The sequence below is a fragment of the Actinomadura opuntiae genome, from assembly GCF_030283205.1.
Taxonomy (GTDB): Bacteria; Actinomycetota; Actinomycetes; order Streptosporangiales; family Streptosporangiaceae; genus Spirillospora.
Genome location: NZ_JASNWF010000017.1, coordinates 171,371 through 228,328, shown reverse-complemented (window position 1 = coordinate 228,328; position 56,958 = coordinate 171,371). Strand labels below are relative to the sequence as shown.

General features: G+C 72.7%; 53 protein-coding genes (2 of these 53 only partly in view). 20 read left to right on the top strand and 33 right to left on the bottom strand.

Annotated features, from left to right (window positions below; translation table 11 throughout):
• Positions 1–1,783 carry the 5' portion of a sensor histidine kinase gene (locus QP089_RS33455; protein WP_285917117.1) on the bottom strand. The gene continues 1,082 nt to the left of window position 1, outside the view, so the window shows 1,783 of its 2,865 coding nt (coding positions 1–1,783); the start codon lies at positions 1,781–1,783; the stop codon falls past the left edge of the window.
• Between the two features lie 306 nt (positions 1,784–2,089).
• On the opposite strand from QP089_RS33455, the gene QP089_RS33450 reads away from it, so the two are divergent.
• Positions 2,090–2,932 (top strand): CbiX/SirB N-terminal domain-containing protein, encoded by an 843-nt coding sequence (locus tag QP089_RS33450; RefSeq protein ID WP_285917115.1) that lies wholly within the window; start codon positions 2,090–2,092, stop codon positions 2,930–2,932.
• Positions 2,933–3,026: 94 nt separating this feature from the next.
• Here QP089_RS33450 and QP089_RS33445 read toward each other — a convergent pair whose 3' ends face one another.
• Both QP089_RS33445 and QP089_RS33440 read right to left on the bottom strand, forming a co-directional pair.
• Positions 3,027–3,824 (bottom strand): enoyl-CoA hydratase/isomerase family protein, encoded by a 798-nt coding sequence (locus QP089_RS33445; RefSeq protein ID WP_285917113.1) that lies wholly within the window; start codon positions 3,822–3,824, stop codon positions 3,027–3,029.
• 4 nt (positions 3,825–3,828) lie between these two features.
• Positions 3,829–4,731 (bottom strand): SDR family oxidoreductase, encoded by a 903-nt coding sequence (locus QP089_RS33440; RefSeq protein ID WP_285917111.1) that lies wholly within the window; start codon positions 4,729–4,731, stop codon positions 3,829–3,831.
• A 271-nt stretch (positions 4,732–5,002) separates the two neighbouring features.
• On the opposite strand from QP089_RS33440, the gene QP089_RS33435 reads away from it, so the two are divergent.
• The gene (locus QP089_RS33435; RefSeq protein WP_285917109.1) at positions 5,003–6,085 is read left to right on the top strand and encodes an NAD(P)H-dependent amine dehydrogenase family protein; all 1,083 of its coding nucleotides are present in this window, start codon (positions 5,003–5,005) and stop codon (positions 6,083–6,085) included.
• Positions 6,086–6,088: 3 nt separating this feature from the next.
• Here QP089_RS33435 and QP089_RS33430 read toward each other — a convergent pair whose 3' ends face one another.
• Positions 6,089–6,757, bottom strand: a complete 669-nt coding sequence (locus QP089_RS33430; RefSeq protein ID WP_285917107.1) for a DedA family protein — start codon at positions 6,755–6,757, stop codon at positions 6,089–6,091.
• A gap of 255 nt (positions 6,758–7,012) precedes the next feature.
• On the opposite strand from QP089_RS33430, the gene QP089_RS33425 reads away from it, so the two are divergent.
• From QP089_RS33425 to QP089_RS33400, 6 genes are all read left to right on the top strand, one after another.
• On the top strand, positions 7,013–7,933 hold the full coding sequence (locus QP089_RS33425; RefSeq protein ID WP_285917106.1) for a glutathione S-transferase family protein: 921 nt from the start codon (positions 7,013–7,015) through the stop codon (positions 7,931–7,933).
• 107 nt (positions 7,934–8,040) lie between these two features.
• The gene (locus QP089_RS33420; protein ID WP_285917104.1) at positions 8,041–8,712 is read left to right on the top strand and encodes an AIM24 family protein; all 672 of its coding nucleotides are present in this window, start codon (positions 8,041–8,043) and stop codon (positions 8,710–8,712) included.
• 341 nt (positions 8,713–9,053) lie between these two features.
• The gene (locus QP089_RS33415) at positions 9,054–12,782 is read left to right on the top strand and encodes a multifunctional oxoglutarate decarboxylase/oxoglutarate dehydrogenase thiamine pyrophosphate-binding subunit/dihydrolipoyllysine-residue succinyltransferase subunit (protein WP_285917102.1); all 3,729 of its coding nucleotides are present in this window, start codon (positions 9,054–9,056) and stop codon (positions 12,780–12,782) included.
• A 94-nt stretch (positions 12,783–12,876) separates the two neighbouring features.
• On the top strand, positions 12,877–13,056 hold the full coding sequence (locus QP089_RS33410) for a DUF6104 family protein (protein ID WP_285917101.1): 180 nt from the start codon (positions 12,877–12,879) through the stop codon (positions 13,054–13,056).
• Positions 13,057–13,171: 115 nt separating this feature from the next.
• Entirely contained in the window at positions 13,172–13,996 is an 825-nt protein-coding gene (locus QP089_RS33405) for a DUF4097 family beta strand repeat-containing protein (protein WP_285917100.1), read from the top strand.
• 1 nt (position 13,997) lies between these two features.
• Entirely contained in the window at positions 13,998–14,732 is a 735-nt protein-coding gene (locus QP089_RS33400; RefSeq protein WP_285917099.1) for a PadR family transcriptional regulator, read from the top strand.
• A 64-nt stretch (positions 14,733–14,796) separates the two neighbouring features.
• Here the strand turns inward: QP089_RS33400 and QP089_RS33395 are convergent, their stop codons facing one another.
• From QP089_RS33395 to QP089_RS33380, 4 genes are all read right to left on the bottom strand, one after another.
• Complete coding sequence (locus QP089_RS33395; protein ID WP_285917098.1) at positions 14,797–15,765, bottom strand: zinc-binding dehydrogenase; 969 nt, start codon at positions 15,763–15,765, stop codon at positions 14,797–14,799.
• 97 nt (positions 15,766–15,862) lie between these two features.
• Positions 15,863–16,615, bottom strand: coding sequence for an amino acid ABC transporter ATP-binding protein (locus QP089_RS33390; protein WP_285917202.1), 753 nt, complete (start codon positions 16,613–16,615; stop codon positions 15,863–15,865).
• Between the two features lie 70 nt (positions 16,616–16,685).
• Positions 16,686–17,597 carry an amino acid ABC transporter permease gene (locus QP089_RS33385; RefSeq protein WP_285917097.1) on the bottom strand — a complete coding sequence of 304 codons (912 nt, stop codon included), beginning with the start codon at positions 17,595–17,597 and terminating at the stop codon, positions 16,686–16,688.
• Between the two features lie 4 nt (positions 17,598–17,601).
• Positions 17,602–18,507 (bottom strand): ABC transporter substrate-binding protein, encoded by a 906-nt coding sequence (locus tag QP089_RS33380; protein WP_285917095.1) that lies wholly within the window; start codon positions 18,505–18,507, stop codon positions 17,602–17,604.
• Positions 18,508–18,861: 354 nt separating this feature from the next.
• Here QP089_RS33380 and QP089_RS33375 point away from each other — a divergent pair, with 354 nt between their 5' ends.
• Positions 18,862–20,052 (top strand): NAD(P)-dependent malic enzyme, encoded by a 1,191-nt coding sequence (locus QP089_RS33375; protein WP_285917094.1) that lies wholly within the window; start codon positions 18,862–18,864, stop codon positions 20,050–20,052.
• A 68-nt stretch (positions 20,053–20,120) separates the two neighbouring features.
• Here QP089_RS33375 and sodX read toward each other — a convergent pair whose 3' ends face one another.
• Entirely contained in the window at positions 20,121–20,534 is a 414-nt protein-coding gene (gene sodX / locus QP089_RS33370) for a nickel-type superoxide dismutase maturation protease (RefSeq protein ID WP_285917092.1), read from the bottom strand.
• A 208-nt stretch (positions 20,535–20,742) separates the two neighbouring features.
• On the opposite strand from sodX, the gene sodN reads away from it, so the two are divergent.
• A complete protein-coding gene (gene sodN / locus QP089_RS33365) occupies positions 20,743–21,141 on the top strand; it encodes a superoxide dismutase, Ni (RefSeq protein WP_285917090.1) in 399 nt (132 codons plus the stop codon).
• A 52-nt stretch (positions 21,142–21,193) separates the two neighbouring features.
• Here sodN and QP089_RS33360 read toward each other — a convergent pair whose 3' ends face one another.
• The 13 genes from QP089_RS33360 to QP089_RS33300 form a co-directional block, all read right to left on the bottom strand.
• Positions 21,194–21,664, bottom strand: coding sequence for a GNAT family N-acetyltransferase (locus tag QP089_RS33360; RefSeq protein ID WP_285917089.1), 471 nt, complete (start codon positions 21,662–21,664; stop codon positions 21,194–21,196).
• 42 nt (positions 21,665–21,706) lie between these two features.
• Positions 21,707–22,942, bottom strand: coding sequence for an enolase C-terminal domain-like protein (locus QP089_RS33355; RefSeq protein ID WP_285917087.1), 1,236 nt, complete (start codon positions 22,940–22,942; stop codon positions 21,707–21,709).
• Entirely contained in the window at positions 22,943–25,981 is a 3,039-nt protein-coding gene (locus QP089_RS33350) for a glycoside hydrolase family 38 N-terminal domain-containing protein (protein ID WP_285917085.1), read from the bottom strand.
• A 36-nt stretch (positions 25,982–26,017) separates the two neighbouring features.
• Entirely contained in the window at positions 26,018–26,824 is an 807-nt protein-coding gene (locus QP089_RS33345) for a carbohydrate ABC transporter permease (protein ID WP_285917084.1), read from the bottom strand.
• Positions 26,824–27,783, bottom strand: a complete 960-nt coding sequence (locus QP089_RS33340) for a carbohydrate ABC transporter permease (RefSeq protein WP_285917082.1) — start codon at positions 27,781–27,783, stop codon at positions 26,824–26,826. The genes QP089_RS33345 and QP089_RS33340 overlap by 1 nt, the downstream gene beginning before the upstream one ends.
• 8 nt (positions 27,784–27,791) lie before the next feature.
• Positions 27,792–29,069, bottom strand: a complete 1,278-nt coding sequence (locus QP089_RS33335; protein ID WP_285917080.1) for an ABC transporter substrate-binding protein — start codon at positions 29,067–29,069, stop codon at positions 27,792–27,794.
• 170 nt (positions 29,070–29,239) lie between these two features.
• Positions 29,240–29,932, bottom strand: a complete 693-nt coding sequence (locus QP089_RS33330; protein ID WP_285917078.1) for a FadR/GntR family transcriptional regulator — start codon at positions 29,930–29,932, stop codon at positions 29,240–29,242.
• Between the two features lie 37 nt (positions 29,933–29,969).
• On the bottom strand, positions 29,970–30,917 hold the full coding sequence (locus QP089_RS33325; protein ID WP_285917076.1) for an alpha/beta hydrolase: 948 nt from the start codon (positions 30,915–30,917) through the stop codon (positions 29,970–29,972).
• 4 nt (positions 30,918–30,921) lie between these two features.
• Complete coding sequence (locus QP089_RS33320; protein WP_285917074.1) at positions 30,922–32,097, bottom strand: DUF5005 domain-containing protein; 1,176 nt, start codon at positions 32,095–32,097, stop codon at positions 30,922–30,924.
• Between the two features lie 17 nt (positions 32,098–32,114).
• Positions 32,115–32,927, bottom strand: coding sequence for an SMP-30/gluconolactonase/LRE family protein (locus tag QP089_RS33315; protein ID WP_285917073.1), 813 nt, complete (start codon positions 32,925–32,927; stop codon positions 32,115–32,117).
• Positions 32,928–33,737: an SDR family NAD(P)-dependent oxidoreductase gene (locus QP089_RS33310; protein ID WP_285917072.1), complete on the bottom strand. Its 810-nt coding sequence runs from the start codon at positions 33,735–33,737 to the stop codon at positions 32,928–32,930.
• Positions 33,734–34,732, bottom strand: coding sequence for a DUF4432 family protein (locus QP089_RS33305; protein ID WP_285917070.1), 999 nt, complete (start codon positions 34,730–34,732; stop codon positions 33,734–33,736). Before QP089_RS33305 ends, QP089_RS33310 begins: the two co-directional genes overlap by 4 nt.
• A 3-nt stretch (positions 34,733–34,735) precedes the next feature.
• A complete protein-coding gene (locus tag QP089_RS33300; protein ID WP_285917069.1) occupies positions 34,736–35,908 on the bottom strand; it encodes a DUF5005 domain-containing protein in 1,173 nt (390 codons plus the stop codon).
• A 53-nt stretch (positions 35,909–35,961) separates the two neighbouring features.
• Here QP089_RS33300 and QP089_RS33295 point away from each other — a divergent pair, with 53 nt between their 5' ends.
• Positions 35,962–36,921 (top strand): sugar kinase, encoded by a 960-nt coding sequence (locus QP089_RS33295; RefSeq protein ID WP_285917068.1) that lies wholly within the window; start codon positions 35,962–35,964, stop codon positions 36,919–36,921.
• Here QP089_RS33295 and QP089_RS33290 read toward each other — a convergent pair.
• Positions 36,888–37,649 (bottom strand): phytanoyl-CoA dioxygenase family protein, encoded by a 762-nt coding sequence (locus QP089_RS33290; protein WP_285917066.1) that lies wholly within the window; start codon positions 37,647–37,649, stop codon positions 36,888–36,890. The two genes, QP089_RS33295 and QP089_RS33290, sit on opposite strands and share 34 nt — an antisense overlap.
• Positions 37,650–37,787: 138 nt before the next feature.
• Here QP089_RS33290 and QP089_RS33285 point away from each other — a divergent pair, with 138 nt between their 5' ends.
• Positions 37,788–38,213 (top strand): ATP-binding protein, encoded by a 426-nt coding sequence (locus QP089_RS33285; protein ID WP_285917064.1) that lies wholly within the window; start codon positions 37,788–37,790, stop codon positions 38,211–38,213.
• Positions 38,210–39,022, top strand: coding sequence for an RNA polymerase sigma factor SigF (locus QP089_RS33280; RefSeq protein ID WP_285917063.1), 813 nt, complete (start codon positions 38,210–38,212; stop codon positions 39,020–39,022). Before QP089_RS33285 ends, QP089_RS33280 begins: the two co-directional genes overlap by 4 nt.
• A gap of 57 nt (positions 39,023–39,079) precedes the next feature.
• On the opposite strand, the gene QP089_RS33275 is transcribed toward QP089_RS33280, so the two are convergent.
• Positions 39,080–39,610, bottom strand: coding sequence for a hypothetical protein (locus tag QP089_RS33275; RefSeq protein WP_285917061.1), 531 nt, complete (start codon positions 39,608–39,610; stop codon positions 39,080–39,082).
• 98 nt (positions 39,611–39,708) lie between these two features.
• Here QP089_RS33275 and QP089_RS33270 point away from each other — a divergent pair, with 98 nt between their 5' ends.
• Positions 39,709–40,650, top strand: a complete 942-nt coding sequence (locus QP089_RS33270; protein WP_285917060.1) for a diacylglycerol/lipid kinase family protein — start codon at positions 39,709–39,711, stop codon at positions 40,648–40,650.
• Between the two features lie 295 nt (positions 40,651–40,945).
• On the top strand, positions 40,946–41,206 hold the full coding sequence (locus QP089_RS33265; RefSeq protein ID WP_151541468.1) for a WhiB family transcriptional regulator: 261 nt from the start codon (positions 40,946–40,948) through the stop codon (positions 41,204–41,206).
• A 140-nt stretch (positions 41,207–41,346) separates the two neighbouring features.
• On the opposite strand, the gene QP089_RS33260 is transcribed toward QP089_RS33265, so the two are convergent.
• Positions 41,347–43,020 carry a sensor histidine kinase gene (locus tag QP089_RS33260; protein WP_285917057.1) on the bottom strand — a complete coding sequence of 558 codons (1,674 nt, stop codon included), beginning with the start codon at positions 43,018–43,020 and terminating at the stop codon, positions 41,347–41,349.
• A 73-nt stretch (positions 43,021–43,093) separates the two neighbouring features.
• Here QP089_RS33260 and QP089_RS33255 point away from each other — a divergent pair, with 73 nt between their 5' ends.
• Positions 43,094–44,299, top strand: coding sequence for an 8-amino-7-oxononanoate synthase (locus tag QP089_RS33255; RefSeq protein WP_285917056.1), 1,206 nt, complete (start codon positions 43,094–43,096; stop codon positions 44,297–44,299).
• A gap of 37 nt (positions 44,300–44,336) precedes the next feature.
• Positions 44,337–45,146, top strand: coding sequence for a GntR family transcriptional regulator (locus tag QP089_RS33250; protein ID WP_446474106.1), 810 nt, complete (start codon positions 44,337–44,339; stop codon positions 45,144–45,146).
• 10 nt (positions 45,147–45,156) lie between these two features.
• On the opposite strand, the gene bioD is transcribed toward QP089_RS33250, so the two are convergent.
• Positions 45,157–45,882 carry a dethiobiotin synthase gene (gene bioD, locus QP089_RS33245; RefSeq protein WP_285917054.1) on the bottom strand — a complete coding sequence of 242 codons (726 nt, stop codon included), beginning with the start codon at positions 45,880–45,882 and terminating at the stop codon, positions 45,157–45,159.
• Positions 45,883–46,023: 141 nt separating this feature from the next.
• On the opposite strand from bioD, the gene QP089_RS33240 reads away from it, so the two are divergent.
• Positions 46,024–46,770, top strand: a complete 747-nt coding sequence (locus QP089_RS33240) for a hypothetical protein (protein ID WP_285917052.1) — start codon at positions 46,024–46,026, stop codon at positions 46,768–46,770.
• A 48-nt stretch (positions 46,771–46,818) separates the two neighbouring features.
• Here QP089_RS33240 and QP089_RS33235 read toward each other — a convergent pair whose 3' ends face one another.
• Entirely contained in the window at positions 46,819–48,486 is a 1,668-nt protein-coding gene (locus QP089_RS33235; RefSeq protein ID WP_285917051.1) for a carotenoid oxygenase family protein, read from the bottom strand.
• A 211-nt stretch (positions 48,487–48,697) separates the two neighbouring features.
• On the opposite strand from QP089_RS33235, the gene QP089_RS33230 reads away from it, so the two are divergent.
• The gene (locus QP089_RS33230; RefSeq protein ID WP_285917049.1) at positions 48,698–49,195 is read left to right on the top strand and encodes a GNAT family N-acetyltransferase; all 498 of its coding nucleotides are present in this window, start codon (positions 48,698–48,700) and stop codon (positions 49,193–49,195) included.
• Positions 49,196–49,322: 127 nt separating this feature from the next.
• Here QP089_RS33230 and QP089_RS33225 read toward each other — a convergent pair whose 3' ends face one another.
• From QP089_RS33225 to QP089_RS33200, 6 genes are all read right to left on the bottom strand, one after another.
• Positions 49,323–50,660, bottom strand: coding sequence for an acetyl-CoA carboxylase biotin carboxylase subunit (locus QP089_RS33225; RefSeq protein WP_285917048.1), 1,338 nt, complete (start codon positions 50,658–50,660; stop codon positions 49,323–49,325).
• 111 nt (positions 50,661–50,771) lie between these two features.
• The gene (locus QP089_RS33220; RefSeq protein WP_285917046.1) at positions 50,772–52,115 is read right to left on the bottom strand and encodes an HD-GYP domain-containing protein; all 1,344 of its coding nucleotides are present in this window, start codon (positions 52,113–52,115) and stop codon (positions 50,772–50,774) included.
• A gap of 11 nt (positions 52,116–52,126) precedes the next feature.
• A complete protein-coding gene (locus QP089_RS33215; protein ID WP_285917044.1) occupies positions 52,127–53,473 on the bottom strand; it encodes an HD-GYP domain-containing protein in 1,347 nt (448 codons plus the stop codon).
• A 522-nt stretch (positions 53,474–53,995) separates the two neighbouring features.
• Positions 53,996–54,913, bottom strand: coding sequence for an NAD-dependent epimerase/dehydratase family protein (locus QP089_RS33210; protein ID WP_285917042.1), 918 nt, complete (start codon positions 54,911–54,913; stop codon positions 53,996–53,998).
• 107 nt (positions 54,914–55,020) lie between these two features.
• The gene (rsrA, locus tag QP089_RS33205; protein ID WP_285917040.1) at positions 55,021–55,317 is read right to left on the bottom strand and encodes a mycothiol system anti-sigma-R factor; all 297 of its coding nucleotides are present in this window, start codon (positions 55,315–55,317) and stop codon (positions 55,021–55,023) included.
• Positions 55,318–55,406: 89 nt separating this feature from the next.
• Positions 55,407–56,012, bottom strand: coding sequence for a sigma-70 family RNA polymerase sigma factor (locus QP089_RS33200; protein WP_151541343.1), 606 nt, complete (start codon positions 56,010–56,012; stop codon positions 55,407–55,409).
• 398 nt (positions 56,013–56,410) lie between these two features.
• On the opposite strand from QP089_RS33200, the gene QP089_RS33195 reads away from it, so the two are divergent.
• Positions 56,411–56,958 carry the 5' portion of a class I SAM-dependent methyltransferase gene (locus tag QP089_RS33195; RefSeq protein ID WP_285917036.1) on the top strand. 253 nt of this gene lie beyond the right edge of the window, so the window shows 548 of its 801 coding nt (coding positions 1–548); the start codon lies at positions 56,411–56,413; the stop codon falls past the right edge of the window.

Sequence of the window (56,958 nt, the reverse complement as noted above, 5' to 3'; positions counted from 1 at the left end):
GCCCGAGCTGGTCGGTGTCGACCAGGTCGAACTCCGGCGGCTCGGCGAGCCGCCGGTTGATCTCGGCGAGCGCCTCCGGCTTCACGCCGAGGCCGCGGTCCTCGACCTCCACGACGAACCCGGTGCCGACCCGCTCGGCCATCACCCGCACCTCGGTGTTGGGCGGGGAGAACGACGCCGCGTTCTCCAGCAGCTCGGCCAGCAGGTGCACGACGTCGGTGACGGCGGAGCCGACCAGCCCGTCCTCGGACTCGGTCAGCACCGCGACCCGGGGGTAGTCCTCGATCTCGGCGACGGCGGCGCGCAGCACGTCGGTGATGTGCACCGGCCGCCGCCAGCCGCGCCCGGGGGTGGCGCCGGACAGGATGATGAGGCTCTCGGCGTGCCGCCGCATGCGGGTGGTGAGGTGGTCGATGCGGAACAGCGCCTCCAGGTCGTCGGCCTCGGCGCGGCTCTCCAGCCCGTCCAGCATCGTCAGCTGGCGGTGCAGCAGCGACTGGTTGCGGCGGGCGATGTTGAGGAAGATCCGGCTGACGCCGGCGCGCAGCTCGGCCTGCCCGACGGCGGCGTCCACGGCGGTGCGCTGGACCTTGGCAAACGACTCGGCGAGCCGGGCGACCTCGGTGGTGCGGCCGCGCGGCAGCGCGGGCGCCTCCGCCTCGACGTCCACCGGCTCGTTGCGGCGCAGCCGCTCGACCAGGCGCGGCAGCCGCTCGTCCGCCAGCTCCTCCGCCGAGCCGCGCAGCCCGACCAGCTCGCGGACGACGCCGCGGCCGAACCGCAGCACCAGCAGCACCGACAGGGCGATGACCAGCAGGCCGGCGCCGCCGACGACGCCGAGCCGGAGGTAGGCGTCGCGGCCGAGCCCGTCGGCGCGTTCCGCGGCCCCGTTGGTGTTGTCCATGATCATCTTGTTGACCGACAGCACCAGCGGCTGCGCGGTCTCCTGCCACTGCCACGCGCTGATCGGCAGCGGCCCGCGGTCGTGCGCGGCGATCTGGTCCTCGATGTCCTTGTAGGCGTGGTACTGGGTGGAGGCGAACACCGGCGCGGTGAGCCGCGCGTAGGTCTTCGGGTCGGCCAGCGAGCGCTGCCGCTGCCACTGCCAGCGCTGCTCGCCGAGCATCTCCAGGAACATCCGGTGCTCGGCGGCGGTCATCCGGCCGTGCGTGACGAGCGCGCCGGCGACCAGCGCGTTCTCCCGCTGCAGCAGTTCCATCGCGCGCCCGGCGGCGCGGTCGGACAGCGTCCAGTTGTAGAGCGAGGAGTCGTCGATGACGATCAGGCTGTCGTACAGCCGGTGCATCACGTCGACCATGCTGCTGTAGTCGTTGACGGCGGTCAGCCGGTCGATCCGGCGCGCGTCGACGGCGGCGCGCAGCTCGCCGAGCCCGCCGAGCGCCCTCAGCACGTCCGAGACCCGCGAGCGCATCTCGGCCGTGGTGGCGCCGCGCGCGGCGTCGGAGGTGGAGCTGCGGCGGAAGGCGGCCACGGCCTTGTCGAGGCGGGCGCGCTGCCCGGTCAGGCTCGCGGGCGTGGACGCGGCCCTGCGCGGCCCGCTGAGGAACACCACCGACGCCTGCCGCTCCTTGCCCAGCTCCACCAGCAGGCCCTGGCCGGACGCGGCGAACTGCTCGTTCAGCGTGTGGTACTTGCGCTGGGCGAGGGCGGCGCGGCCGGTGATGTCGGCGGCGTACACCCAGATCGCGACCAGCGAGACGAGCGGAACGAGAAGGAGCGCGGCGACCTTGGACCGGATCGGGCGCGTGCGTGCGGTTCTCATGGGACCTCGGACGTTCCGGCACGTAGGGTGGCCCGATCATAGAGGCGCGACGCGACGCCTCCGCAACCCCTTGGCCACCTTTCGTCCGTATTCCGAACTCGCATCAGTTAGCGACAAATCGGAACATCTGCGTCATTTCCCTCTGTTGCCGGGCGCCGATGGGCCATACTCTGCTGTTTCGCCCGCCGATCGCGGCCCGGCACGGGAGGGAGACCGACGATCAGTACAGGCAGCCACGGCGCGCCCGGATCGACCGGCCGGAGCGCGAGGCCGACTCCCGCGCCCGGGAGCGTTACCATTCCCGCCGTGAGTCCCGAAAGCCAGGCATCCGAGGCACTTCCGTCGCGACGCCGCCGCGCCCCCCGCGGCGGCCGACATCGCGGCGACGAATCCTTCCTGCTCCCCCCCGGATCCCCCGCGCTCGTCCTGGCCGTGCCCGGCCCCGCCCGGCAGGGCGGCGGCGAGCTCGCCGCCGAGCTCGCCAGGCTCGTGGAGATCGAGCACACCGGCCAGCCCGCCCAGGTCGGGCACCTGGACGGCGACGAGGGGAACCTGCGCGCCGTCCTCGCCGGGCTGCGCCCGCAGCAGGACGAGCTCGCGGCCGTGGTGGTGCCGCTGTCCACCGGGCCCGACCCGGCGCTGGACGCCGCCGTCCGCGCCGCCGTCGCCGCCGCGCCGGTGCACGCCGTCGCCGCCGAGCCGCTCGGCCCCCACCCGCTCATCGCCGAGGCGCTGCACGACCGGCTCGCCGACGCCGGCCTCGCCCGCGCCGACCGGATCCGGATGATGACGATGGTGACCGCCGCGACCGGCGTCATCGTCGCCACCCCCGGCGACGCCACCGCCGTCCGGCAGGCCGAGGTCACCAGCGTGCTGCTGGCCTCCCGGCTCGCCGCGCCCGTCTTCACCGCCTCGCTCGCCGACGAGGCGGGCGTCCGCGCCGCCGGCGAGCAGCTGCGCGCCGCCGGCGCCGCGTCCGTCGCGGTCGCGCCGCACCTCATCGGTCCCGAGCCGGAGGCCCGCCTGGTGCCCGCCGCGGCCGCCGCCGTCGGCGCCGCCTACGCGGCCCCCCTCGGCGCCCACCCGGCCCTGGCCCGCCTCGCGGCCCTCCGCTACGTCGAGGCCCTTTCACTGGCCCTGGCTGAGTAGCCCAGGGGGGCGGTCCCCTGGAATCCCCGTTGCGGCCGCCGTTCATGCGCGTCCGGCCGGACCCTTTCGGGCCCGGCCGGAGGTGGGGAACGGGCTAGCGGTTCTTGAACTCGGGTGGGCGTTTCTGCAGGGTGGCGGTCATGCCCTCGGCGAGGTCCTCGGTGAAGAACGCCAGGGCCTGGACGCCGGTCTCCGCGGCGATCTGCTGGCGCAACCCCGGCACGTCCAGGGACATGTTCAGCAGTTCCTTGGTGCGGCTCAGCCCGTACGGGGATTTGGCCAGCAGCTCGTCGGCGAGGGCGTGCGCGGCGGCGAGGTCCTCGCCCTCCGCGCAGATCTCGGTGACGAGCCCGAGGGCCTCGGCGCGGGCCGCGTCCAGGCGCTGCGCCCGGTAGGCGATCTCCGCGGCCTTCGCCGGGCCGACCAGGCGCGGCAGCAGCCACGACAGCCCGCAGTCCCCCGCCGAGAGGCCGAGGTTCACGAACGGGACGACGAACCGGGTGGTCGGGTCCGCGACCCGCAGGTCGCAGGCCAGCGCCCAGGACACGCCCATGCCCGCGACCGGGCCGTGCAGCGCCGCGATCACCGGCTGCGGGATCTCCCGCAGCCGCGCGGTGACCTCGCCGCCGCGGGCGATGCCGCGGTAGAGCCGCTGGGCGCGGCCCTCCCTGGTCTCGCTGCCCGGGTCGCCGCCCTGGATGTCCATGCCCGAGCAGAAGCCGCGTCCGTCCCCGGTGAGCACGACGACCCGCGTCTCCGGGTCGCGCGGCAGCTCGTGGAGGACGTCCAGCATCCGCTCGGTCAGCGCGCCGTCGACGGCGTTCAGCCGCTCCGGGCGGGACAGGGCGATGGTGAGCACCCCGTCCCGCCGGTCGAGCCTGATCCCGTCCAACGGCTCAGGAGGTCAGCTGCTGGATGAGCGGGCCCATCTGCTCCATCGGGTTCTTGAACACCGCGAGCGGCTCGTTGGCATTGATCGCGGCCCAGTTGTCCCGGACGGCCTCGACGGTGAGGGTCTCCTTCTGCCCGTAGCCGGGGCCCTCCGCCACGAAGATCTTCGCGATCCGGCCGCCGCCGACGGTGTAGACCTCGCCGGTGTCCTCGTTGGACTCGTGCACCAGGTAGGCGACGAGCGGGGTGACCTGGTCGACGCCGAGCTTGTCGGCGAAGTCGGCGGGCAGCAGGTCCTCGGTCATCCGGGTCCAGGCGACCGGGGCGATCGCGTTGGCCTTGATGTTGTACTTGGCGCCCTCCTGCGCGAGGGTCTTGGTGAACCCGACCAGGCCCATCTTCGCGGTGGCGTAGTTGGCCTGGCCGAAGTTGCCGAACAGGCCCGCGGGCGACGAGGTGTTGACGATGCGGCCGTAGGCGTTGTCGCGCAGGTGCGGCCAGGCGGCGCTGGAGACCAGGAACGAGCCGCGCAGGTGCACGGCGATGACCGCGTCGAACTCCTCCACGCTCATGTTCTTGAACGACCGGTCGCGCAGGATGCCCGCGTTGTTGACGACGATGTCGAGCTTGCCGAACGCGTCCAGCGCGCTCTGCACGATCGCCTGCGCGCCCTCGGGGGTGGCGACGTTGTCGGGGTTGGCGACGGCCTCGCCGCCGTTCTTCTTGATCTCGTCCACGACCTCCTGGGCGGGACCGGCGGAGGCGCCGACACCGGACCGGTCGCCGCCGAGGTCGTTGACGACGACCTTCGCACCGCGCGCGGCGAGCTCCAGCGCGTGCTGGCGGCCGAGGCCGTGGCCCGCCCCGGTCACGACCGCGACACGGCCGTCGTAGCGCAGTTCCGACATCTCTGTCTCCTCACATCGCACCGACTACGCCCCCAGGTAATCATCCGGGGGTTACCCAGTGGTACCACTAAACCGAATCGCGCTCGGCCGCGGCCCCCTCGGTTGCCTCCCCGGGGCGGGACGGGAGCAAGCACCGGGGGCCCTGGGACTTCTGCGAAAACTTGCGGCAAATGCCGCATTTCCCGGAACGTACGGCGTAGTGTCCACATCCACCCGCGCAACCCGGCCCGGTCCGCACAGGTGCCGCCTCGACATCGGAGGTCCCGTCTCGATGAGCCCTGCCGACGCGTCCAGCACCGGTCCCCGCCCGTACCGCGTCGTGCAGTGGGCGACCGGCACCCTCGGCCGCGCGGTGATCCGCGGCGTGCTCGACCGGCCCGGCCTGGAGCTCGCCGGCGTCTGGGTGCACACCCCGGCCAAGGACGGCGCCGACGCCGGGCTGCTGGCCGGCCGCCCGCCCACCGGCGTCACCGCCACCCGCGACCTCGACGCCGTCCTCGGCCTGGACGCCGACTGCGTCGTCTACGCGCCCGGACGGGCCGGCGACCCGCTCGGCGACCTCGACACCGTCTGCGCGCTGCTGGCGTCGGGCAAGAACGTGATCTGCATGAACGGCCTGGTCTACCCGCAGGCGCACGGCCCGTCCCTGGTCAACGAGCTGGAGCAGGCCTGCAAGCGGGGCGGCTCGTCGGTGCACGGGACCGGCTTCAACACCGGGTTCATGGCGGACGTGATGCCGCTGGTGCTGTCGCGGCTGACCCGCCGCATCACCCACGTCTACTCCCGCGAGTGCTCGGACTTCGCCCGCCACCCGTCCTGGCGGATGGTCCACCACATGCTCGGCTTCGGCAAGGACGAGGACGCGTTCCTGCGCTCGCTGCGTCCCGCCCGCACCGCGATGCGCTCGCTGTACACCGAGAGCCTGCACCTGGTCGCGGCGGGCCTCGGCGTGGACCTGGACGAGATCGACGTCGACGTGGACCACCGGCTCGCCGGCACCGACCTGGAGGTCACCGCCGGCCGGATCCCGCGCGGCACCGTCGCCGCGGCCCGCTGGACGTTCAGCGGGCTGGCCGGCGGCCGGCCGGTGATCAGCGTCGAGGTGATCCACAAGGCGGACGCCGCGCGGCTGCCCGACTGGGGCGACCCGGGCCACTCCGTGCGGGTGCACGGCCGCCCGTCCATCACCTTCACCACCGACGACGAGTGGGTGTCCGACGAGGTCTCCGCCGCGGCGGCGCACGCGCTCAACACGATCCCCGTGCTGTGCGCCGCCGAGCCCGGCATCCGCACCTACCTCGACCTGCCGCCGGTCACCGGCCGGATGGAGCCTCCGGTACCGGGCGGCCGGTGACCGCTAGGGCAGGATCTGCTCCACGCGCGGCTCCGCCCCGGCGTCCTCCGCCTCGGCCTCGTCCTGCGCCTCCCGGCGGTGCCGGCGGACGCTCCACACCACGATCGCGACGACCGCGACCACCGCGAGCCCGATCGCCAGCCCGCGCCCGGCCCACTGCGCGGCCCGGTCGAACGCCTCCCCGGCGAAGTAGCCGCCGAGCGTGAACGTGACCACCCAGGTGACGCCGCCGAGGAAGTTGAACAGCAGGAACTTCGGATACGGGAGCCGGGAGCTGCCGGCCAGCGCCGGCATCAGCGCGCGCAGCAGCGCGGTGAACCGGCCGATGAACACCGCCACGGCGCCCCGCCGCCGGATCAGGTCCTGCGCGCTCTCGACCTTCGCCCGGTGCTTGCTGATCGCCCTGATGTCCAGCAGCCGCGGGCCGTACTTCTTGCCGATCTCGTAGCCGACCGAGTCCCCGGCGACGGCCGCGGCGATCGAGATGACCAGCAGCAGCGGCAGCGAGAGCGTGCCCTGGCTGGCCAGCACGCCGCCGACCACCACCGCCGTCTCGCCCGGGAAGACGAAGCCGACGAACAGCGCGGCCTCGGCGAACACCAGCGCGGCGATCAGGCCGTAGACCAGTCCCGGCGGCAACCCGTCCACCAGGGTGTTGAAAGTCTCGAGCATGGTCCCCCGCCACCTCGTCCGTTCCGGGCCGCCTCTGCCTCCGGCCCTGCTGCGTGCCATGCGATCGTGGGAGCCCGTTTCGCCCGGGCCACGACGGATATCGTATGCGCGGGGACCGGAACCCAGGATCCCCCGAGAGAACGACTTGCCGGTGGCCGAAGTGCCAGGGTCCCGGCGGCCGGCCTCCTCCCCGGGTCGCGGGCGCCCCTCCCCCGAAGGCCACGCCGCACCACCGACCTTGGGAAGGAACCGGACATGACCGCACAGGAAGTCGAGCGGGGCCGCTTCGTCCGGCAGCCGAACCGCTTCACCGACCGGATCACCGCCGACGGCTCCAGCGGATACCCCGCCGAGCCCGGCCGCTACCGGCTGTTCGTCTCCTACGCCTGCCCGTGGGCGCACCGCTCGCTGATCGTCCGGCGGCTGCTGGGCCTCGAAGAGGCACTGCCCGTCGCCGTCGTCGACCCGATCCGCGACGAGCGCGGCTGGCGGTTCCCCGACCGCGACCCGGTGACCGGCGCCGAGTTCCTGTCGGAGCTGTACCTGGCGAGCGACCCGTCCTTCGAGGGCCGCTACACCGTCCCGTGCATCTGGGACACCGCGACCGGACGCCTGGTCACCAACGACTTCCCCAACATCACCACGATGCTGGAGACCGAGTTCACCGCGTTCCACCGCCCCGGCGCGCCCGACCTGTACCCCGAGGCGCTGCGGCCCGAGATCGACGAGCTGAACGACCTCGTCTACAACACCGTGAACAACGGCGTCTACAAGGCCGGGTTCGCCACCGCGCAGGACCCCTACGAGGACGCCTTCGACGCGCTCTTCGCCACCTTCGGCCAACTGGAGGAGAGGCTCGCCGGCAGCCGCTACCTGTTCGGCGACCGCATCACCGAGGCCGACGTCCGCCTCTACCCGACGCTCGCCCGCTTCGACGCCGTCTACTACTCGCACTTCAAGTGCAACCTGCGCCGCCTCGTCGACTACCCGAACCTGTGGGCGTACGCGCGCGACCTTTACTCGGTGCCCGCGTTCGGCGATACGACGAACTTCGACCACATCAAGCGGCACTACTACGTCACGCAGCGCAACATCAACCCGTCCGGCGTCGTCCCGAAGGGCCCGCTGACCGACTGGACGGCCCCGCACGGCCGCGATGCCGCGGGCCCGGGCTGACGGCCGGGAACCGAACGCCGCTCACTTCACGTCGTACCGGTCACGCACCGTCGTTATGCTGGCGGATCTCCAGAACGATCACGATGTGAGAGGCAGAACCCCCGACTATGCGCAGCCAGTTCTTCGGAAACATGGACCAGGGGCAGCAGCTCCCCGGCCACTTCGCCCTCCAGAACTCCAAGATGCTCCGCGTCCACCTCAACGGGGACGTCCTGGCCCGGCAGGGTTCCATGGTCGCCTTCCAGGGCCAGATGGAATTCGACTACGAGGGCGCCGGAGGCATCGGCAAGTTCATCAAGAAGGCCGTCACCGGCGAGGGCGCCCCGCTGATGCGCGTGCGCGGGCAGGGCCTGCTGTTCGCCGCGCACGACGCCGCCGACATCCACCTGTTCTACCTGGAGAACGAGGGCCTCACCGTCAACGGCGCGAACATCCTCGCCTACGACTCGCACCTGCAGTCCGACATCCAGCGCGTCCAGGGCGCCGGCATCGCCGCGGGCGGGCTGTTCAACACTACCCTCCAGGGCACCGGCTGGGTGGCGCTCACCACGCACGGCACCCCGGTCATGCTCGACTGCGGCCGCGCACCGACGTTCGCCGACGGCCAGTCCGCCGTGGCGTGGAGCACCAGCCTGCAGGTCGGCGTCAACCGCACCTTCAAGGCCGCCGCGCTCATCGGCCGCGGCAGCGGCGAGGCCATGCAGCTGGCCTACCAGGGCCAGGGCTTCGTCCTGGTCCAGGCCAGCGAGGGCCCCACGGTCCCCCCGCACACCCACTGAGCAGTCCTGCACTGCCCTCGGCAACCTGAGGAAGAGCTTCAGCCCCGGCCCGGGTTGAAGCTCCTCAGCCATCAGGCCACGGAGATAAGGCCTCAGCCACTACCCTCGACCACAGGTGACCCCAAGCGCCGCGATCGCGAGCGAAGCCAAGTTCGAGCGAAGCGAGAACTTGATCGCGTAGCGAGGCCCCCAGGGCCGAGTCGGAGCGATGCAGCGATCGCAGCAGTGCCCGCCGAAGGAAGGCCCTCCAGGGCCTGACGCCAAGGGCACTGCAATAGGCAGAGTAGCCTTGATAGGTCTCATAACTCACCTGCGAGCTGCGGAAGAGGGCGATCTCCGCCGTGTCGACAGAGTCGTCGCAAACTAGTGCCGACCCAAAGATCACAGATTTCGGTGCCAACGAGTGGCTGGTCGACGAGCTGTACCAGAAGTACCTCGAAGACCCCAACTCGGTTGACGAAGCCTGGTGGAACTTCTTCTCGGACTACCAGCCGGACTCCCGGCCGTCGTCCGTGACCCCCGCGTCCCCCGGCGCACCCCGGACGGGCACCGAAGCGGCGGCCGGCGCGGCCGCCAACGGCACCGCGGCCGCTCCGCCGACACCCCAGGCCCCGGTGTCGCCGCCGAAGGCCCCGGCCCCCTCGGACGGGAAGCCGGCGCCGAAGGCCGAGAAGCCGAAGGCCGAGAAGCCGGCGCCGCCGCCGGTGCCGGCGGGCGCCGAGGAGGTGCGGCTGCGCGGCGTCGCCGCGCGGACGGCCACCAACATGGAGGCCAGCCTGGCGGTGCCGACCGCGACGAGCGTGCGCGCCGTCCCGGCCAAGCTGCTGATCGACAACCGCATCGTCATCAACAACCACCTCAAGCGCGGCCGCGGCGGGAAGGTCTCCTTCACGCACCTGATCGGGTACGCGATCGTCAAGGCGCTCGCGGCGATGCCGGAGATGAACGCCGCGTTCACCGAGGTCGACGGCAAGCCGGTGCTGGTCCGGCCGGAGCACGTCAACTTCGGGTTGGCGATCGACCTGCAGAAGCCGGACGGCTCCCGGCAGCTGGTGGTGCCGAGCATCAAGGCCGCCGAGACGCTGGACTTCCGCCAGTTCTGGGCCGCCTACGAGGAGATCGTCCGCAAGGCGCGCGGCAACAAGCTGACGATCGAGGACTACCAGGGCACCACGATCAGCCTGACGAACCCGGGCACGATCGGAACGGTGCACTCGGTGCCGCGGCTGATGCCCGGCCAGGGCACGATCATCGGCGTCGGCGCGATGGAGTACCCGGCCGAGTTCGCGGGCGCGTCGGAGGACACCCTGGCCCGCATGGGGATCAGCAAGGTGATGACGCTGACCTCCACCTACGACCACCGGATCATCCAGGGCGCCCAGTCCGGCGACTTCCTGCGCCGCATCCACCAGCTGCTGCTCGGCGAGGACCGCTTCTACGACGAGATCTTCGAGGCGCTGCGCATCCCGTACGAGCCGGTGCGCTGGGTCAAGGACATCTCCGCCGGCCACGAGGACGACGTCGCCAAGATCGCCCGGGTGCACGAGCTGATCCACGCCTACCGGGTCCGCGGCCACCTGATGGCCGACACCGATCCGCTGGAGTACAAGCAGCGCCGCCACCCCGACCTCGACATCCTCAAGCACGGCCTCACGCTGTGGGACCTGGAGCGCGAGTTCGCGACCGGCGGGTTCGGCGGCGAGCCGACCATGAAGCTGCGCGACATCCTCGGCGTGCTGCGGATGGCGTACTGCCGGACGGTCGGCATCGAGTACATGCACATCCAGGACCCCGAGGAGCGCGCCTGGATCCAGGAGCGCGTCGAGGTCCCGCACGAAAAGCCGTCCCGCGAGGAGCAGCTGCACGTCCTGCGCCGGCTGAACAGCGCCGAGGCGTTCGAGACGTTCCTGCAGACCAAGTTCGTCGGGCAGAAGCGGTTCTCGCTGGAGGGCGGCGAGTCGGTCATCCCGCTGCTGGACTCGGTGATCTCCGCGGCGGCCAAGGCCGGCCTGGACGAGGTCGTCATGGGGATGGCGCACCGCGGCCGGCTGAACGTGCTCGCCAACATCGTCGGCAAGTCCTACGGGCAGATCTTCGGCGAGTTCGAGGGCAACCTCGACCCGCGCAGCGCGCAGGGCTCCGGCGACGTGAAGTACCACCTGGGCGCGTCCGGCGACTTCGTCGCCGACGACGGCTCGAAGATCCACACCGAGCTGGTCGCGAACCCCTCCCACCTGGAGACGGTCGACCCGGTGCTGGAGGGCGTCGTCCGCGCCAAGCAGGACCTCCTGGACGTCGGCGAGGCCGGGTTCACGGTGCTGCCGATCCTGATCCACGGCGACGCCGCGTTCGCCGGGCAGGGCGTGGTCGCCGAGACGCTGAACCTGTCGCAGCTGCGCGGCTACCGCACCGGCGGCACCGTGCACGTGATCATCAACAACCAGGTCGGGTTCACCACCGCGCCGGAGTACTCGCGCTCCAGCGTGTACGCCACCGACGTGGCCCGGATGATCCAGGCGCCGATCTTCCACGTCAACGGCGACGACCCGGAGGCGTGCGCGCGGGTGGCGCGGCTGGCGTTCGAGTACCGGCAGACGTTCAAGAAGGACGTCGTCATCGACATGGTCTGCTACCGGCGCCGGGGCCACAACGAGGGCGAGAACCCCTCGTTCACCCAGCCGCTGATGTACGACCTGATCGACGCCAAGCGCTCGGTGCGCAAGCTGTACACCGAGGCGCTGATCGGCCGCGGCGACATCACCGTCGAGGAGGCCGAGCAGGCGCTGCGCGACTACCAGGAGCAGCTGGAGCGCGCCTTCACCGAGACCCGCGAGGCGGCGAAGAAGCCCCTGGAGCCGGGTTCGGTGGTGAAGCCGGACGTCGAGGAGCGCATCCCGATCGACCACGGCAAGGCCGGCACGGCGATCCCGCAGGAGACCGTCAAGCGGATCATCGAGACGCAGGTCAGCCTGCCGGAGGGCTTCACCCCGCACCCGCGGCTGCAGCCGATCCTGCAGCGCCGCGCGCAGATGATCGAGGACGACGCGATCGACTGGGCGACCGGCGAGCTGCTGGCGATGGGCTCGCTGCTGATGGACGGCCACCCGGTGCGGCTCGTCGGGCAGGACACCCGGCGCGGCACGTTCGGCCAGCGGCACGCGGTGCTGGTGGACCGCAAGACCGGCGAGGAGCACACCCCGCTCAAGCAGTTCGGGCAGGGGGTGTCGAAGTTCTACGTGCACGACTCGCTGCTCAGCGAGTACGCGGCGATGGGCTTCGAGTACGGCTACTCGATGACGCGCCCGGACGCGCTGGTGGCGTGGGAGGCGCAGTTCGGCGACTTCGCCAACGGCGCCCAGTCGGTGGTGGACGAGTACATCTCCTCCGGCGAGCAGAAGTGGGGCCAGCGCTCCAGCCTGGTGCTGCTGCTGCCGCACGGCTACGAGGGCCAGGGGCCCGACCACTCGTCCGCGCGGATCGAGCGGTACCTGCAGCTGTGCGCGCAGGACAACATGACGGTCGTCTACCCGACGACGCCGGCGAACTACTTCCACGTGCTGCGCTGGCAGGTGCTGTCCGGCCGGGGCAAGCCGCTGGTGGTGTTCACGCCGAAGTCGCTGCTGCGGCTGAAGGCGGCGACGTCGCCGGTCGCCGAGATCACCGCCGGCGCGTTCCAGCCGGTCATCCCGGAGAGCAACCCGGCGGTGGACCCGGCGGGCGTGAAGCGGGTGCTGCTGACCACCGGCAAGATCTACTACGACGTGGCGAAGGCGCGCGACGCGGCGGGCGCCAACGACACGGCGGTCGTCCGGGTCGAGCGGCTGTACCCGCCGCCGGTCGACGAGATCAAGGCGGAGCTGGCGAAGTACCCGGCCGGCGTCGAGGTGGTCTTCGTCCAGGACGAGCCGGCGAACATGGGCGCCTGGCCGTTCATGGCGCTGAAGCTCCCGCACCACATCGAGGGGCTGAAGATGTCGCGGGTGTCGCGCCCGGCGTCGTCCTCGCCCGCCGTGGGCTCGGCCAAGCTGCACCAGGCCGAGCAGGAGGCGCTGCTGTCCAGGCTGTTCTGACGCCGTCACCGACGTAGAGGGCAGCCACATGCCGCTCCGCGTCCCGCCGCCACGGCGGCGGGACGCGGAGCGGCTGCGTTAGAGGGATATCCGCATGTACTTCACCGATCGGGGCATCGAGGAGCTCGCCGAGCGCCGGGGCGCCGAGGAGGTCAGCCTGACGTGGCTGGCCGAGCGGCTCCGCGAGTTCGTCGACCTGAACCCCGAGTTCGAGACGCCCGTCGACCGCCTGGCGACCTGGCTCGCCCGCCTGGACGACGAGGACGAGGACTGACGTCCGCCGGCCCGCGGCGAACGGGCGAACCCGGAGACGCGATACATCTTGACTTTTCCTTGACGCGACATATCGTGTCAGGGACAGGGACCGCTCGCACGAAGGGCATGACGCGATGTCGCGCTGGACGATCGACGAACCGGCCACCCTCGACTTCGACGGCGTGGTCGCGCTGCGCACCACACTGATCGCCGGGAACGTCTCCGTGCTCGCCTCCGACGAGCGGCCGTCGGTGATGGTCGGCGAGATCGAGGGGCCGCCGCTGGTGATCTCGCATGAGGCCGGGATGCTGACGATCACCCACGAGCGGCTCTTCGAGGGCGTGCTGAGCTGGCTGCGCACCCGGCACGCCCGCGCCGCGATCACGGTGACCGTCCCGCACGACTGCCCGGTCACCGTGAACCTGGTGTCCGCCGACGCGGTGATCACCGGGCTGACCGCGCGCACCTCGATCAAGTGCGCGTCCGGCGGCATCACGCTCGACGGGGTGACCGGCGCGGTGGACGCCAACACGGTGTCGGGCGCCATCGAGGCGCAGGGCCTGGACGGCACGGTGTCGTTCACCTCCGTCTCCGGCGACCTGGCGCTGGCGGGCGGCGCGGTCGAGCGGCTCACCGCCCGCACTGTCAGCGGCCGCATCGCCGCCGACATCGACCTGATCGGCGACGGCCGCGTCGACGTCAACACGGTCTCCGGCGAGGTCGCGCTGCGCGTCCCCGAGTCGGCCGGCGCCCGGGTGTCGCTGAACGCCGCCGCCGGCCGGATCGAGACCTCCTTCCCCGAGCTCGGCCGGGCCGACCGGGCCGTCGCCACCACCGTCTCCGGCAAGATCGGCGACGGGTCGGGCCGGCTGTCGGTCAACTCGGTGTCGGGCTCGATCACCCTGCTCGGCCGCGAGGACGACGCCCCGCAGGTCCGCACCCCGCGAATGGAGAAGTGAGTTGAGCCCCGTTTTCGGCCACGGCCGGCTCCGGCTGTACCTGCTGAAGCTGCTGGAGGAGAGCCCCCGGCACGGCTACGAGGTGATCCGGATCCTGCAGGACCGCTTCCTCGGGGTGTACTCGCCCTCCCCCGGGACGATCTACCCGCGGCTGGCCCGGCTGGAGGCCGAGGGCCTGGTCACCCACGAGGTGCTCAAGGGCAAGAAGGTGTACTCGCTGACCGACGCGGGCCGCGAGGAGCTGGAGCGCCGGATGGACGAGCTGGCCGAGCTGGAGGAGGAGATCACCGCCTCCGCGCAGGAGTTCGCCCGCGGCGTCCAGCAGGACGTCCGGCAGACCGTCCGGTCGCTGCGCGAGGAGCTGACGCAGGCCGCGCGGACGATGCGCGACCAGGGCAGGTCCACGTCCAAGGACGCGTGGAAGGAGAGCGCCGACCGGCAGAAGGACGAGTGGCGGCGGCAGAAGGACTTCTGGCGCGAGCAGAAGCAGGCGTGGAAGGAGGAGTGGCGGCAGAACTGGGAGGACGCCTGGAAGACGGCGACCGGCAGCCGCGAGGACATCGCCCGCCTGAAGCTGGAGAGGCTGCTGCGCCGGTTCGTCGAGGACGTCCGCAAGGCCGCCAAGCGCTCCCGGCTCGACGACGACGACCTGGCCGCCGTGGAGGCGCTGCTGGCGGAGACCCGCGACCGGCTGCGCACCGAGATCCTCGACCGCGACCTCGACGCCCGCGACTGACCGGCGCTGCGGCGAGTCGTTGTTACGAGCCGTCCCATAAGAACGACTCGCCGCACCTCGACGGTCAGGGGGTGAAGACGATCTTGCCGAAGAGGTCGCCCTCCGCCATCGCGGCGAAGCCGTCGCGGGCCTCGCTCAGCGGCAGCGTCCGGTCGATCAGCGGGCGGGTGCCGGTCTTCACCAGGAACCGCGCGAGCCGCTCCAGCTGCTCCCGGGTGCCCATCGTGGAGCCGACGACCTGGAGCTGCAGGAAGAACACCCGGTTCAGCTCGGCCGGGGGCACCTGGCCGCTGGTGGCGCCCGACACCACGATCCGGCCGCCGGGCCGCAGCGACTTCAGCGAGTGCGACCAGGTCGCCTCGCCGACCGTCTCGATGACTGCGTCGACCCGCTCGGGCAGCCGCGCGCCGGACTCGACGGCGACGTCCGCGCCGAGCTCCAGCGCCCGCTTGCGCTTGCCCTCGCTGCGGCTGGTCGCGAACACCCGGAACCCGGCCGCCGACGCCAGCGCGATCGCCGCGGTCGCGACGCCGCCGCCCGCGCCCTGCACCAGCACCGTCGAGCCGGGCTGCAGGCCCGCCTTGTCGAACAGCATCCGGTAGGCGGTCAGCCACGCCGTCGGCAGGCACGCGGCCTCCTCGAACGACAGCTCCGCCGGCTTGCGGACGAGGTTGCGGCGCGGCACCGCGACCTTCTCGGCGAGGGTCCCCGGGTACTGCTCGGACAGCAGCGACCGCTTCGGGTCGAGGGTCTCGTCGCCGCCGCCCCGGTCCGGGTCGCCGATCACCGAGTGCACGATGACCTCGTTGCCGTCCTCGTCGACGCCCGCGGCGTCGCAGCCGAGGATCATCGGGAGCCGGTCGGCGGGGAGCCCGACGCCGCGCAGCGACCACAGGTCGTGGTGGTTGAGCGCGGCGGCCTTCACCGTGACGGTCGTCCAGCCGTCCGGCACCTCGGGATCGGGCCGCTCACCCAGCGTCAGCCCGTTCAGCGGATTGTCTGCGTCGATCTGTGTGGCCGTGACAGCGAACATGGACGCACACTAACCGCCCGCCCGGAACGCCGGACGGCCCGCCCCCGTCGGGGGGCGGGCCGTCCGGCGGAACGCGCCCGTGAACTGCGGAGCGGGGTCAGAGCACCTTGGACAGGAAGTCCTGCGTGCGCGGATGCTGCGGGCTGGCCAGCACGTCGCGGGGCGCGCCCTTCTCGACGATGACGCCGCCGTCCATGAAGACGAGCGAGTCGCCGACCTCGCGGGCGAAGCCCATCTCGTGGGTGACGACGACCATCGTCATGCCGTCCACCGCGAGCTGCTTCATGACCTCCAGCACCTCGCCGACCAGCTCCGGGTCGAGCGCGGAGGTCGGCTCGTCGAACAGCATCAGCGCCGGCTCCATGGCCAGCGCCCGCGCGATCGCGACGCGCTGCTGCTGCCCGCCGGACAGCTGCGCCGGGTAGCTCTGCGCCTTGTCGCCGAGCCCGACCCGGTCGAGCAGGGCGAGCGCCTGCTGCCGCGCCTCCCCCTTCGGGCGGCGCTTCACCCGGCAGGGCGCCTCCATGACGTTCTCCAGCGCCGTCATGTGCGGGAACAGGTTGAACCGCTGGAACACCATGCCGATCTCGCGGCGCTGCGCGGCGACCTCCCGGTCGCGCAGCTCGTGCAGCTTCTCGCCGACCTGCCGGTAGCCGACGAGGTGCCCGTTCACCCACAGCCGCCCGGCGTTGATCTTCTCCAGGTGGTTGATGCAGCGCAGGAACGTCGACTTGCCGGAGCCCGACGGCCCGATGACGCACATCACCTCGCCGGGCATGACCTCCAGGTCGATGCCCTTGAGCACCTCGGTCCGGCCGAACGACTTGTGCACCTGCTCGGCCTTGACCATGGGGCCGCCGGTGGCCGCGGTCCCCTTCGTCAGGTCGGTCACGTCCTCATCCCCTTCACCGCGCGCCCCCTCACTGCGCGCCACCGCCGCCGCGGAAGCGGAGCCGCTGCCGGGACGCCTCGCCCCGGCTCGTCCCCCGGCTGTAGTGCCGCTCCAGGTAGTACTGGCCGATCATCATCACCGAGGAGATCAGCAGGTACCACAGGCACGCCATCACCAGCATCGGGATGATCTTGTAGGTGCTGGCGTAGATGGTCTGCGCGGTGAACGTCAGCTCCGAGTAGGGGACGGCCGCCACCAGCGAGGTGTTCTTCAGCATCGAGATCGCCTCGTTGCCGGTCGGCGGGACGATCACCCGCATCGCCTGCGGCAGCACGATCCGGCGCATCGTCTGCGCGCGGGACATGCCGAGCGCGCTCGCCGCCTCCTGCTGGCCCTCGTCCACCGACAGGATCCCGGCCCGGACGATCTCGGCCATGTAGGCGGCCTCGTTGAGGATCAGCCCCAGCGCCGCGGCGATCGCCACGTTGATCAGCGACTGGGTCTTCCAGGTGTGGAACTCCGGCCCGAACGGGATCCCGACGCTCAGCGTCGGGAACAGGCTGCCGACCGCGCCCCAGATCAGCAGCTGGGTGTACAGCGGGGTGCCGCGGAAGAACCACAGGTACACCCACGCCGCGCCGCTCAGCAGCGGGTTGGACGACATCCGCATGAGGGCCAGGATGATGCCGAGCACCACGCCGCCGAGCATCGCCGCGAGCGTCAGCCAGATGGTGTTGCGGACGCCCTTCAGGACCGCGTCGGAGAACAGGTACTTCCACTGCTCCGACCACTCCAGGGACTTGCTGGTGAGCAGGAAGTGGACGAACATCGCGACCAGGACCGCGATGACCGCCGCGCCCACCCAGCGGCCCGGGTGCCGGACCGGGACGGCCCGGATCGCCTCGGGCCGCCCCTTCTCGACCTCGTTGTCGACCGCCATCCGATCAGCTCGTCGCTCCGTTGATCACCGGATCGGTGATGGCGCCGCTCTCCACGCCGTTCTCGGTGAGGATCTTCTTGTAGGTGCCGTCGGCGATGAGCGCCTTCAGCGCGCCGAGGACGGCGTCCTTCAGCTGGCCGGAGTTCTTGCCGATGGTGTAGCCGTACGGCGCGGTGTCGTAGACCTGGCCGATGATCTGCAGCTTGCCGGTCTTCTTCAGCGCGTCGCCGACGATCGGCGAGTCGGCGGCCATGCCGTCGACCTTGCCGGCGACCAGGTCGTTGTTGACCTCGGTCTGCTGCTTGCGGACGACCGGCTTGATCGCCGGCTTGCCCGCGTCGGTGCACTTCTTGCTGCGCTTCTTCAGGTCGTCGACCTGCACGGTGCCCTGCTGGACGCCGATGCTCTTGCCGCACGCGTCGTCGGGGTTCACGCCCTTGGGGTTGCCCTTGAGCGTCGCCCAGGCGGTGCCCGCCGAGTAGTAGGTGACGAAGTCGACGGCCTGCTCGCGCTCCTTGGTGTCGGTGAACGAGGAGACGCCGACCTCGTACTTGCCGGACTGCACGCCCGGGATGATCGTGTCGAAGCCCGCGTTCTGGAACTCGACCTTCAGCCCGAGCTTGCCGGCGACGGCGGTGAACAGGTCCACGTCCCAGCCGTGGATCTTCTGCGTGGCCGGGTCGACCGACTCGTTGGGCGGGTAGGACGCGTCCGAGCCCACCATGATCTTGCCGTCGCTCTTGATGTTCGCCGGCACCAGGGCGGCGAGCTTGGCGTCCGCGCTGGTCTTCGGCGCGGTGCTCCCGCCGCCGGAGTCGTTGTCGTCGCCGCAGGCCGACAGGGCGAGGGCGCCTGTCAGCACGAGCGCGCCCGCCGCGAGGGCATGGCGGCGCAGAGAACCGGTGATCACAGGTCCCCCTCCAGTGGTTGCGTCGGATCCGCACGGATCCCTGAGGTCAGGTGCACATTTTGGCGCACACCGGACCCAATGCGGATAAAGGGTCCGACACAATCGGACAACGAGGCAGCCCGGCACCCGCGCCGCCACCCTGCGATCCGGCACTGTACGCGATCACCACGCTACCGCCCGTGGCGATCAGTGACGGTCGCCACCGCCCCGTCCCCGGGATCGGCGGCACCCCGTATGGCACAATCGGACAACGGGTGACCCCCGTACGTCGCGAGATGTCCACCAGGTGACGGCCACCAGACCACACCACCGCGGCGGCATCGCCCGAAAGCCAACTTTCAGACAGGGGTCGCTGTGGCTGCCGAGCCCATTCCCACCGAACCGCTCTCACTGGACGACGATCCGGCCTTCCCGCTGCACCGCGGCGGCAAGCTGGAGATGCGGTCGACCATCCCGGTCCGCAACAAGGACGATCTGTCCCTCGCCTACACGCCCGGCGTCGCCCGGGTGTGCACCGCCATCGCCGACAACCCCGAGCTCGCCTACGAGTACACCTGGACCTCCAGGGTCGTCGCCGTGGTCACCGACGGCACCGCCGTCCTCGGCCTCGGCGACATCGGCCCGGCCGCCTCCATGCCCGTCATGGAGGGCAAGTCGCTGCTGTTCAAGGAGTTCGCCGACGTCGACTCCGTGCCGATCGCGCTGAACTGCACCGGCGTCGACGAGATCGTCGAGACCGTGATCCGGCTGGCGCCGAGCTTCGGCGGCATCAACCTCGAGGACGTCAGCGCCCCGCGCTGCTTCGAGATCGAGGACCGGCTCCGCGAGGCCCTCGACATCCCCGTCTTCCACGACGACCAGCACGGCACCGCCATCGTCGCGCTCGCCGCGCTGAAGAACGCCGCCCGCTTCGTCGGCAAGCCGCTGTCGGAGCTGCGCGCCGTCGTCGCCGGCGCCGGCGCGTCCGGCATCGCCGTCTCGCAGATCCTCATCGAGGCCGGCATCGGCGACATCGCGCTGTCGGACAGCAAGGGCCTCATCCACGAGGGCCGCGACGGGCTCAACCCCGTCAAGCGGCGCATCGCCGCGATCACCAACCGGTCGCACCTGACCGGCTCCACCGAGGAAGCGCTGCGCGGCGCCGACGTGTTCATCGGCCTGTCCGGCAGCACCGTGCACGAGTCGTGCGTCGCGACGATGTCCGACAGCGCGATCGTGTTCGCCCTCTCCAACCCCACCCCCGAGGTGCACCCGGACGTCGCGCGCCGGCACGCCAAGGTCGTCGCGACCGGCCGCAGCGACTTCCCGAACCAGATCAACAACGTGCTCGCCTTCCCCGGCATCTTCCGCGGCGCACTGGACGTGCGCGCGCACTCCATCACCGAGGGCATGAAGCTGGCCGCCGCGAACGCGCTGGCCGACATCGTCGGCGACGACCTCACCGCCGACTACGTCATCCCCAACCCCTTCGACGACCGGGTCGCGCCCGCCGTCACCGCCGCGGTTGCCGCGCAGGCCCGCGCCGAGGGCGTCAGCCGCATCTGACCCCGCCGCCACGACACCGCGGCGTGCCGCGCGGCCCGCGTCCCCACCACGGGACGCGGGCCGCGCCGCTACCGTCCGGCCGCGGGCCCACCGGCCCCGGGGCGGACGGACAGCCGCCGCCACGGCCAGTACCGCGCCACGACCCGGCCGAGGATCCGGCCGTCCGGCACGGCGCCGAAGTCCCAGCTGTCGCGGCGGCCGCGGGCGCGCTGGTTGTCGCTCTCCAGCCACCAGCCGTCCCCGGAGCGGTGCGCCGCCCGCTTGACGATCAGCACGTCCGCCCGCTCCGGGTGCCGCGCGACCACGACGTCCCCGGGGCGCGGCCGGGCGCCGGCCAGCACCACCAGCCAGTCCCCCGGCGCCAGCCCCGGCAGCATCGAGTCGCCGGTCACCGCGACCGTCCGCAGCCGCCCGCGCGTCCCGGCCAGCGCCAGCAGCACCGCCCCGCCGAGCGTCCAGGCCACCGGGTGGCGCATCCGCATCGCTCTCCTCGCCTTCCTGCACGGCGCTTTCGCGCGTTCGGCCGCATAGTCCCGCGGCCACGGGTCACCATCACGGGGAAAGGGTTCCGGGCCGCGCCGCGGCCCGGTCCTAGGCCGAATTACCGAGCGCCCTGGCCGGACGGGCCCGGGGGCACAAGGGTAATGTCGGTGCCCTGAGCATGATCCGCAACGAGGAAGGGAATCGCAGGTGTTCAAGCTTCTGCGCCCGAAGACCACGGTCTCCGCGCACTGCGACCTGCCGTGTGGCGTCTACGACCCGGCGCAGGCCAGGATCGAGGCCGAGTCGGTCAAGGCGATCTGCGAGAAGTACGCGGCCAACGAGGACCCGGAGTTCCGGGCCCGCGCGATCCTGATCAAGGAGCAGCGCTCCCAGCTGGTCAAGGAGCACCTGTGGGTGCTCTGGACCGACTACTTCAAGCCGCCGCACTTCGAGAAGTACCCGCAGCTGCACCAGCTGTTCAACGAGGCCACCAAGCTCGCCGGCGCCTCCGGCACCAAGGGCAGCATGGACCCCAAGGTCGCCGACGACCTGCTCGCCAAGATCGACGAGATCTCGAAGATCTTCACCGAGACCAAGCAGGGCTGACCCGCCCGCACACCGAGGCCCGGCCCCGCTGGGGGCCGGGCCTCGACCTGTGTCAGGAGCGGGCGGCCTTGGTCAGGGCGTCGCCGGTGAGGCGGTAGGTCGTCCACTCGTCCTGCGGGCGGGCGCCCAGGGACTCGTAGAAGCCGATCGCGGGCTTGTTCCAGTTGAGGACGGCCCACTCGACGCGTTCGTAGCCGCGCTCGTCGGCGATGCGGGTGAGCTCGGTGAGCAGCGCCCTGCCGTGGCCGTGGCCGCGGACGTCCGGGTCGACGAACAGGTCCTCCAGGTAGATGCCGTGCGTGCCGTTCCACGTGGAGAACGTGAGGAACCACACGGCGAAGCCCGCGACGCGGCCCTCGTGCTCGGCGATGAGCGCGTGGACGCGCGGGTCGTCGCCGAAGAGCCGGGCGCGCAGCTGCTCCTCGCTGGCCTTCACCTCGTGCAGGGCGCGCTCGTACTCGGCGAGCTCGCGGATGAGCCGGAGGATCTCGGGGACGTCGTCGGGGACGGCAGGGCGGATCATGTCCGAAAGGTTATGACAGGTCACCGCATGTGCCGCCGCCGGTCAGATCGGACCGAGCGCCGCGGTCGGGTCGGCCCACCGCTGGTTCGGGACGAGCGGGTACCAGCCGGGACGGCCCGGGTCGCGGTCGTAGGGGTAGTCGCCGACCTCGCGGTAGAGCTCGGCGTACTCGGCGACCTTGTCGCGGTCCAGCGTGACGCCGAGGCCCGGCCCGGACGGCACCGCGATGCGACCGCCGTCGTAGCGCAACGGGCCGCCCTCGATGACGTCGCCGGCGAGATGGTGGTAGTGCGCGTCGGCGGCGTAGGTGAGGTTCGGCAGCACGGCGCCGAGGTGCAGCATCGTGGCGAGCTGGATCCCGAGCTCCCCGGACGAGTGCACCGACACCCCGATCTGGAACGTGTCGCAGATCCCGGCCGCCTTCACGCACGGGCGGATGCCGCCCCAGAACGTGGTGTCGAGCAGCACGACGTCCACGCTGCGGTGCAGCACGTTCGTGGCGAGCTGCTCGAAGTTCACGACGACGGTGTTGGTGGCCAGCGGCGTGCTCACCCGTTCCCGGACGAGCCGCAGCCCTTCCAGGCCCCAGACGGGGTCTTCGAGGTAGTCGTTGTTGAGCGCCTCGATGGCCTTCCCGAACCGCAGGCCCTCGTCCAGGCTCAGCACGGCGTTGGGGTCGTAGCGCAGCCGGTCGCCGGGGAACGCCGCGGCCAGCGCCTGGTAGCACTCCAGCTCGTAGCCGGGCGGGAAGACGCCGCCCTTGAGCTTGTGGACGGTGAAGCCGTGCCGTTCCTTCAGGTCGCGGGCGTGCGCGACGAGCTGCTCGGGGGTGCGGACCTCCGGCGTCCGGCCGTCCGCGCCGGGGTAGCGGTAGAACAGGTAGGACGCGAACGGGACGCTGTCGCGGACGCGTCCGCCGAGCAGGTCGTGCGCGGGCACGCCGAGGTGCTTGCCGATCAGGTCCAGGCAGGCGAACTCGACGGCGGCGAGCATCTGGGTGCGGTTGTTGTACAGGCTCGCCGTCGGGTTGGCGATCTTGAAGCGGAGCGCCTCCAGCTCGAACGGGTCGTGCCCCTCCAGGTAGGGCGCGAGCGCGCGGAACGCGGCCTCGGCGCTCTGCCCGCCGCCGCCCATCTCGCCCAGCCCGACCAGGCCGTTGTCCGCCTCGACCTCGACGATCGTGCGGACGAAGCGGCCCCAGTGCGCGCCGTTGCTGTGCAGCAGCGGCGCCTCCAGCGGGACCGCGACGGTCGTGGCCCGGATGCCGGTGATCTTCATTCAGCGGTTCCCCTTCACCGTGACGGCGGCGATCCCGCAGGCGGGCAGGCGGACGGTCGCGGCGCCGTCGCGGACGGGCGCCTCGGCGGCGTCGCGGCCGAGGCCGGAGTCGACGACGGCGCGGCGCATCCCGGGCACGGCCAGCGCGGTCTCCACCGGCGCGGCCGACAGCGACCGGAGCCGGACGACGAGGTCGGCGCCGTCCCGCCCGATCGAGGTGACCTGCACGTCGGGGTCGTCGACCGATGCGAACGCCTCGACCGGCGCGGCCCGTCCGGTCCCGGTCATCAGCGTCGCGACGAACGGGTCGGTCAGCCCGGCGGCGGCGGCCGCGCCGAGCCGCCGTCCCGGCGTCCCGCCGGCGGCGGAGGCGACGGCGTACCGGAAGGTGGTCTCGCCCTGCTGCTGGGACGGGAAGTTGGTGTCCCAGATGTTGTTCAGCGCCCAGGAGTAGACCGTGGCGGGCTCGTCGTCGAGGGTCGGCGGGAACGGCGCGTACGGCATGTGGATCGAGCCGAACTGGACGAGCGGCGCCTCCAGCGTCGCCCACGCCACGGTCAGCTCGGGCTCCTCGTAGGCGACCCAGTGCCGGATCGGCCGCATGTGCTCGGCGGAGCCGGGCACGCTCGGCACGCCGGTGCCGCCGACGCCGCCGGTCAGCTCCCAGGCCGCGGGCGGCCCGCCGGTCGCGAAGGGGAAGGCGAGGAACACCGCCTCCTTGGTGGCGGTCGGCTGTTTGCCGAGCTGGAAGCGCAGGTCGAGGCGCGGCACGCCGGCATGCAGGTCGAGGGTCGTGCGGATCCAGTCGACGCCCTTGCCGGTCAGCTCCACGACCAGGCGTTCTCCGGCCGGGGTGCGCTCGCACCTGACCACGGCGGCGTGCCTGCCGATCGCGCGGTCGCCGAGGAGCGTCTTGTCGTGGACGAGCATGTGCCCGGACATGTGGTTGAAGTGGGGTGCGGTGGCGTACCGGTCGTAGACGTACTGCCCGAAGCCGGCGGCGGCGTCGGCGTTCACCAGCTCGCGTCCGGCCGACTTGTCGAAGATGGAGCTGATGTGCCCCTCGGCGAGGTCGTAGGCGACCCGGTAGTGCTCGTTCTCGATCACGCCGTCGCGGCCCAGGTCGACCGGTTCGGGCGCGGGGGCGTCGCCGCGGACGACGTCCAGCCGGACGCGTCCCATGCCGGGGACGTCCGGGACGACCACCTCCAGGTGGCGGCCGATCGGGCGGGTCGGCCACTCGTCGGGGTCGACCTCCTCCTCGTGGTGCGGCAGCGGGTCGCCGGTGCGGGCGTCCAGGAGCGTCACGGGCACGTCCACGGGCACCACGTCGCGCGGCAGGAAGGCGCGGACGGCGTCGGTGCGGGTCGCGGTGCCGGGGTTGACGACGGCGAACGAGGCGAGCGCGTCCGGCGCTGGCCCGAGCGTGGCGCCGAGCCGCCGCGCCCCGGCCTGCAGCAGGTCGAGGGCGTCGTCGTGGGCCTGGTAGCCGACCGAGGACTTGCGGGTCCACTGCAGGCCGCCGGAGTCGTTGCCCTCCTCGGCGTCCTCCCACGGGTTGGCCGCGCCCCAGGTGTGCTCGTCGAACAGGGCCGCCTTGTCGTAGGCGTCGTCCAGGCCGTCGGCCCGCGCGCCCGCGAGGGCGTGCAGGGTCTCGGCGGTGCGCAGGACGTTCTGGGCGCGCCGGACGTGGCCGAGCGGGCGGGCGCCGGAGCCGAGGCCGTCGGCCCACCAGTCGGTCCAGTCGCCCTCGTGGACCTGGAGCCGCTCGTAGTGGTGCTCCTCGACGTGCTCGAAGAAGTCGGCGTTGGTCGCCATCCGCAGCCGCGGGTACTCCCATGCCGCGTTCCAACGCCGCGCGATGTCGGCCGGCATGATCGACGGGCCGGCGTTGTCGGCGTGCGCGCCCTGCACCCGCAGGTGCACCGCGTCCAGCACGTCGGGGGCCTTGTCGGCACCGACCTGGCCGGGCGCGGCGTACCAGCCGAAGGTGCCGGGCCCGTAGGGGTAGGGCCGGTCGGCGAGGGAGGACAGGTAGCGCGGCAGCAGGTCCTCGGCGAGGTCGTAGCCGTCGACGAGCCCGACCGTGTTGCCCTCCATGTACGCCATGCCGTGCGGGGTGTCGGTGAACCAGACGATCAGTTCGCGGCCGCTCGGGGCGCGCCAGCGGAAGGGGCGGCCGAGCCTGTCGCCGCCGGTGACGTACGGCACCGAGCGGCCGGCCCAGTTGTGCGCGGCGGCGAGGTAGCGCACGCCGGCCGCGTTGAGCGCGTCCACGACGCCGACGACCGCACCGGGGATGTCGGTGTGCATGGCGGACCGGACGTCGATGCCGTACCGGTTCCGCAGGTCTTCCACGAACCGCAGCTGCCGGTACAGCTCATCGGTGGAGCACGCCTCGGTGTGCAGCTGCATCGGGAACGCGGTGACCTCGATGTTGCCGGCCCGCGTGCGCTCGACGAACTCGGCGACCATGTCGTCCGGACGGGCGGCGAGCCAGCGCAGCGCGGGCAGCGACGACTCCACCGACCAGCGGAAACGGGCGTCGTCGGGCCGGCCGTCGGTCTCCCGCGACAACCGCAGCGCGGCGTCCAGGTAGTCCAGATGGTGGCGCAGGACGGTGCCCTGGGTGTCGGTGTAGCCGATGTCCAGGTGCGAATGGTGGACGACGAAGACGCTCCACTTGCGCTGCGGCGTGACGTCGAGCGGTGCGGCGCCGACGAGGCCCGCGTCGTCCCGCACCTCCAGCGTGAGGCGGCGCGTGGTGTCGACGGCCGGGACGAGCAGCGTCGCCCGGCCGTCGTCGCCGGTGCGCTCCTCGGCGTCGCCGAGGCGCAGCGTCAGGCCGGGCGCCGCCTCGATCCGGACGGCCTGCCGGAGGGCGCCGGCCTCGTCCCGGCGGAACAGCGGGACCACGGCCGCCCGCACCGACAGCCCGCGGACCGCGAGCACCTCCGCGGAGGTGTCGTGGCGGAGGGCGGCGCGGATCCCGTCGTAGTCCGGGGAGCCGAGGCTCTCGGTCAGGAGCCGACTGGTCATCCTTGTCCTCTCGAAAAGACTGCGACCAAGGGGAGATCAGAACTGGGCGAGCGTCAACCCGCGGGTGAACAGCCGCTGCGTCGCCAGGAAGAGCACGACCGTGGGCAGCGAGACCACGAGCCCGGCGGCCAGCGCGACCGGGACGGGCGTCCCGGCGTACACGTCGGTGGTGAGCGCCGACAGCTCCGCCCAGACCGGCCGCACGTTCTGCGACTGCGACAGCGTCAGCCCGAACAGCAGGTCGTTCCAGACGTAGGTGAACTCGAGGATGAAGACGGCGGCCAGCGCGGCCGACGACAGCGGCAGGTAGATGCGCCAGAAGATGCGGAAGGTGGACGCGCCGTCCAGCCGCGCCGCCTCGAAGATCGAGACGGCCACCGAGCCGAAGAAGTTGCGCATCACCAGCGCGGCGAGCGGCACGCTGATCGCGGTGTGGACCAGCACCAGGCCCATCTGGTTGTCGTACAGCGACACCTTGCTGTAGCCGACGAACAGCGGCACGAGCAGCATCTGGAACGGCACGACCGTCCCGGCGAAGATCACGATGAACCACAGGAACCCGAACCGGACCCGCAGCACGACGATCGCGTACCCGGCGAGCGCGCCGAACAGCACCGCGAGCGCCGGGGCGACCAGGCTGTAGATGACGGTGCTGCCGATCGTGGCGCCGACGTCGGTGCGGCTCCACGCCTCGCCGATGTTGTCGAACAGGCCCACCGACCCGGGCGGCTTCACCGCGTCGGACGGGTCGTAGTCGCCGGCCGGGCGGACGGCGTTCGCGACGATCAGGTACGTCGGGAACAGCCAGACCAGCCCGAGGACGATCAGCACGGCGCGGCGCATCAGGAGCCCTCCTTGCCGAGCTGGTGGCGCAGGTAGAGGTAGGAGGCCAGGCCGGTGACCGTGGTGAGCAGCACCGCGATCGCCGAGCCGTAGCCGTACTCGTCGGCGACGAAGACCTGCCGGTACATGGTCACCGCGAGGGTCTCGGAGGTCCGGCCGGGACCGCCCTGCGTCATCACCCAGACGATGTCGAAGGTCTTCAGGCTCGCCACCAGCGCCAGCCCGAACACCACGGTGGTGAGCGGCCGCATCAGCGGCCAGATGACGTGCCGGAACAGCTGCCATCCCGACGCGCCGTCGATGCGGGCGGCCTCGATCGGCGCGCGCGGGATCGACTGGAGGCCGACCACGAACAGCAGCATGTTGACGCCGAGCTGCTGCCACGCCCACACCACGATCATCGCGAGGGTGTTGCGCGGGCCGTCGCGCAGGAACTCGGCGTGGCCGCCCGGCATGCCGAGGAAGGTCAGCACCTGGTTGGCCATGCCGTCGGGCTGGAGGATGAAGCCCCAGATCAGGCCGAGGCCCGCGCCCGACATCGCGTACGGGATGAGGAACGGCAGCCGGAACCACGCGCCGCCCTTGATGTTGTACGACAGCACCGCGACCAGCAGGCCGAGGCCGACCGGCAGGATCGTGGTGCCGGCGACCCACAGCAGGGTGTTGCGGATCGAGGTGAGCAGCGCCTCGTCCTGCAGCAGCCGCCGGTAGTTGTCCAGCCCGGTGAACTTCGGCGACCCGAGGCCGTCGTAGCTGGTCAGGCTGAGGTAGGCCGTCCACAGGAACGGCAGGTAGATGAGGACGGCGACGAAGAGGACGGCCGGCGTGAGGTAGGCGGGCCGGAACCTGCCGTACATCGCGAATCCGCTGGGGAGGCGCCGGCCGCCGCCGCTCCGCCGCCCGCCCCGCGCGCGGCCGGGCGAGGCCTTCGCGCGCAGGGCGGTCGTCTGATCGGTCATGACGGGGCTCAGCTTCCGGCCTTGTGGGTCTTCCAGTACTCCTCGTTGGCCTTCTGGACGTCCTGGAGCACCTTCATGTACGAGCCGGGCTTGCTGAGGAAGCCGTCGAAGCCGCTCAGCGCGGCGGTCAGCACCGGGGCGGGCGCGGCCTCGAAGTAGCGCAGCACCAGCCGGTTCCCGCCGCCCGCGGCCTCCTTGGTGACCTTGTCCAGCTCGGGGTCGGCGACCTTCACCTTCGGGTTGCCCGACACGTCGCCGCGGGCGTTGGCCCACTTCTCCTGCGCGGCCGGGGTGATCCACCACTTCAGGTACTTGGTGCTGGCGGCCGCGTCGGGCGCCTTGCGCAGCGAGCACAGCGGCCCGCTCTCGAAGACCAGCGACCGCTTCGGCAGGGACGGGTTCACGTTCGGGATGAAGAAGAACCCGTAGTCGGTGCCCTGCTTGAGGCCGCGCTGGGTCATGCTCGTGTTGAACCAGGTCCCGTTGATGACCATGGCGGCGTCGCCGGACTTGAAGTGGTCCGCCGGGTCGGCCTTGTCACCGGGGTTGGAGAAGTACCCGGCGTCGATCATCGACTTCCACTGCTGCATCACCTTGACCACGCCCGGGTCGGTGTAGGACGCCTGCCCGGTCGACAGCCGCTCGTACAGGTCGGGGTCGGTGCCTGCGAGCAGCTGCTCGAACCACGCGAAGGAGAACAGGGAGGTCGGGGTGGTCTGGTTGAAGGGCACCTGGCCCTTGCTCTTCAGCGTCTGGGCGGTCTTCATCAGGTCCGCCCAGGTGGTGGGCGGCTTCAGACCGTACTTCGCGAAGATCTTCTTGTCGTAGAACATGCCCCAGTACGCGGTGTTGAGCGGCACGCAGTACTGCTTGCCGCCGACCGTGTAGTACTTGGCCAGGTCCTGGGTGAGGTCGCCGCTCCTGATCCCGTCCCGCCAGATCGAGGTCGTCTCGGCGACCTGGTTCTGCTTGACGATCTCCTCGAGGCGGCCGCCGGTCGTCCAGGTGAACAGGTCCGGCTTGACCTTGGTGCGGAACGAGGACTTGATGAACGCGGTGTAGGTCGGCTCGTCGGTGTAGCCGACCGGCGTCATCTCCAGCCCGGTCTGCTGCTTGCCCAGCGCGCTCATCTGCTCGAAGAAGGGCTTCCACGCGCCCTTGTCGTTGTAGAGCCTGAGCCCGGACTTCGACCCGCCGGAGTCGTTGCCCGAGGCGCAGCCCGCGACGGCGGCCAGCGCCGCGGCCGCCGCGAGGACGGCGGTCGTGCGCGTGCGCATCGACGGCATGGGGGCCTCCTTGGTTCATGGGGTGGGTGGGGAGGTCGGAGGGTGAGGAGGGTGGCGAGGGTGTGCCGAGCGGGACCGCCGGCCCCGCGGGGCGAGCGGCCTGTTCGTACGGGTGGGTCGGAGGGGGTGCGTCGGAGGGGTGCGGCGGACGGGTGGGTCGGACGGTGCGGTCAGGTGAGCCGGGACTCGATGACCTTCGTGACGTCGAGCAGGTGCGCCCGCATCAGCTCCTCGGCGCGCCCGTCGTCGCCGGCCTCGATGGCGTCGAGGATGGCGCGGTGCTCCTCGTGGTCGCGGCGCCGGTCGTCGAAGATCCGCAGTATCTCCCGCTGCTCGGCGCCGTGCACCGACAGCAGCGAGTCGATGACCTCGCCGAGCACCGCGTTGCCGGACGCCTGGGCGGCGGCGCGGTGGAAGGTCCGGTTGGCGGCGTCCAGCTCGGCGTCCTCGCCCTCCAGGTGCCGGCCCGCCTGGTCCAGGACGGCGCGCAGCCGGTCCAGGTCGGCGGGCGCGGCGCGGCGGGCGGCCATCGCGGCGAGCGGCGGCTCGATGAGCAGCCGGGCGTCCAGCAGCTCCAGCAGCCGGTCGCCCTGCAGCGGCCGGACGTTGGGGTTGGGGATGACGACCCGTTCGAGGTCGGCGCCCACGTAGATCCCCGAGCCGTGCCGCATCTGCACCGCGCCGGTGGCCTCCAGCCGGCGCAGCGCCTCGCGGAGGGTCGGCGTGGTCACCGCGAAGCGCTCCGACAGCTCCCGCGCCGAGGGCAGCCGGTCGCCCGGACCCAGCCCGCCGGAGCGGATCAGCTCCAGCACGCGCTCGGTGAGCGCGTCGGAGAGACTGGGCCGGGCCACATCCTTGGACATCGTCTACCTCGTTCACTCCCGCAAGAAGTCAAGTCATCTAATCACTTGATGTACCACCATGTCCAGGGTCGATGCCGAACGCGGCGCGCAGCGCCTCCCGCTGCTCGGCGAGCGCCCGGCGCGCCACCTCCGCCGAGAGGACGCCGTCGAAACCGTGGTAGGCGCCCGGCACGTGCCGCAGCTCGACCGGCACGCCCGCCTCGATCATCCGCCGCGCGTAGACGAGGCCCTCGTCGCGCAGCGGATCGGACTCGGCGGCCAGCACGTAGGCGGGCGGCAGCCCCGACAGGTCGCGTGCGCGGGCCGGAGCGGCGTACACCGGCGTCTCCCAGCCCGCCCTGTCCCGCTCCGGGCCGAGGTAGTGCCGCCACATGTGCTCCACCTCGACCCGGTTGAACAGCGGCGGCTCGGTGTGGGCCTGCATCGACCGGGTGTCCATCCGGTCGTCGAGCACCGGATAGAGCAGCAGCTGGAACGCCAGCGGCGGCCCGTCCTCGTCGCGGGCCCGCAGCGCCACGGCCGCCGCCAGCCCGCCGCCCGCGCTGCCGCCGCCGACCGCGATCCGTCCGGGATCGGCGCCGAGGGCCGGCGCGTTCTCGTGCGTCCAGACGGTCGCGGCCCACGCGTCCTCGAACGGCGCGGGAAACGGGTGCTCGGGCGCGAGCCGGTAGTCCACCGACACCACGACGATGCCGAGCGCGGCGGCGAAGTCCAGGCAGCGGCTGTGCTCGTTCTCCAGGTCGCCGGTGACGAACCCGCCGCCGTGGAAGTACACCAGCGCGGGCCCCTCGGGGCGCCTCGGCCGGTAGACGCGGACGGGCACGCCGCCGGGGATCGTCCGGTCGGCCACCTCGACGCGGTCGTCGGCCGCCTTCTCCCCCGACAGCGCCGCCGCCAGTTCGCGCATGGCGGCCCGCGCCTTGACCGGGTCGGCCAGGCTCACGTACGGCATCCCGGCGAGCGCCTCGGACAGCTCCGGATCCATCGCGTCAGCCCGTCACGGGGACGTCGACGAAACGCGGACGGTAGATGCTCACGTCCCGGTAGACGTCCTTCGTCGGCCCCTGCGTCGTGTCGAGGCTGTTGACGTTGTAGGACACCACCAGCTTGTTCGCCGTCGTGAGCGAGGCGTGCGCGTGGGCGTTGTAGGTGTAGAGGTCCGGGTCGCCGTACGAGCCGAACGGCCCGCCCTCCGGCGTGTTGTAGACGGTCTTCTCGTCGGTGAACGGCCCGGCCGGCGAGCACGACAGGTAGGTGTCGATCTGCGCGCTGAACGTCTCCTTGGTGTCCTGCGTCAGCAGGATGTAGAAGTTCCCGCGCTTGCTGACGCTGAACTCGTTCGACACCCCGCCCAGCACCTCCACGGCCGCCGCCTCCGACGCCGACCAGGTGCCGCCCGCCGCCAGATAGCTCCACGTCCCGCGCAGGTCGGTGCCCGCGACCCGCGCGACGTACATGTGCTTGCCGCCGGATCCGAGGTCCTCGGTGCCGTAGACGTAGGTGTAGCCGCCGTCCCGCAGCAGCGCCGACCCCCACATCACACCGGTGGCGGACGGCAGCGAGGTGACCGACGTCGGCCGGTTCAGGTCGCCGGTGGAGAACCGCGCGAGGACGTTGCGGTCCCAGGTCACGTTCAGGTCGCCGGACCCGACCTTGTACTCGCGGTACGGCTGCTGGATCTCGCTTCCGTTCACCGTCATGTCGCCCGCCCAGTAGACGTGCGAGGCGTCGCTCGGCGGCAGCAGCGCGGTCGGGTTCGCGGCGGTGCCGCCGTGCGCGGTGCCGGTCAGCGAACCGCCCGCCGACCGCACGACGAAGGTGTTGTTCACGAACGGGGTCGTGCCGCCGTCGGCGGTCGTCATCGGCCGCGAGCCGTCGGCGTTGACCTTGCCGAGGAAAGTGTCGGAGAAGCCGAACACCGTCCGGCCGTCCGGCAGCTTCACCGAGTAGGTGCTGTCGCCGCCGGTCCAGTCGTCCAGGAGCGCGTTGCTGTTGCCGTAGGAGGTGAACTGCGTGTTCAGCGACGTGTCGGGCGCCGCCGTGCCGAACGTCGGCGCGGCGCTCCCACCGCAGGTCGGTGCGGCGGCGTGGGCGGAGGTCGAGGGGGCGAACAGGGCGGTCGCGGCCAGCGTCGAAGCCGCGGCCGCACGAACGATGAGACGCATGCGGGCCCTCCGGGGGGCTAGAGGTCGAACGCGCTGATGTGCCAGCGGCCGAGGTTGGCCACGAACGCCGTGGTGCCTCGGAACGCCAGGTTGGTCGGGTGGCAGAGGAGGTGGGCGGTGGGGTCGCGGACGACGGTCTCCCGCCGCCCGTCCGGGGTGAGCCGCAGCACCTCGCTGGGCTCGTAGAGGCCGACGTACAGCAGGCCGTCGGGGCCGAACGCGAGCCCGTCGGGGACCGTGCCGGGCAGTTCGGCGCACGTGGTGCGCTCGCCCGCGGTGCCGTCCGGGCGGATCTCGACGCGGGTCACGCCGGGCAGGAACGACTCGGCGACGTACAGGGCCGACTCGTCGGGCGCCAGCGCGAGGCCGTTGGCGAACGCCATCGGGCGCTCGTCCCAGACCTCTCCGGTGCCGTCGGGCGTGTACCGGAACACCGAGGGGCCGGGGTCGTCGATCTGGCGGCTGTCGGAGACGTAGATGCGGCCCCGCGCGTCGATCACCGGGTAGTTCGGGTTGACGAAGCGGTGCCCGTCCGCGCCGTCGGCGAACAGCGCCACCTCGCCGGACGCCAGCTCGAGGCGGAACACGCCGGGATGCACGATGTCGCAGATGTACAGGTGTTCGGCGGACGCGTCGAAGCCGATGCCGAGCACGAACCCGTTGGTGGTGGCGACCTGCTCGACGCTCTCGCCCGCCGGGTCGACGCGGAAGATCTGACCGGCCTCGCCGCCGCACCAGACGCTGCCGTCGGGGTGGACCGCCACGCACTCGGGGTGGTCCAGGCGCGGGCTGCCGGCCAGGCCGTCGAAGAACACGCGGGCGTCGGGCATTCAGGCCTCCGGGAGTGCGGCGGGGTTGCGGGCGAGCAGGCCGCCGTCCACGCGGTGCTCGGCCCCGGTGATGAACGAGGAGCGCGGCCCGGCCAGGAACGCCACCAGCTCGGCGACCTCCTCGGCCCGCGCGACGCGGCCCAGCGGATGCGCCCGGCCCCACTCGGCGACCTGGTCGTCCTGGCTCGTGTCGCCGCGGAACAGGTCGGCGGCCCAGCGCAGCATCGGGGTGTCGACCGAGCCGGGGCACACGACGTTGGCGCGGATCCCGTCGGCGGCGTGGTCCAGCGCCATCGCGCGGGTGAGCCCGTTGATGGCGGACTTGCTGGCCGTATAGGCGGCGACCCGGTCCTGCGACGCGAACGCCTGGACCGACGACATCGTGACGATCGTCCCGCCGCCGCGCCGCCGCAGCTCCGGGACGGCCGCCTTGCAGACGAGGAAGACGCCCTTGAGGTTGACGTTCAGGACCTCGTCCCACAACTCCTCCGCGGTGTCCTCGACCGTCCCGTACCGCTGGATCCCCGCGCAGGTGACGACGGTGTCGAGGCCGCCGTGCGCCTCGACCGCGCGGCCGACGAGCCCGCGCATCTGCCCGGCGTCGGTGACGTCGGCGACGACGCCGGTCACCTCCAGGCCGTCGCCGCGCAGCTCGGTCTCGGCGGCGCGGACGCCGTCGCCGTCGATGCCGCAGAACACGACGGCGGCGCCGTCGGCGGCGAGCCGTTCCACCACGGCGCGGCCGATGCCGAGCGACCCGCCGGTGACCACGGCGACCCGCCCCTCGAACTCCCCGGTGCCCGCCCTCATCGCGTCCCCTCCCCCTCGATCACGTCCGCGCCCCCGATCACGTCCGCGCCCTCGATCACCTGCGCGCGCAGCCACAGCGACCGCGTCTCGTGCGGCCGCAGGACGAGCGCCGAGCCGTTGCGGACGGCTTCGGCGAGGCCCTCGGTCGGGCGGCCGGCGAACGGCTCCAGCCCGACCACGTACGCCCGGCCCCACCAGGGCGCCTCGCGGGCGGCGCCCAGCTCCCGCCACAGCCACAGGTCCGGCAGCACGCTCGCGTCCCAGCCGACCCGCAGGCCGAGGCCGGCGTCCGGGTCGATGATCTCGTACCGGCCGTCCCGGAACCCGGACAGGTAGTGGATGTCGCTCGGCGCGCCGTGCTCGGGGACGACCGTCAGCTCCGGGCCGGCGGCGACCCCGTCCGGCAGCCGGATCCGGTGGCCGGGACGCAGGAACGGGGCGCCGAAGACGATGTGGTGGCCCCACATCGCCTCCAGCTCGACGCCCGACTCGTTAGTCAGCTCCTCGTCGACGCGCAGCTCCGCCTCGCCCGACACCAGCCGGAACGTCTTCACGACGCGCAGCGGCACGCGCCGCGCCCGCACGGTCAGTCGCACCGCCACCTCGGACGGGTCGTCGGCCACGATGTCGGCGTCCCAGGGCAGCCCGGCCACCTCGCCGTGCTGCGCCAGGGCGGCGCCCCGGTAGGTGCTCGGCTCGCCGCCGTTGGGCAGGACCTCCTGCCAGCCGCCCTCGTAGTGGTCGAGGAACGCGGCCACGTCGTCGCCCGCGCCGCCCGCCACGTCGCGCGGGTTGCGGATCCCGTCCGGCGCGAGCCAGACGAAGTCCATGTCGCGCGGCTTGTAGCAGAACTCGGCGACGTCACCGCCCTTGTCGGCCAGGACGGTCACGCGCAGAAGCTCGTTCTCCAGCACCACGGCGCGCATCCCGAACCAGGTGATCTCGTGGAGCCGCGCGCCCCAGTTGCGGGCCGGGCGATGCCGTCGGTACGTCATCGGTCAGCCGAACTTCAGGTCGATGAAGCGAGGCCGGTAGATAGTGACGTTCTTGTAGTGGTCGGTGTTGACGAAGCTGTTGACGTTGTAGGAGACGACGAGGCTGCCGCGGCGGCTCAGCTCCGGGTGCGCGTGGGCGTTGTAGGTGAAGATGTTGGGGTTGCCGTAACTGCCGTTCGCCCCGGTCTCGGGCGTCGAGTAGACGGTGGTCTTGCCGGTGAACGGGCCCTGGGACGAGCACGAGAAGTACGCGACGATCTTCGTGCTGAACTTCTCGGTGGTGTCCTGGGTGATGAGCGTGTAGGCGCGGCCCATGCGGGTGACGCTGTACTCGTTGGCGACGCCGCTCATGATCCGCGCGGAGTCGGCCTCGTTCCGCGACCACGTCCCGTCGGCCGCGTAGAACTCCCACGGCCGGGCCAGGTCGGCGCCGCGGACGCGGGCCAGGTGCATGTACTTGGTGTCGCCCAGGTCCTCGACGCCGTAGACGTAGATCATGCCGTCCGAGCGCTCCAGCCAGGACGCCCACGAGATCCCCTTGGACGACGGGATCGGGGTCACGCTGACGGGCTCGGACAGCCGGTCGGGCCGGAACTTGGCGACCACGTTGCGCAGCCACCGCCAGTCCCAGATGCCGGGGCCGAACCGCTCGTACTCCTGGTAGGTGACCTGCACCTTCCCGCCTGCGGTGATCGCGTCGCCGGCCCAGAACCAGTGCTTGTCGTCGCGCGGCGGCATGACGGCCGCCGGCTTCTCGCGGGTGCCGCCGTGCACGGTGCTCAGCCGCCCGCCGGACTTGACCACGAACGTGTTGTTGAGGAACGGGGTGGTGCCGCCCTCCTCGATCACCGGTGAGCGCGTGCCGTCCGCGTTGACCTTGCCGAGGAAGGTGTCGGAGAAGACGAACGCGACGCGCCCGCCGGGGAGGGTGGTGGAGAAGGTGCCGTCCGCGCCGGTCCAGTCGTCGGTCCGGCTGTTGTCGTTCCCGTACCGGGTGAACAGGCCGTTCAGGTCGGCGTCGGGCGCCGCGCTCCGGAAGGCCGGGGTGCGGACGCCGCCGCAGGCCGCGGGGCCGGCGGCCGGGGCGGCGTGCGCGGGGACGGTGAGGGTGGTGGTGGACAGGGCGAGGGTGAGAACGCCGGCGGCGAGGCCGCGCCAGGGGGATCTTCTTCGCACGGCCAGAAGTCTGGTCATTAGATGACTTGTTGTCTAGATGTATCGTGCTGCCCGTGAAGGTTCACCGGGTCGCCCTCATCGGCGAATGCATGATCGAACTACGTCACCTGGCGGCGGACCGGCTCGCGCTGGGCTACGCCGGCGACGTCCTCAACACCGCCGCCTACCTCGCCCGCAGCGCCGCGCCCGGCGCGCTGGACGTCCAGTTCGTCACGATCACCGGCGACGACCCGTACAGCGCCGAGATGCGCGAGCGGTGGCGCGCCCACGGCGTCGGCGACGCGTACGCCCGGGTACGGCCAGGCGGACGGGCCGGGCTCTACCTGATCCGCACCGACACGCGCGGCGAGCGGACCTTCCAGCACTACCGGAGCGAGTCGCCGGCGCGCGGGCTGTTCGGCCCGGACCAGCCCGCCTCCCTCGACGCGGCGATCGCCGGCCACGACCTGGTCTACCTGTCGGGGATCACCCTGTCGATCATCTCCGCGGAGGCCCGCGCCCGGCTGGCGGACGTGCTGGCCGAGACCCGGCGGCGCGGCGGGCTGGTCGCCTACGACGGCAACCACCGGCCGGCGGGCTGGCCCTCCCCCGGCGCGGCGGCCGCGGCCGCCGCCGCGGTGCTGGCGCACACCGACATCGCGCTGCCGTCCCTGGACGACGACCGGCTGGTGCACGGCGACGGGTCCGCGCGGGCGTGCGTGGAACGGCTCCGGGACGCCGGCGTCCCGGAGATCGTCGTCAAGCTGGGCGCCGAGGGCTGCGTCATCGCCGACCACGACTCCATGGAGGCGGTCCCCGCCGTGCCGGACGTGCGGGTCGTCGACACCACGGCGGCGGGCGACGCGTTCAACGGCGCCTACCTGGCGGCGCGCCTGGCCGGCGCGGGCCGGCGCGCCGCCGCCGAGGAGGGCGCCCGGCTGGCCGCCGAGGTGATCGGCCACCCGGGCGCCCTCCTTCCCCCGCCCGGCGGCCCGGACCGTCACGCCCAGGCCGCCGAGCCCCTGAACGGGTAGTGCTCGCCCTCCACGTAGCGGGGCATGGGCTGGTAGGCGTTGACGCCGGGCTCGCCGCGCAGCAGCAGCGCGCTCGGGAACGGCTGCGGCTCGGCGGTGATCCGGGTCGAGGTCGGGATGTAGCGGATCGTCAAGCCGCAGCGCCGGTACGGGGAGGTGTTGGCGTTGCTGCCGTGCATGATCCCCGGGTGGTGGACCTCCACGTCGCCGGGCCGCAGCACCATGTCGACGGCCCGCGACTCGTCCACGGCGACGTCGCTCTCCACGTTGAAGACCGCGTCGTCGCCGTCGAGCTCGCGGACGCCGTGAAGTTCCTCACGGTGCGAGCCCGGGATGACGCGCAGGCAGCCGTTCTCCGGCGTCGAATGGTCCACCGCGAGCCACAGCGTGACGACCCGCATCGGGTCCAGCGGCCAGAACGCCCCGTCCTGGTGCCAGCGGACGGCCTTGCCGGTGCGCGGCGGCTTGGCGATGTAGTGCGAGGCGAACAGCGCGATGTCCGGGCCGATGAACCGCTCGGCGACGTCGAGGAGCCGGTCGTCGGCGACAAGCCGTACCCAGAAGGGGTCGCGGGCCACCAGCTCGGTCGACAGATCCTCGCCGCTGCGCCCCGGATGGCGTTCCTGCAGCCAGCGGACGTGCCCGTCCGCCTCGGCGACCAGATCGGGGTCCAGCACGTCCCGGAAGATCGCGTACCCGTCGGCCTCGTACTTCTCCATGGGATCCATGGCGGCAACCTATCTAGAGACCAAGTCATATAGTCAATAGTCGGCCAACCGGACGAAACCTGTGCGCGGCGAAGTCTCGCAGTGGGCTCCGCAGGCGGTAGTTTCGGAAGCAGCGGGACCATCCTGCGAGGGAGTGACGTGACCGAGGAAACCGCTGCCATGCCTGCCAGCACCCAGTTGTCCGTGCGCGACGTGGTGACAGTGAAGCTGCCCGCCGCGAGCGCCTACCTGTCGGTGCTCAGAACCGCCACCGCGGGGCTGGCCGCCAGGCTGGACTTCACACTGGACGAGATAGAGGACCTGCGCATCGCGGTCGACGAGGCGTGCGCGATGCTGCTCTCCCAGGCCGTCCCCGGGACGGACCTGTCGTGCGAGTTCGAGCTCACCGGGGAGGCGATGCGCATCTCGGTGTCGGTGCTCACCGTGGACGGCCAGGAGCCCAGCCGCGACACCTTCGCCTGGACCGTCCTGTCGTCGCTGGCCGGCGAGGTCGACGCCCAGATCGGCGCGGACGACCGGGTGACCGTGACGCTGCAGAAGCGGCGCGGTACGGGGGCCCCGTGACGGAGAAGACGACCATCGCCGGCGCGAGCAACGAGCGGTCCGAAAGCGGCGTACCGGACCGCGCGCGGGCGCGCGCCCTGTTCGAGCGCCTCGCCGAGCTGCCCCCGGGCGACCCGGAGCGGCAGCGCATCCGCGACCAGCTCGTCGAGCTGCACCTGCCCCTGGTGGAGTACCTGGCCCGGCGCTTCCGCAACCGCGGCGAGTGGCTGGACGACCTGATCCAGGTCGCCACCATCGGGCTGATCAAGTCGATCGACCGGTTCGACCTGGAGCGCGGCGTGGAGTTCTCCACCTACGCCACGCCCACGATCGTCGGGGAGATCAAGCGGCACTTCCGCGACAAGGGCTGGGCGGTCCGGGTGCCGCGCCGGCTCCAGGAGCTGAAGCTGTCGCTGACCAAGGCGATCAGCGACCTCGCGCAGCGCGAGGGCCGGGCGCCGACGGTCAGCGAGCTGGCCGCGCACCTGCAGATGAGCGAGGAGGAGGTGCTCGAGGGCCTGGAGTCGGCGAACGCCTACTCCACGGTGTCGCTCGACGCGCCCGACTCCGGCGACGAGGACGCGCCCGCCGTGGCCGACTCGCTCGGCATGATCGACGAGTCGCTGGAGGGCGTGGAGTACCGCGAGTCCCTCAAGCCGCTGCTGGAGAAGTTGCCCGCGCGGGAGAAGAAGATCCTGCTGCTGCGGTTCTTCGGCAACATGACGCAGTCGCAGATCGCCGCGGAGCTCGGCATCTCGCAGATGCACGTGTCGCGGCTGTTGGCCCGCACGCTCGCGCAGCTGCGCGAAGGCCTGACCGCCGACGAGTAGACAACGCCGAAGGGCCCCGGGGACGCTCTCCCCGGGGCCCTTCGCGTCGATCGCTGGTCAGTTCTTGGCGGAGGTGCCCTTGGTGGGCTGCTCCTTCAGGCGGTCCATGAGCTTCTGCCCGAGGGAGCGGTCGTCCCTGGGACGCGGCTCCTCCGCGGCGGCGGGCGTCCGGCGGGCGGGGCCGGAGTCCGCGGGCTCGTCGTCCTCCTCGTGGTCCTCCACGAGCCAGGCGGTGCTCGGCGGGCTCAGCACCGTGACCAGCGCGAGCACGGCGGCCACGCCCATCGGCACGGCGTAGGCGGGCTGGTCGCTCTGCCACAGCGACCAGGCGACCGGCAGCGAGAACAGCTGCGTCAGCACCGTCGGGGCGCGGCTCCACTGGGCCGCGCGCAGCAGCCCGCGGGCGCAGGCGAGCATGCCCAGCCCGCCGGCGAGGGCGAGGACGGTCACGCCGATCGCGCTCACCGGGTCGACGGCGGCGCCGGACGCGGTCTCCACGCCGGTGTAGACGCCGAACGCGACGGCGCCGAGGCCCTCCGCGCCCTCCAGGGCGGCGGCGGCCCGCACGGTGATGGGACGATCGGTCACACCGAAACCCTACTCGGCCGCGGCCGTGCCCGACGCGCGGGCGAACCCGTGCCCGACGCGCGGGCGAACCCGCCCGCAACCCTCGATACGCTGGCGCCGTGCGCGCCATGCTCATCGCCAACCCCAAGGCGACCTCCACCTCCCGGCGGGCCCGCGACATCCTGGTGCGGGCCTTCACCGGCGACCTCGACCTCGAGATCGCCGAGACCGCGCACCGCGGCCACGCCACCGAACTGGCCCGGCTGGCCGCCGTCGAGGGCTACGACGCGGTGATCGCGCTCGGCGGCGACGGCACCGTGAACGAGGCGGTGAACGGCCTGCTCGCCGACGGCCCGTCGCCCGACCTGCCGGCGCTGGCGGTGCTGCCGTCCGGCAGCGCCAACGTGTTCGCCCGCGCGCTCGGGCTGCCCAACGACCCGATCGGCGCGACGAAGGCGGTGCTGGAGGCGCTGCGCGCCGGGCGCTACCGGACGGTCGGGCTGGGGGCGGCGTGCCTGCCCGACGGCGTGGAGCGCTACTTCACCTTCAACGCGGGCGTGGGGCTGGACGCGGAGGTCGTCCGGGAGGTGGAACGGCGCCGCGGCGCGGGCGCGAAGGCCGATCCGTCACTGTACGTGCGGGCCGCGATCCGCCATTTCTTCGCGGGCACGGATCGGCGCCGTCCGGCCCTCACGCTGGAAGTGCCGGGACGCCCCCCGAAATCGGGCCTGTTCCTGGCGTTCGTGTCGAATACCGCGCCGTGGACTTTCATGGGCCGTATGCCGGTGAATCCGAGTCCGAAGGCGAACTTCGCCCGCGGGCTGGACGTGTTCGGGATGCGTTCCATGGACGCCGGACCGATCCTCGGCGCGCTCGGGCAGATGATGCTGGTGCGCGCCCGGCCCGTGCAGGGACGGCACGTGGTGAACGTGCACGACGCGGCGGAGGTCACCCTGCGCGCGTCCCGCCCGGTCGCCTTTCAGCTGGACGGCGACTACCTCGGAGAACAGCGCTGCGTGACGTTCCGCTCGGTGCCGAAGGCGGTCCGCATCCTCATCTGAGACCGGCGTCACGCCATGCTGAGAGCCAAGTAACACGGCCGACCCACAGGTGTGACACATGCGACACCCATACTTTGAGAATCCCTTCTCAAAGGTCTTGCGTCTGCCCGTACCCGGCTGAAACGCTCGTAGTGCGCCAGCCGACAGGGGCCCCAACGTCGTCCGCCTCCTGCTCGCAGCGCCGCGGAACAACGACCCCTGGATCGCCGGCCACCGCCGCTCCGGGCGTTCGCGACATGTGAAGCCGTTCACAAACGTGGAGTGTCTCGCACCACCTGACGAAGGAGTGGACCGCATGGACTGGCGCCACCGCGCTGCCTGCCGTGACGTGGACCCCGAGCTGTTCTTCCCGATCGGCAACACCGGGCCCGCGATCCTGCAGATCGAAGAGGCCAAGCAGGTTTGCCGGCGTTGCGACGTCACCGACGCGTGCCTGCGCTGGGCGCTGGAGTCCGGCCAGGACTCGGGCGTCTGGGGCGGGATGGGCGAGGACGAGCGCCGCGCCCTCAAGCGCCGCGCCAGCCGCGCCCGGGCCCGCGCCAACGCCGGCCTGTAAGACCCCGCTCCATTTGGACACGCTCCGTCCAGACCCCCGCTCCGTCCAACGGCGCCGCATCCGAACCCCCCGGGGCCGGAAAGCGGCGCCGTCGGCCTTTCCCGGGGGTCCCGGCCGTCCCGCCCGGACGCGCGCCGCGGTCAGGCGCGCGGGCCGGAGCGGTTGGTGTGGTCGAGCGGCACGTCCACGGTGACCTCGGTGCCGCCGCCCGGGCGGCCGCGGAAGTCGAGGCTGCCGCCGAGCTCGCCGACGATCAGGGTCCGGACGATCTGCAGGCCGAGGCTGTTGCTGCTCTCCACGTCGAAGTCCGGCGGCAGGCCGACGCCGTCGTCGGCGACGACCGCGACGAGGCGGGGACCGTCGCCCGGCCCGCGCGGGGCCTGCTCCGGGGCGTGCGGCTCGTCCGCGCCGGAGTCGGGCCACTCCCCCCAGACCCGGACGCCCGCCGGCTCGCTCGGCGCCACCCCCTCGCCGTAGCGGTGCGCGACGACCTCCAGCGTGCCGAACCGGTTGGCGAGGCCGTGCTCCAGCGCGTTCTGCAGCAGCTCGGTCAGCGCCATCGCCAGCGGCGTCGCGATCTCGGCGGGCAGCACGCCGAAGCTGCCGGACCGCTTCGGCACGACCTTGGTCTCCGGGGTGGACACCTCCCCCGCCATCGTGATCACCCGGTCCGCGATGTCGTCGAAGTCGATCAGCTCGTCCGGGGTGTGCGACAGCGTCTCGTGCACGATCGCGATCGACCCGACGCGGCGGACCGCCTCGTCCAGCGCCGCCCGCCCCTCGGGGATCTGCAGGCGGCGCGCCTGGAGCCGCAGCAGCGCCGCGACCGTCTGCAGGTTGTTCTTCACCCGGTGGTGGATCTCCCGGATGGTGGCGTCCTTGGTCATCAGCTCCCGGTCGCGCCAGCGCAGCTCGGTGACGTCCCGGCACAGCACGATCGCGCCGATCCGGGTGCCGCCGACGACCAGCGGGATCGTCCGCAGCTGCATGACCGACCCGTTCGCCTCCACCTCCACCTCGCGCGGCGCCCGGCCGCTGAGCACGACGCTGAGCGCCTCCTCCAGCGGCTCGCCGGTGTCGCACAGGTCGGCGGTGACCGTGCCGAGCGACTCCCCGGCCAGGTCGGACGGCAGGCCGAGGCGCCGGTAGGCGGACTGGGCGTTCGGGCTGGCGTAGACGACCGAGCCGCCCCGGTCCAGCCGCATCAGCCCGTCGCCGACGCGCGGCGAGCGCACCATGTTCGGCTCCTCGCCCGGCACCGGGAACCGCCCCTCGGAGATCATCTTGGCGAGGTCGCTGGCGCTCTGCAGGTAGGTCAGCTCCAGCCGGGACGGGGTGCGCGCCGAGCTGAGGTTGGTGCTGCGCTGGATCACGCCGAGGATCTTGGCGCCGCGGCGCACCGGGATCGACTCCTCCCGGACCGGGATGCCGCTGCCCCACTCCGGGTCGCCCTCCCGGACGATCCGCCGCTCCCGCCAGGCCACGTCGATCAGCCCGCGCCGCCCCGTCCGGACGACCTTGCCGACCAGGTCCTCGGGGTAGGCGGTCGGGCCGGTCGTCGGCCGCATCTGCGCGATCGCCACCCAGCCCTGCACGGCGGCGTCGGTGTCGGGGGCGCCGCCGCGCCGCCCGCCCCGGCCGCCCTGATCGTCGGCCAGGACCGCCGCGCCCGACCGCAGCGGCACCCACAGCAGCAGGTCCGCGAACGACAGGTCGGCGAGCAGCTGCCAGTCCGACACCAGCGCGTGCAGCCACTCCACATCGGTCTCGGTGAGGTCGGTGTGGTCGCGGACCAGATCGGTCAAGGTAGGCACCCGACCATCATCGCCCATCCGATCCGGTGCCCCGCCGCCGTCCCCGCCGCGCGCCACCTGGCAGGATTCCCGCATGACCGCAGCATCCGAAGCGCCGGCCGGACCCCCGCCCGGCCGCCCCGACCCGCTCGCCCGGCTCCGGGAGGAGGCCGCCCGGCGCGCCGAGGCGGGCCTGCGGCGGACGCTGCGCCCCCGCGGCGCCGGCCACGACGGCATGGCCGACCTGGCGTCCAACGACTACCTCGGGCTGTCCGGCGACCCCCGGCTGGTGGAGGGGGCGGTCGCCGCCGCCCGCGAATGGGGCACCGGGTCGTCCGGGTCCCGGCTGGTCACCGGCACGACCGCGCTGCACGCCGAGCTGGACCGGCGGCTCGCCGCGTTCACCGGCAGCGCCGCCGGGCTGGTGTTCTCCTCCGGCTTCCTGGCCAACCTCGGCGCCGTCACCGCGCTTTCCGGCCCCGGCGCGCTGGTGGTGTCCGACCAGGTCAACCACGCCTCGATCGTGGACGCGTGCCGGCTGTCGCGGTCCCGCGTCGCGATCGTCCCGCACCGCGACGCCGCCGCCGTCGAGCGCGCCCTCGCCGAACGCGACGAGGAGCACGCGGTCGTCGTCACCGACGCGGTGTTCTCCGTGGACGGCGACCTCGCGCCGCTGGCCGCCCTGCACCGCGCCGCCCGCGCGCACGGCGCCCTGCTGGTGGTCGACGAGGCGCACGCCCTCGGCGTCGTCGGCGACGGCGGACGCGGCGCCGCGCACGCCGCCGGCCTGGCCGGCGAGCCCGACGTGGTCCTCACGCTCACGCTGTCGAAGTCGCTGGCCTCGCAGGGCGGCGCCGTCCTCGGCGCTCCCGAGGTGATCCAGGCGCTGCTGGACACCGGCCGCTCGTTCATCTTCGACACCGGCCTGAACCCGCCCGCCGTGGGCGCCGCGCTCGCCGCCCTCGACGTCCTGGAGGCCGACCCGGACCTGCCCGGCCGGGCCCGTGCCACCGCCCGCGCGATGGCGAACCTCGCGACCGGTTCCGGTCTGGAGACCGCAGATCCGGCCGCCGCCGTCGTCCCGGTCTTCCTCGGCGAACCGGACGACGCGGTGCGCGCCGCCGCGATCTGCGCCGGGCACGGGCTGCGCGTCGGGTGCTTCCGGCCCCCGTCCGTCCCCAAGGGCCGGGCCTGCCTGCGGCTCACCGCCCGCGCGACCGTGGACGAGTCGGACCTCACAAGGCTGCGGACGGCCCTGGCGGAGATCGCCCGCTCTACCGGCCGTAGTCTGCACGCATAACATCGGGGGAAACCGATGATGAACGTGAGGAGATGCCGTGACGGAGGTCAGGGGCGGACCCCGGCACGGGGACGGATTCGAGCGCGGATTCGATCGGGCGGCGCTCAGTGACCTGGGCAAGCACCACACCAACCAGGCGCCGCGCATCCCGAAGTACTACAAGCTCAAAGAACTCCTCGTCGAGCTGATCCAGTCGCTGCCGCCGGGCAGCCCGCTGCCGCCCGAGCGGGCGCTGGCGGAGAAGTACGAGACGTCCCGGACGACCGTCCGGCAGGCGCTCGCCGAACTCGTCGTCGAGGGGCGCCTGCAGCGCATCCAGGGCAAGGGCACCTTCGTCGCCAAGCCGAAGGTCTCGCAGGAGCTCCAGCTCGTCTCCTACACCGAGGACATGCGCCACCACGGCCTGCGCCCCGAGACCCGCATCCTGGACGCCGGGTACGTCAGCGCCGACGAGCGCCTCGCCACGCTGCTGTGCATCCGCCCGGGCGGGCGCGTCCTGCGCGTCCACCGGCTCCGGCTCGCCGACGGCGAGCCGATGTCGATCGACACCTCGCACCTGCCGGCCCGGCGCTTCCCCGGCCTGCGCCGCGAGCTGCCCCGCCACCGCTCCCTGTACGAGACCCTCGCCACCGCCTACGACGTCCACCTGACGGAGGCGGAGGAGACCATCGAGACCGTCCTCGCCACCCCGCACGACGCGCAGCTCCTCGGCGTCGACGTCGGCCTGCCCATGCTCCTGCTGTCCCGGCACGCCTTCGACACCACCGGCCAGCCCGTCGAATGGGCCCAGTCCCTCTACCGCGGCGACCGCTACAAGTTCATCACCCGCCTGCGCCGCGACACCTGATCCCCCCGGTTCAGGCCGGGTCGGGGCTGTGGGCCTCGCGGAAGGCGGCGGGGTCGAAGGTGCCGCCGAAGGCGGGCGCCAGGCCGCGGTGGGCGGCGAGGAGGAACTCGGCGGGGTCCAGGGCGGACGCCCCGGCGGGCAGCGCGCCCGACAGCGGGCGCGCCGCGATGGTCTCCAGGTCGCGGATGTTGCTGCGCATCGCCAGGTCCGGGTCGTCCGGCCAGGAGCCGATGACGACGCCGGCGAGCTGCACGCCGCGGTGCGCCATCGCCTCCAGGGTGAGCGCGGTGTGGTTGAGCGTGCCGAGGTCGGGGCGGGTCGCCACGACGACGGCGGCGCCGAGCCAGCGGGCCAGGTCGGCGATGGTGGTGCCCTCCTCGTCGTAGCGGACGAGGAGGCCGCCCGCGCCCTCCACCAGCACCAGGTTGCGGGTCGCGGCGAGCTCCTGGACGTGCTTGGCGACGTCCGGCAGCCGGACGGGCGGGACGCCCGCGCGGCGAGCCGCGGCGGCGGGCGACAGCGGGTCGGGGAACCGCGCGGACTCGTGCAGGTCGTCGATGCCGGCGAGCCGCCGCACCTCGTCGAGGTCGCCGGGCTCGCCGCCGGCCATCCCGGTCTGGCCCGGCTTGACGACGGCGACCGACGCGCCGCGCGCGGCGGCGACGGCGGCCAGCGCGGCGGTGACGATGGTCTTGCCGACGCCGGTGCAGGTCCCGGTCACTACGAGCACACTCACGCCCGGCACACTAGCGCGCCGGGCCGGGCCCGGTCGGCCGCGGATTCCCACAGTCTTCCGCCGCCGGATTTGTATCCCGGGGAACCGGGGGGCGCGGGGGCACGTCAAAGGCGCATGGCCGGTTCGCATGCACGTACCAGCTTGATCGTCGCGGTCGCGAGCGCGGGCGCGCTGGCGGCCTGCGGCGGGGCGTCCGGGGTGGCGAAGCCACCGCACTCGCTGGAGCCCGGCGGGTCCACCGCGAAGCCCGCGAAGGACGCGCCGCGCGGCGAGCACCTCGTTCTGCGGATGCGCAGGACCGGGGGGATCGCCGGGCTCGGCGGCCCGGGTGCCCTGCCCGACTTCTCGCTGTACTCGACGGGCCGCGCGCTCGTCGCGGCGCAGGGGAAGGTCACCGAGTACCGGCTGAAGCGGGCCGCGCTCGACCGCCTGCTCGCCGAGGCGCGCGCCGCGGGCCTCGGCCGCTCGCACACGGTCGGGCCGGGCCGGGTGTCGGACGCGATGACCCTGGAGTTCACCCTGGGCGACGCGCACAGCAGCATCGCCGAGCCCGGGTCGCGGCCGGACCCGGCGACGGCGTTCCAGAGGCGGCTGGACCCGCACACCTGGCCGGCGTCCGACCTGGCGTCGGGGGCCGCGCCGTACAAGCCGTCGAAGGTGGCGGTGCTCGCGTCGCGGGGCGCGGTGGCGGACGGCCCGGTCAGGACGTGGCCGCTGGCGCCGCTCGCCGAGGGCGCGCGGGTGGGGACGGCCGTGTGCACGGTCGCAGCGTCCGCGAAGGTCCCGTCGAGCAGCCCGAACACGGCCTGGCGCAGCGGGGGCGCGACCTACACCGTCCGGCTGCGGCCGCTGCTGCCCGACGAGCGCTCCTGCGCCGACCTCCGCTGACCCGCCGGACCGCGGTCACCGGCGGCCCTCTTACGGACAGGCCGCATGTCAGCGTCCGGCGGCGAGGTCGGCGGCGATCTCGCGGGTGACGGCCCGCAGGTCGGGGGCGAGCTGGTCGAGGCGGTCGTCGAGGTCGTCGGCGAAGCCGAGCCGCTCCAGATCGGGCGCGGGGACGGCCTCGGGCATCCACGCGGAGTGGATGAGGAACGGCACCGTGGTGCCGTGCGGCGGCGCGAGGACGGCGACGGGCCCGCGCCCGACATCGGCGGCGTCGAACAGCTCGACGCGGAAGCGGTCGTCGTTGTGGACGGCGACGACGAGGTAGCCGTCGTGCCCGCCCGGGTCGCTGCCCGCGTACCGGCTTCCGCCGCGTCCGCGCGGGACGAACGACGGCGAGGTCGGGTAGTCGTCCAGCGCGAACGTCCACTCGGCGAGCGGACGGAGGTCGTCGCGGTCGTGGCTGACCAGGACGGCCGGGGTCTCCTCCGCCGGGAACAGGTCGGCGTCGATGCGGCCGGTGTAGTTGCGCAGCGCCCGCTGGTTGATCGCCTCCGGGTGGAAGCCCAGGTAGATGAGGTGGTGCCGGGTCGGGTCGGTCTGCCCCTCGATGCTCCAGTCGATCGCCGACAGCTCCGCCTGCCACCAGCGCTCCGGGTCGGCGGCGCGCGCGTGCTCGCGCACCTTTCCGGTCTCGGGATCGAACAGCAGGACGGTGGTGAGCGCGGGCGACATGCCGTGGCAGTACATCCCGCGCAGCGCCGGGTCGACCGGGCGGCCGAACGCGTCGAGGTCGTCCTCGCGCAGGTACATGCCGATGTCGACGCCGGGGCTGTGCTCCATGACGACCTGGACGCCGGCCGAGTCGTCGTACCTGGCGTAGAAGTGGTTAACCTCGGGCGCGATCCGGAACTCCTTGCAGGCCACGGTGCCGCCGCCCGGGCGCAGGTCGTCCTTGCGGATCAGCAGGACGGGTCCGTCGGGGTTGTTGGCAACGGTCCGGGCAGCGCCGAAGACCTCGTCGGTGTCGATCTTGTAGGCGGTGTCGGCGAGGACGAGCCAGTCGCGGGTCTGGGTGACGGTGTGCGTGGCCTGCGGCAGGACGGCGTCCTCCACGTCCCAGCGCTCGACCCGGCTCCCCTCCCCCGCGTACCGGATCACCGAGACGGCGCCGGTCAGGACGTCGCGGCTGACCGTCCACAGGCAGCCGCGCTCGGGGTCGACGACCGGGTGCGCCGACGTGGAGACCAGCGGCAGGACGGCCTGGTCGATGGCGGGCTTCCAGTCGTCGCGGTGGCCGACCTCGGCGACGAACCCGAGGGTGACGGGGTCGACCTCGACGGGCCGCCCGGCGTCCCAGGTGGCGAACAGCCGGTCGCCCCAGGGCAGCGGCGCGGTGTTGGCGGCGTTGACGAACCCCCACGGCGAGCTCGTGCCGACCGGACCGGCGGTGAACAGGTCGGGGCGGGCGCGGCGCAGCCGGACGGACGGGGTGTCGATGACCCGGGCGCGCCAGCGGAACCGCCCGCCGGCGTCCGGCCGGAGCGGCAGCCGCGCGATGATCCCGTCGCCGAAGAACGCGTGCACGGGATGGGTGCGCTGGTCGGAGGTGCTGACGACGTAGTGGCCGCGCACGTCGTCCGGCCAGGCGCCGGCGACGACGCCGAACTCGATGTCGCCGATGTCCTGCGTGCCGAGGATCGAGCGGGGGACCGGCATGGCGCCTCCTGGGGTCGGCGAGGGTGCCAACGATCGACAGGGCCAATCAACACGCGGCGGGCCCTAGTAGTCAAGCCTCTAACGACTAACCGGCCAGGCGGGTCGTCCGGCCGCGCACGCGTCCGCCATGGATGCGGATAGCCTGATATGCCGCGGCCTTCGGGCCGCGACGACCCGGCACCGACGGCTCCCCGGCCTGGAGAAACACCCGATGCAGACAGCTCCCGTCACCGTCCGCGACGCGCGCCCCCACGAGTACGACCTGATCGGTGAGCTGACCGTCGAGGTGTACGTGCACGGCGGGCTGGTCTCGCCGGAGTCGTCCTACGTGGAGACGCTGCGCAACGCCGCCGACCGGGCCGCCAAGTCGCAGCTGCTCGTCGCCGAGGTCGCCGGCGAGGTCGCGGGCGCCGTCGCCTACTGCCCGCCCGGCAGCCCGTACGCCGAGCTGGCCGGCCCGGACGAGGCCGAGTTCCGCATGCTCGCCGTCCTGGCGAAGGCCCGGGGGGCCGGCGCGGGACGCGCCCTGGTCGGCGAGTGCACGGCGCGGGCGCGCGCCGCGGGCCTGAGCGGGCTGCGGCTGTCCACGCAGGCGAACATGCAGGCCGCGCACCGCATGTACGAGCGGCTCGGCTTCGTCCGGACACCGGACCGGGACTGGTCCCCGGTGCCGGGCCTGCGCCTGCTCACCTATTCCCTGACGTTCTAGACGGCCGGGGACGTCCAGAGGCGGGGCCCGGAGCGGGCGTCCAGGCACGACAGGATTCCACGCCGTCCTGCAGCGGGCGGAGGCGGCGAGGCCGCGTCCCACCCGCTGACCCCGGCTGGCGGGCCGGTCAGCGGGCCCGCATGCGCGCCACCACGCCGGTGTCGTAGCCGCCGCCGGCGAACTCGGGATAGTCGAGGAGTTCCACCAGGAACGGCAGGTTCGTCGTAAGGCCCTCGATGCGGAACGCGCCGAGAGCCGCGCGGGCGCGGGCCAGGGCGTGCGCGCGGTCGTCGCCGTGCACGCACAGCTTCGCCAGCAGCGAGTCGTAGTACCCGGTGACGGTGTTGCCCTCGGCGTAGCCGGCGTCGATGCGGATGCCGTCGCCGACCGGCTCCTCCCACACCTTGATCTCCCCGCCGCCGGGGACGAACAGCTGCGGGTCCTCGGCGTGGACGCGGAACTCGATCGCGTGGCCGCGCGGCGCGGCCCCGGTCGCGGTCGCGGGCTCGCCCGCCGCGATCCGGAACTGCTGCTCGACCAGGTCGACGCCGGTGACCAGCTCGGTGACGGGGTGCTCGACCTGCAGCCGGGTGGTCATCTCCAGGAAGAAGAACTCCTGCGCCGCCGGGTCGACCAGCCACTCGACGGTCCCGGCGCCCCGGTGCCCGACGGCCTGCCCCGCGCGGACGGCGGCGGCCAGCATCCGCTCGCGCAGCGCCGGCCCGACGCCGGGCGACGGGCTCTCCTCGACGACCTTCTGGAACCGGCGCTGGACCGAGCAGTCCCGCTCCCCCAGCGCGACGACGGTGCCGTCCGCCAGGCCGAGGATCTGCACCTCGACGTGCCGGGCGCCCTCCACGTACCGCTCCAGCAGGACGTCGCCGTGCCCGAACAGCCGCACGGCGGCGGCGTGGGCCGCATCGAACGCGGTGCGCAGCGACGCCTCGTCGTACGCGGCGGCCAGGCCGGCGCCGCCCCCGCCGGCGGCGGGCTTCACCATCACCGGGTAGCCGATCCGCCCGGCCTCCTCCACGGCGGTCGCCGCGTCCGGGACGGGCTCCCACGCGCCGGGCGCGACCGGGACGCCCGCCTCCTTCATCAGGTTCCGGGCGTTGATCTTGTCGCCCATCCGGGCGATCGTCAGCGGCGGCGGCCCGACCCAGACCAGGTCGCGCTCGGCGACCTGCCGGGCGAACGCGGCGTTCTCGGCGAGGAACCCGTAGCCGGGGTGGACGGCCTGCGCGTTCGTGCGGTGCGCGGCCTCCAGGACCGCCGCCGCGTTCAGGTAGCTGCGGGCCGGGTCGGCGGGGCCGATCAGCACCGCCTCGTCGGCCTCGGCGACGTACGGCAGGTCGGCGTCGGCCTCGGAGTACACCGCGATGGCCTTGAGTCCCATGGCGCGCGCGGTGTGCACGACACGGCCGGCGATCTCTCCCCGGTTCGCCACGAGCACGGACTCGAACACCTGCGGACTCCCCTCCGGCGCAACGGCGGCGCGCCCGCTTCCCGGGCGCCCGACCCGGCCGACACTAGCGCGTCCGGGCCGCCTCCGCCGCCGAGCGCGGACGAGAGGCGGTCAGGGGCGGGGACGGCGGTCGACGACGCGGCTGAGCGCCTCCACCACGGTCGGGTCGTACTCGGCGGCCGAGTCCAGCCGCAGCCGCTCCAGGACGGCGGCGCCGCGGTCGCGGTCGGCGGAGTCGCCCACCAGGTCGTCGTAGGCGTTGGCGACCTTGATGATGCGCCCGGCCAGCGGCGGCGCCGGGGCGGGCCGCTCGTCCTCCCCCGGTCCGCCGAACGTCTCCGGGCCCGTCCGGTAGGGGTGCGAGGACAGCTGGACGATGTGCGCCACCCGGTCCAGCACGCCGGTCTGCTTGATGACCTCGGCGCCCAGCTCGGCGATGCGGCGCTGCTCGGCGGGCGAGGCCAGCACGGTCGCGCCGCCGGGGATCGGGTCGCCCAGCGACAGCTGCCCGATGTCGTGCATCAGCGCCGCGTACTCCAGCTCCAGCAGCTCCTCCTCGGACATGCCGAGCTCGCGGCCCATCGCCACCGACAGCCGCGACACCCGCCGCGAGTGCCCGGTCTCGACGTAACCGCCGACCTCGGTGACCCGCGACAGCGCCCGGACGGTCTGCAGGTACGTCGCGCGGATCCCCGCGTACCGGCGGAACGCGAACTGGGTGACCAGGATCGGCACCGTGAAGATCAGCAGCGCGGCCTCGCCCATCGCGGTGGTCGCGACCGCGATCAGCATCGCGGTGGCGCTGGTCGCCGCGCACAGGGCCATCTTCGCGTCGATCTCGTCGCGCAGCGCGATGCCGAACCGGGCCCGCACCGCCTCCGCCCGGATCATCGCGGCGATCAGCACGTCGGTGAAGCAGGACAGCACGACGACGAGCCCCATCACGGCGAGCAGCAGCTGCCAGGGCAGGCCGAGCGACAGCATCGGCCGGAAGCACAGCGCCACGATCGCGACGGTGAACAGCCGGCGCGCCATCGCGTCCGGGCGCGGCGACCGGCCGACGAGGACGTGCGGCAGCGAGCCGACCAGCATCCCGACCGACGTCACCGCGACGACCTGCAGCGGGGAGTGCTCGGCGGGGACGACGCCGAGCGGCGCGTCCGGCGGGGCGCCCTCGGGGCCGATGCCGACCAGCAGCGCGTAGCCCATCGCGCCGGCGCTGGCGATCGGCGCGACCTCCCGGTTGCCCGGCATCACCATCCGGAACAGCTCGCCGAGCGCGATCAGCACGCCGAAGATGATCGCGACGTTGGGCTGGCGCAGCCCGGCCGCGGCGACCTCGGTGATCGCGACGATGACGAACAGCCCGGCGGTGGCGATCAGCAGCAGCTGGCCGGAGTCGATGGTCTGCCACGCGGCCCGCTCGCGGCGGGCCCGGATCTGGGTGCTGCTCATGGGGGGTCCGGTCACCGCCGTGCTTCGTCTCCGGCGACCCGCAGGGGCGCGCTCGGGTCGTCGTGGTCCTGCTGGGTGGTCTCGACGACGTCGTCGTCCGGCAGCACGACCGGCCGCGGCGGCTCCCAGCCGTCCCGGTCCAGCGCGCGCAGGAACGCCTCCACCATCACCGGGTCGAAGTGGTCGCCCATGCCGCGGCGCAGCTCCGCCACGGCCTCGCCCACGGTGCGGGCCGCCCGGTAGGAGCGGGTCGAGGTCATCGAGTCGAACGCGTCCGCGACGGAGATCACCCGGGCGAACTCGGGGATCTCGTCGCCGGCCAGGCCCATCGGGTAGCCGCGGCCGTTCACCTTCTCGTGGTGGTGCATGATCCCGGCGAGCGCCTCGTCCAGGAACCCGATCTCCCGGACGATCTCCAGCCCGCGCATCGGGTGCAGCTGGATCGCGGCGAACTCCTCCTCGGTGAGCGAGCCCGACTTCTGCAGCACCTTGGTCGGCACGCCGAGCTTGCCGACGTCGTGCAGCATGCCCGCGTACCGGATCGCCTCGACCCGGTCGGCGCGCATGCCGATCTCCTGGGCGATCATCACCGAGCCGCGGGAGACCCGCTCGGAGTGGCCGCGGGTGTAGTAGTCCTTGGTCTCGACGGCCTGGCAGAGCGCGGCGAGGGTGGCGGCGTGCGCCTGCTGCTGGGCGTACGCCTGGTCCATCGCCCACCGGGCGATGAACAGCGGCAGCAGCACCAGCACGGCGGCGAAGGCGCCGATCCGCGGCCACAGCCCGGCGATCAGCAGCCCGACCATGCCGTAGCCGAGGCAGCCGACGGCGAGCTGGCCGCTCTCGTGCAGCAGCTCGCGCGGGTCGGCCTGCCGCGACAGCAGCAGCACCCCGGCCATCAGCAGCAGGTTGACCAGGACGAAGGTGACCAGGGCGCCGAGGAACGGGCCGATCACGTTCTCCACCCAGCGGGCCTGCTCGGGATGGAACCGGTCACCGCCGAGCAGGTCGAAGACCGTGCCGGCGCAGAAGCCGCTGAGCGCGAACTGGGCGCCGTTGAAGGCGCGCTTCTCCGGCGCGAAGAACCGCTGCCCGGTGACCAGGGCGCTGAGGCCGAGCAGCGCCGCGCCGGACGGGCCGAGCAGCACGACCCCGGCCAGGCTCGCGGCGAAGCTGAGCGAGACCCGGGCCCGCTCCACGTTCAGCCGGGCGGGCGCCGAGTCGCAGATCAGGAACAGCAGGGCCAGCACGGCCAGCTTGGTCCAGTCCACCCCCGCGAAGGACGACGTGGCGATGGCCGCGGCCGCGAGCGCGACCACACCGCACACGTACGCCCAGGCAGCGAGAGGTAGTCCACGCATTGCCGCCCCTTCGGGAGTGACGAACGAGCGGGCCGCCGCCGGGATCGAGCGTGCCTGCCGGCACTAGACCCAGGAAACGCCCTCGGGCATCATCAGCGACGACACCGCGGCGCCCGGGCACCGGCCGCGTCCGGCCGGAACGTCCTGCTTGAGCATGGCTTCCGCCTCCCCCCGTCTGACCGGGTCGGCCGGCGCGCGGCCGGCCCGCCGGAACCGCGCGGCCCCGGTCTCCCGGAACCGCACATACCCCGAATTCCCGGGGCGTGCACGCGTTCCCGTCGCTGATTTCGGCCCAAGCCTAACGCGAACTGCCCAGGTCACACAGGCATGCGGGGAATCGTGAGCAAAGCGTGAAGCAAGTGTCACTTTAAGTGATCAATTGCCCAGGTCAATGCACCCAGCGTACCCGCACAATGCCTCTGCACAATCTCAATGCACGTGCATCTGCAAATGGCATTCTTAAATCGGCCGGAATCAACGCATCAATGGCGCCAAACCCGCATTCCCACAGGTCTCCGGCACTCAGGCGGTGCGCCCGCGGGCCCAGGCGGCCGTCTCGGCGAGACCGTCCACCAGGCTCACCCGCGGCTCCCAGCCGAGCGCCGCACGCGTCGGCCCCGGGTCCACCGCCATCGCGGGCAGGTCGCCCAGGCGCGGCGGCGCGAACTCCGGCTCGTCCGGCGCGCCCACCGCGGCGGCGACGAGCGCGTGCAGGTCCCGGTCGGTGGTCTGCAGCCCCGTCCCCACGTTGAACCGCCCGCCGCCGCCCGCCTCGCCCGTGGCGCGCGCGAACGCGTCCACCACGTCCAGGACGTACACGTAGTCGCGGGTCTGCTTGCCGTCCCCGAACACCCGCGTCGGACGGCCCGCCAGCAGCGCGTCGGTGAAGATCGAGATCACGCCGGCCTCGCCCTCGGGCGTCTGCCTCGGCCCGTAGACGTTCGCCAGCGTCAGCGTCGTGTAGTCCAGGCCGTGCAGGGCCTTGTACATCCCGGCGTACACCTCGCCCGACACCTTGGAGGCCGCGTACGGCGACGCGGGGCGCAGCGGCGCGTCCGGCGGAACGGGCAGCGCGTCCGGCACCCCGTAGACCGCGCAGCTGGAGGTGAACACGACCTTGCGGCTCCCCGCCGCCCGCGCCGCCTCCAGCACATTCGCCGTGCCCACCGCGTTGACCCGCGCGTCGTGCAGCGGGTCGGCCACGCTGGCGCGCACGCTCACCTGCGCCGCGAGATGGCAGACCACCTCGGGACGGCGCGCCGCGACGCGCTCGGCCAGCGCCGGGTCGGCCACGTCCATCCGCCACAGCTCGATCGCCGGGTTGAGGTTGGCGCCCGACGACAGGTCGTCCACGCCGACGACCTCATGGCCGTCGGCGAGGAGCCGGTCGACGAGATGGGACCCGATGAAGCCGGCCGCGCCGGTGACGAGAGCGAGCACCCCAGCACGATACCCAGCCCGCCGCCGGCCGGCCGGGGCCCCCGCGCCCGCTCCGGACGACAGTCCCCGGGCCCGGAGCGGTCAGGCGGTCAGGCGGACCCGAGCGATCAGGCGGACCCGGAGGCGCCCGCGTTGTCGGAGGCCTTGATCTCGCCGCAGATCTCCTCGATCCGGCCGAGCACCTTCGAGCGCAGGTCGGCCGGCGCCTGCTCGCAGCCGCAGGACTTGCTCACGATCTTCTTGACGGCCTCTTCCAGGCCGTACTCGCGCAGGCAGGGCCCGCACTCGTCGAGGTGCTCGCGCACCTCGCCGCAGCCGCCCTGGTCGAGTTCGCCGTCAAGGTAGCTGTAGACGCGTGCGAGGACCTCGTCGCAGGACGTCTCGTGGTGGTCGCCACAGCTCATGGCTCACGCACCCCTCTCGCTCACCGCGCCGCGCCGGGGCGCGGTGTCCGGCATGTCGCTCCGCTCTGCGCGTCCGGCGCGTTCCCGGCTCATGCCGGCCCCCCGGTGGCGCGCGTCAGGCCGCGGTCCTGAGCGTAGTCCTCCAGCATGCCGCGCAACTGCCGGCGGCCGCGGTGGAGGCGCGACATCACGGTGCCGATGGGCGTGCCCATGATGTCGGCGATCTCCTTGTAGGCGAAGCCCTCGACGTCGGCGAGGTAGACGGCGATGCGGAACTCCTCGGGCAGCTCCTGCAGCGCCCGCTTCACGTCCGAGTCGGGCAGGTGCTCCAGCGCCTCGGCCTCGGCGGACTTCAGCCCGCTGGAGGTGTGCGACTCGGCGCGCGCGAGCTGCCAGTCCTCGATCTCCTCGGTCGCCGACTGCTGCGGCTGCCGCTGCCGCTTGCGGTAGGAGTTGATGAACGTGTTGGTCAGGATGCGGTACAGCCACGCCTTGAGGTTGGTGCCTTCCTTGAACTGGTGGAAGGACGCGAACGCCTTGGCGAAGGTCTCCTGCACGAGATCCTCGGCGTCCGCCGGGTTGCGCGTCATGCGCAGCGCGGCCGAGTACAGCTGATCCAGGAACGGCAGCACGTCGCGCTGGAACCGCTCCTGGCGCTGTTCAACGGTCTCCGTGGTGCCCGGTACCTGACCCACCCCCTTGACTGTGGCGCCCTTGGCCGTGGCCGGCCGGCTGGCGTCGTACCCCACAGACGATATCGGGCCGCGCTGCCTCAGCACGCCCCCGGGGGCGCGTGCGCCGCCGGGCGGGGCCACCGCCCCCGCGCCGCGCGGGTGATCGGCAACGGCTGTGGTCATCGGCCTGCACCTCCGCTGTACTCGTCCTGAGACCCGCCGCGATGCGGACGGTTATGAGACGGTGCAACGCCGGGACCCGCCCGCCGATTCCCCGACCGGGGGCCCCGCGCGGAAAAGGTTCCGGAGGTCCCCGCGCGGGCCCGGCCGCCCCCGGCCTGCACGGAGGGTGATGACCGGGCCCTGGCGGGGAAAGAACCCACATACACGGCGAGAACAGGAGCAAACCGTTGCTACCGGTGCCGGCGCGACCTCCCGAGCCCACCATCGCCAGCCTGCGCGGATCCCCCGAGGGCGACGCGCTGGCGCGCTACTGGAGGTTCTACTGGGCGGTGGCCGACGCGCAGCTGACGCGCTGGCTGCCGCGCAGGCCGTCGCGCGTCCTCGACATCTCCGGCGACCACGGCCGCTGCGCGGAGCGCGCCGCCGGGGCCGGCCACGCGGTCGTCGAGGTCCGCGACCCCCTGCTCGCCCGCCGCACGGCCGGGGCGCCGGCGGACGGGGCGTCCGGCGACGGCCGGGCCGGCTCCGGGGGTGGGACGGTCAAGGTCTTCGGGGACTCGGGGTCGCTCGCCTTCCTCGGCGACGCGTCCGTGGACGCCGTCCTCGCCGAGAACCGGGTGCTGTCGCGGCACCTGGCCACCGAGGAGACGATCGCCGAGATCGCCCGCGTGCTGCGGCCGGGCGGCCGCGTCCTGCTGTGCGTGGACTCCCTGACCCTCGGGATGGCGCTGCTGGCCGAGCAGAGCCACTGGGCGCACCTGTCGGACGTGCCGAGCGCCGAGGT

Excerpts from the sequence above, each read along its gene's own strand:
- QP089_RS33340 (WP_285917082.1), bottom strand. The coding sequence starts at position 27,783 with ATGACCGATCAGACGACCGCCCTGCGCGCGAAGGCCTCGCCCGGCCGC.
- QP089_RS33430 (WP_285917107.1), bottom strand. The coding sequence starts at position 6,757 with ATGCTCGAGACTTTCAACACCCTGGTGGACGGGTTGCCGCCGGGACTG.
- QP089_RS33330 (WP_285917078.1), bottom strand. The coding sequence starts at position 29,932 with ATGTCCAAGGATGTGGCCCGGCCCAGTCTCTCCGACGCGCTCACCGAG.
- QP089_RS33420 (WP_285917104.1), top strand. The coding sequence starts at position 8,041 with ATGCGCAGCCAGTTCTTCGGAAACATGGACCAGGGGCAGCAGCTCCCC.
- QP089_RS33315 (WP_285917073.1), bottom strand. The coding sequence starts at position 32,927 with ATGCCCGACGCCCGCGTGTTCTTCGACGGCCTGGCCGGCAGCCCGCGC.
- QP089_RS33410 (WP_285917101.1), top strand. The coding sequence starts at position 12,877 with ATGTACTTCACCGATCGGGGCATCGAGGAGCTCGCCGAGCGCCGGGGC.
- QP089_RS33220 (WP_285917046.1), bottom strand. The coding sequence starts at position 52,115 with ATGAGCAGCACCCAGATCCGGGCCCGCCGCGAGCGGGCCGCGTGGCAG.
- QP089_RS33335 (WP_285917080.1), bottom strand. The coding sequence starts at position 29,069 with ATGCCGTCGATGCGCACGCGCACGACCGCCGTCCTCGCGGCGGCCGCG.
- QP089_RS33360 (WP_285917089.1), bottom strand. The coding sequence starts at position 21,664 with ATGATCCGCCCTGCCGTCCCCGACGACGTCCCCGAGATCCTCCGGCTC.
- QP089_RS33425 (WP_285917106.1), top strand. The coding sequence starts at position 7,013 with ATGACCGCACAGGAAGTCGAGCGGGGCCGCTTCGTCCGGCAGCCGAAC.
- QP089_RS33355 (WP_285917087.1), bottom strand. The coding sequence starts at position 22,942 with ATGAAGATCACCGGCATCCGGGCCACGACCGTCGCGGTCCCGCTGGAG.
- QP089_RS33385 (WP_285917097.1), bottom strand. The coding sequence starts at position 17,597 with ATGGCGGTCGACAACGAGGTCGAGAAGGGGCGGCCCGAGGCGATCCGG.
- QP089_RS33235 (WP_285917051.1), bottom strand. The coding sequence starts at position 48,486 with ATGCCGGTCCCCCGCTCGATCCTCGGCACGCAGGACATCGGCGACATC.
- QP089_RS33325 (WP_285917076.1), bottom strand. The coding sequence starts at position 30,917 with ATGGATCCGGAGCTGTCCGAGGCGCTCGCCGGGATGCCGTACGTGAGC.
- QP089_RS33265 (WP_151541468.1), top strand. The coding sequence starts at position 40,946 with ATGGACTGGCGCCACCGCGCTGCCTGCCGTGACGTGGACCCCGAGCTG.
- sodX (WP_285917092.1), bottom strand. The coding sequence starts at position 20,534 with ATGCGGATGCGCCACCCGGTGGCCTGGACGCTCGGCGGGGCGGTGCTG.
- QP089_RS33345 (WP_285917084.1), bottom strand. The coding sequence starts at position 26,824 with ATGCGCCGCGCCGTGCTGATCGTCCTCGGGCTGGTCTGGCTGTTCCCG.
- QP089_RS33440 (WP_285917111.1), bottom strand. The coding sequence starts at position 4,731 with ATGTCGGAACTGCGCTACGACGGCCGTGTCGCGGTCGTGACCGGGGCG.
- QP089_RS33255 (WP_285917056.1), top strand. The coding sequence starts at position 43,094 with ATGACCGCAGCATCCGAAGCGCCGGCCGGACCCCCGCCCGGCCGCCCC.
- QP089_RS33290 (WP_285917066.1), bottom strand. The coding sequence starts at position 37,649 with ATGGATCCCATGGAGAAGTACGAGGCCGACGGGTACGCGATCTTCCGG.
- QP089_RS33390 (WP_285917202.1), bottom strand. The coding sequence starts at position 16,615 with ATGGTCAAGGCCGAGCAGGTGCACAAGTCGTTCGGCCGGACCGAGGTG.
- rsrA (WP_285917040.1), bottom strand. The coding sequence starts at position 55,317 with ATGAGCTGTGGCGACCACCACGAGACGTCCTGCGACGAGGTCCTCGCA.
- QP089_RS33305 (WP_285917070.1), bottom strand. The coding sequence starts at position 34,732 with ATGACGTACCGACGGCATCGCCCGGCCCGCAACTGGGGCGCGCGGCTC.
- QP089_RS33320 (WP_285917074.1), bottom strand. The coding sequence starts at position 32,097 with ATGCGTCTCATCGTTCGTGCGGCCGCGGCTTCGACGCTGGCCGCGACC.
- QP089_RS33435 (WP_285917109.1), top strand. The coding sequence starts at position 5,003 with ATGAGCCCTGCCGACGCGTCCAGCACCGGTCCCCGCCCGTACCGCGTC.
- QP089_RS33350 (WP_285917085.1), bottom strand. The coding sequence starts at position 25,981 with ATGACCAGTCGGCTCCTGACCGAGAGCCTCGGCTCCCCGGACTACGAC.
- QP089_RS33230 (WP_285917049.1), top strand. The coding sequence starts at position 48,698 with ATGCAGACAGCTCCCGTCACCGTCCGCGACGCGCGCCCCCACGAGTAC.
- QP089_RS33405 (WP_285917100.1), top strand. The coding sequence starts at position 13,172 with ATGTCGCGCTGGACGATCGACGAACCGGCCACCCTCGACTTCGACGGC.
- QP089_RS33395 (WP_285917098.1), bottom strand. The coding sequence starts at position 15,765 with ATGTTCGCTGTCACGGCCACACAGATCGACGCAGACAATCCGCTGAAC.
- QP089_RS33310 (WP_285917072.1), bottom strand. The coding sequence starts at position 33,737 with ATGAGGGCGGGCACCGGGGAGTTCGAGGGGCGGGTCGCCGTGGTCACC.
- QP089_RS33215 (WP_285917044.1), bottom strand. The coding sequence starts at position 53,473 with ATGCGTGGACTACCTCTCGCTGCCTGGGCGTACGTGTGCGGTGTGGTC.